General features: G+C 67.8%; 53 protein-coding genes (2 of these 53 running past the window's edge). 28 read left to right on the forward strand and 25 right to left on the reverse strand.

The features are described 5' to 3' along the window. Together DKG74_RS10355 and DKG74_RS10360 are read right to left on the reverse strand one after the other, a co-directional pair. Positions 1-1109: the 5' portion of a sulfotransferase family protein gene (locus tag DKG74_RS10355; RefSeq protein WP_109905408.1), read on the reverse strand. 46 nt of this gene lie to the left of the window's left edge; 1109 of the gene's 1155 nt are visible here — the first part of the coding sequence; the start codon lies at positions 1107-1109; its stop codon lies beyond the left edge, outside the window. 122 nt (positions 1110-1231) lie between these two features. After that, the gene (locus tag DKG74_RS10360; protein ID WP_109905410.1) at positions 1232-2314 is read right to left on the reverse strand and encodes a DUF1214 domain-containing protein; all 1083 of its coding nucleotides are present in this window, start codon (positions 2312-2314) and stop codon (positions 1232-1234) included. A gap of 105 nt (positions 2315-2419) precedes the next feature. On the opposite strand from DKG74_RS10360, the gene DKG74_RS21735 reads away from it, so the two are divergent. After that, on the forward strand, positions 2420-3025 hold the full coding sequence (locus DKG74_RS21735) for a TetR/AcrR family transcriptional regulator (RefSeq protein ID WP_165837631.1): 606 nt from the start codon (positions 2420-2422) through the stop codon (positions 3023-3025). Here DKG74_RS21735 and DKG74_RS10375 read toward each other — a convergent pair whose 3' ends face one another. Continuing rightward, the gene (locus DKG74_RS10375; RefSeq protein WP_109905412.1) at positions 3026-6511 is read right to left on the reverse strand and encodes an AMP-binding protein; all 3486 of its coding nucleotides are present in this window, start codon (positions 6509-6511) and stop codon (positions 3026-3028) included. A gap of 411 nt (positions 6512-6922) precedes the next feature. On the opposite strand from DKG74_RS10375, the gene DKG74_RS10380 reads away from it, so the two are divergent. Then, the gene (locus DKG74_RS10380) at positions 6923-7879 is read left to right on the forward strand and encodes an HD domain-containing protein (RefSeq protein WP_109905414.1); all 957 of its coding nucleotides are present in this window, start codon (positions 6923-6925) and stop codon (positions 7877-7879) included. Positions 7880-7885: 6 nt separating this feature from the next. Here DKG74_RS10380 and DKG74_RS10385 read toward each other — a convergent pair whose 3' ends face one another. Together DKG74_RS10385 and DKG74_RS10390 are read right to left on the reverse strand one after the other, a co-directional pair. After that, positions 7886-9682 carry a trypsin-like peptidase domain-containing protein gene (locus tag DKG74_RS10385; RefSeq protein WP_165837632.1) on the reverse strand — a complete coding sequence of 599 codons (1797 nt, stop codon included), beginning with the start codon at positions 9680-9682 and terminating at the stop codon, positions 7886-7888. A 226-nt stretch (positions 9683-9908) separates the two neighbouring features. After that, the gene (locus DKG74_RS10390; RefSeq protein WP_109905418.1) at positions 9909-10679 is read right to left on the reverse strand and encodes an SDR family NAD(P)-dependent oxidoreductase; all 771 of its coding nucleotides are present in this window, start codon (positions 10677-10679) and stop codon (positions 9909-9911) included. 50 nt (positions 10680-10729) lie between these two features. On the opposite strand from DKG74_RS10390, the gene DKG74_RS10395 reads away from it, so the two are divergent. Further along, positions 10730-11647, forward strand: a complete 918-nt coding sequence (locus tag DKG74_RS10395) for a LysR family transcriptional regulator (RefSeq protein WP_109905420.1) — start codon at positions 10730-10732, stop codon at positions 11645-11647. 5 nt (positions 11648-11652) lie between these two features. Here DKG74_RS10395 and DKG74_RS10400 read toward each other — a convergent pair whose 3' ends face one another. Genes DKG74_RS10400 through DKG74_RS10430 form a run of 7 tightly spaced genes read right to left on the reverse strand, consistent with a single transcriptional unit; the run spans position 11653 to position 18301 of the window. Beyond that, a complete protein-coding gene (locus DKG74_RS10400) occupies positions 11653-12606 on the reverse strand; it encodes an alpha/beta hydrolase (RefSeq protein WP_109905422.1) in 954 nt (317 codons plus the stop codon). 13 nt (positions 12607-12619) lie between these two features. Next, positions 12620-13621, reverse strand: a complete 1002-nt coding sequence (locus tag DKG74_RS10405; RefSeq protein ID WP_109905436.1) for a YheT family hydrolase — start codon at positions 13619-13621, stop codon at positions 12620-12622. A 3-nt stretch (positions 13622-13624) separates the two neighbouring features. After that, positions 13625-14395 carry an SDR family NAD(P)-dependent oxidoreductase gene (locus DKG74_RS10410; RefSeq protein ID WP_109905438.1) on the reverse strand — a complete coding sequence of 257 codons (771 nt, stop codon included), beginning with the start codon at positions 14393-14395 and terminating at the stop codon, positions 13625-13627. Between the two features lie 59 nt (positions 14396-14454). Beyond that, positions 14455-14895, reverse strand: coding sequence for a GNAT family acetyltransferase (locus DKG74_RS10415; RefSeq protein ID WP_109905440.1), 441 nt, complete (start codon positions 14893-14895; stop codon positions 14455-14457). After that, positions 14892-15881 carry an SDR family oxidoreductase gene (locus DKG74_RS10420; protein WP_109905442.1) on the reverse strand — a complete coding sequence of 330 codons (990 nt, stop codon included), beginning with the start codon at positions 15879-15881 and terminating at the stop codon, positions 14892-14894. The genes DKG74_RS10415 and DKG74_RS10420 overlap by 4 nt, the downstream gene beginning before the upstream one ends. A 24-nt stretch (positions 15882-15905) precedes the next feature. Then, a complete protein-coding gene (locus DKG74_RS10425) occupies positions 15906-17318 on the reverse strand; it encodes an FAD-binding oxidoreductase (RefSeq protein ID WP_109905444.1) in 1413 nt (470 codons plus the stop codon). Further along, positions 17315-18301 carry an L-threonylcarbamoyladenylate synthase gene (locus DKG74_RS10430; RefSeq protein WP_243404095.1) on the reverse strand — a complete coding sequence of 329 codons (987 nt, stop codon included), beginning with the start codon at positions 18299-18301 and terminating at the stop codon, positions 17315-17317. The genes DKG74_RS10425 and DKG74_RS10430 overlap by 4 nt, the downstream gene beginning before the upstream one ends. Before the next feature lie 126 nt (positions 18302-18427). Here DKG74_RS10430 and DKG74_RS10435 point away from each other — a divergent pair, with 126 nt between their 5' ends. Together DKG74_RS10435 and DKG74_RS10440 are read left to right on the forward strand one after the other, a co-directional pair. Then, on the forward strand, positions 18428-20221 hold the full coding sequence (locus tag DKG74_RS10435) for an acyl-CoA dehydrogenase family protein (RefSeq protein ID WP_109905446.1): 1794 nt from the start codon (positions 18428-18430) through the stop codon (positions 20219-20221). A 106-nt stretch (positions 20222-20327) separates the two neighbouring features. After that, positions 20328-21362, forward strand: coding sequence for an MBL fold metallo-hydrolase (locus DKG74_RS10440; RefSeq protein WP_109905448.1), 1035 nt, complete (start codon positions 20328-20330; stop codon positions 21360-21362). Between the two features lie 15 nt (positions 21363-21377). Here DKG74_RS10440 and DKG74_RS10445 read toward each other — a convergent pair whose 3' ends face one another. Next, positions 21378-22163 (reverse strand): tyrosine-protein phosphatase, encoded by a 786-nt coding sequence (locus DKG74_RS10445; protein WP_109905450.1) that lies wholly within the window; start codon positions 22161-22163, stop codon positions 21378-21380. Between the two features lie 336 nt (positions 22164-22499). On the opposite strand from DKG74_RS10445, the gene DKG74_RS21740 reads away from it, so the two are divergent. Further along, positions 22500-22919 (forward strand): response regulator, encoded by a 420-nt coding sequence (locus tag DKG74_RS21740; protein WP_165837634.1) that lies wholly within the window; start codon positions 22500-22502, stop codon positions 22917-22919. A gap of 15 nt (positions 22920-22934) precedes the next feature. Here the strand turns inward: DKG74_RS21740 and DKG74_RS10455 are convergent, their stop codons facing one another. After that, positions 22935-25133, reverse strand: coding sequence for a GSCFA domain-containing protein (locus DKG74_RS10455; protein ID WP_109905452.1), 2199 nt, complete (start codon positions 25131-25133; stop codon positions 22935-22937). 151 nt (positions 25134-25284) lie between these two features. Between DKG74_RS10455 and DKG74_RS10460 the strand changes: the two genes are divergently transcribed. Further along, positions 25285-26055: a hypothetical protein gene (locus DKG74_RS10460; RefSeq protein WP_109905454.1), complete on the forward strand. Its 771-nt coding sequence runs from the start codon at positions 25285-25287 to the stop codon at positions 26053-26055. 48 nt (positions 26056-26103) lie between these two features. Here DKG74_RS10460 and DKG74_RS10465 read toward each other — a convergent pair whose 3' ends face one another. The 3 genes from DKG74_RS10465 to DKG74_RS10475 all read right to left on the reverse strand — a co-directional run bounded on the left by DKG74_RS10465 (position 26104) and on the right by DKG74_RS10475 (position 29811). Continuing rightward, a complete protein-coding gene (locus DKG74_RS10465) occupies positions 26104-27264 on the reverse strand; it encodes a methyltransferase domain-containing protein (RefSeq protein WP_133251557.1) in 1161 nt (386 codons plus the stop codon). Between the two features lie 88 nt (positions 27265-27352). After that, on the reverse strand, positions 27353-28576 hold the full coding sequence (locus tag DKG74_RS10470; RefSeq protein WP_109905458.1) for a methyltransferase domain-containing protein: 1224 nt from the start codon (positions 28574-28576) through the stop codon (positions 27353-27355). Beyond that, positions 28573-29811: a GSCFA domain-containing protein gene (locus DKG74_RS10475; RefSeq protein ID WP_109905460.1), complete on the reverse strand. Its 1239-nt coding sequence runs from the start codon at positions 29809-29811 to the stop codon at positions 28573-28575. The genes DKG74_RS10470 and DKG74_RS10475 overlap by 4 nt, the downstream gene beginning before the upstream one ends. A 194-nt stretch (positions 29812-30005) precedes the next feature. On the opposite strand from DKG74_RS10475, the gene DKG74_RS10480 reads away from it, so the two are divergent. The 10 genes from DKG74_RS10480 to DKG74_RS10530 all read left to right on the forward strand — a co-directional run bounded on the left by DKG74_RS10480 (position 30006) and on the right by DKG74_RS10530 (position 38733). Continuing rightward, positions 30006-30896 (forward strand): phytanoyl-CoA dioxygenase family protein, encoded by an 891-nt coding sequence (locus DKG74_RS10480; RefSeq protein WP_109905462.1) that lies wholly within the window; start codon positions 30006-30008, stop codon positions 30894-30896. A gap of 17 nt (positions 30897-30913) precedes the next feature. After that, positions 30914-31324, forward strand: coding sequence for a RidA family protein (locus DKG74_RS10485; RefSeq protein WP_109905464.1), 411 nt, complete (start codon positions 30914-30916; stop codon positions 31322-31324). 26 nt (positions 31325-31350) lie between these two features. Then, positions 31351-32142: a 3-oxoacyl-ACP reductase FabG gene (fabG, locus tag DKG74_RS10490; protein ID WP_109905466.1), complete on the forward strand. Its 792-nt coding sequence runs from the start codon at positions 31351-31353 to the stop codon at positions 32140-32142. Between the two features lie 218 nt (positions 32143-32360). Beyond that, positions 32361-33062 (forward strand): helix-turn-helix transcriptional regulator, encoded by a 702-nt coding sequence (locus tag DKG74_RS10495; RefSeq protein WP_109905468.1) that lies wholly within the window; start codon positions 32361-32363, stop codon positions 33060-33062. 157 nt (positions 33063-33219) lie between these two features. Beyond that, positions 33220-34026: an ABC transporter ATP-binding protein gene (locus DKG74_RS10500; RefSeq protein WP_109905470.1), complete on the forward strand. Its 807-nt coding sequence runs from the start codon at positions 33220-33222 to the stop codon at positions 34024-34026. Between the two features lie 28 nt (positions 34027-34054). Then, positions 34055-35221, forward strand: a complete 1167-nt coding sequence (locus DKG74_RS10505; RefSeq protein ID WP_109905472.1) for an ABC transporter substrate-binding protein — start codon at positions 34055-34057, stop codon at positions 35219-35221. A gap of 5 nt (positions 35222-35226) precedes the next feature. Then, positions 35227-35940 carry an ABC transporter ATP-binding protein gene (locus tag DKG74_RS10510; RefSeq protein ID WP_109905474.1) on the forward strand — a complete coding sequence of 238 codons (714 nt, stop codon included), beginning with the start codon at positions 35227-35229 and terminating at the stop codon, positions 35938-35940. An 18-nt stretch (positions 35941-35958) separates the two neighbouring features. Next, positions 35959-36858, forward strand: coding sequence for a branched-chain amino acid ABC transporter permease (locus DKG74_RS10515; RefSeq protein ID WP_109905476.1), 900 nt, complete (start codon positions 35959-35961; stop codon positions 36856-36858). Then, complete coding sequence (locus tag DKG74_RS10525) at positions 36855-37952, forward strand: branched-chain amino acid ABC transporter permease (protein WP_133251558.1); 1098 nt, start codon at positions 36855-36857, stop codon at positions 37950-37952. The genes DKG74_RS10515 and DKG74_RS10525 overlap by 4 nt, the downstream gene beginning before the upstream one ends. Position 37953: 1 nt before the next feature. After that, positions 37954-38733 (forward strand): SDR family NAD(P)-dependent oxidoreductase, encoded by a 780-nt coding sequence (locus tag DKG74_RS10530; RefSeq protein ID WP_109905482.1) that lies wholly within the window; start codon positions 37954-37956, stop codon positions 38731-38733. A gap of 140 nt (positions 38734-38873) precedes the next feature. On the opposite strand, the gene rplI is transcribed toward DKG74_RS10530, so the two are convergent. Genes rplI through rpsF form a run of 3 tightly spaced genes read right to left on the reverse strand, consistent with a single transcriptional unit; the run spans position 38874 to position 40129 of the window. Beyond that, the gene (gene rplI, locus DKG74_RS10535) at positions 38874-39431 is read right to left on the reverse strand and encodes a 50S ribosomal protein L9 (RefSeq protein WP_109905484.1); all 558 of its coding nucleotides are present in this window, start codon (positions 39429-39431) and stop codon (positions 38874-38876) included. A gap of 12 nt (positions 39432-39443) precedes the next feature. Further along, positions 39444-39713, reverse strand: a complete 270-nt coding sequence (rpsR, locus tag DKG74_RS10540; RefSeq protein ID WP_109905486.1) for a 30S ribosomal protein S18 — start codon at positions 39711-39713, stop codon at positions 39444-39446. Then, the gene (gene rpsF, locus DKG74_RS10545; protein ID WP_109905488.1) at positions 39710-40129 is read right to left on the reverse strand and encodes a 30S ribosomal protein S6; all 420 of its coding nucleotides are present in this window, start codon (positions 40127-40129) and stop codon (positions 39710-39712) included. Before rpsF ends, rpsR begins: the two co-directional genes overlap by 4 nt. Before the next feature lie 411 nt (positions 40130-40540). Between rpsF and hypF the strand changes: the two genes are divergently transcribed. The 5 genes from hypF to hypE are packed head-to-tail and all read left to right on the forward strand — an operon-like array spanning position 40541 to position 46053. Then, positions 40541-42898, forward strand: coding sequence for a carbamoyltransferase HypF (gene hypF / locus DKG74_RS10550; RefSeq protein ID WP_109905490.1), 2358 nt, complete (start codon positions 40541-40543; stop codon positions 42896-42898). Next, on the forward strand, positions 42889-43170 hold the full coding sequence (locus DKG74_RS10555) for a HypC/HybG/HupF family hydrogenase formation chaperone (protein ID WP_109905492.1): 282 nt from the start codon (positions 42889-42891) through the stop codon (positions 43168-43170). The genes hypF and DKG74_RS10555 overlap by 10 nt, the downstream gene beginning before the upstream one ends. Further along, positions 43167-43859, forward strand: coding sequence for a D-sedoheptulose-7-phosphate isomerase (locus DKG74_RS10560; protein ID WP_109905494.1), 693 nt, complete (start codon positions 43167-43169; stop codon positions 43857-43859). The genes DKG74_RS10555 and DKG74_RS10560 overlap by 4 nt, the downstream gene beginning before the upstream one ends. Further along, positions 43856-44986 carry a hydrogenase formation protein HypD gene (hypD, locus tag DKG74_RS10565; RefSeq protein WP_109905496.1) on the forward strand — a complete coding sequence of 377 codons (1131 nt, stop codon included), beginning with the start codon at positions 43856-43858 and terminating at the stop codon, positions 44984-44986. Before DKG74_RS10560 ends, hypD begins: the two co-directional genes overlap by 4 nt. After that, positions 44983-46053 (forward strand): hydrogenase expression/formation protein HypE, encoded by a 1071-nt coding sequence (hypE, locus tag DKG74_RS10570; RefSeq protein ID WP_341475856.1) that lies wholly within the window; start codon positions 44983-44985, stop codon positions 46051-46053. Before hypD ends, hypE begins: the two co-directional genes overlap by 4 nt. 10 nt (positions 46054-46063) lie before the next feature. Here hypE and DKG74_RS10575 read toward each other — a convergent pair whose 3' ends face one another. Genes DKG74_RS10575 through DKG74_RS10595 form a run of 5 tightly spaced genes read right to left on the reverse strand, consistent with a single transcriptional unit; the run spans position 46064 to position 49469 of the window. Beyond that, a complete protein-coding gene (locus DKG74_RS10575; RefSeq protein WP_109905500.1) occupies positions 46064-46786 on the reverse strand; it encodes an energy-coupling factor ABC transporter ATP-binding protein in 723 nt (240 codons plus the stop codon). Continuing rightward, positions 46783-47514, reverse strand: coding sequence for a cobalt ECF transporter T component CbiQ (gene cbiQ, locus DKG74_RS10580; RefSeq protein ID WP_207779316.1), 732 nt, complete (start codon positions 47512-47514; stop codon positions 46783-46785). The genes DKG74_RS10575 and cbiQ overlap by 4 nt, the downstream gene beginning before the upstream one ends. Next, complete coding sequence (locus tag DKG74_RS10585; RefSeq protein ID WP_207779317.1) at positions 47511-48071, reverse strand: carboxypeptidase-like regulatory domain-containing protein; 561 nt, start codon at positions 48069-48071, stop codon at positions 47511-47513. Before DKG74_RS10585 ends, cbiQ begins: the two co-directional genes overlap by 4 nt. Beyond that, a complete protein-coding gene (cbiM, locus tag DKG74_RS10590; protein ID WP_109905502.1) occupies positions 48068-48679 on the reverse strand; it encodes a cobalt transporter CbiM in 612 nt (203 codons plus the stop codon). The genes DKG74_RS10585 and cbiM overlap by 4 nt, the downstream gene beginning before the upstream one ends. Before the next feature lie 19 nt (positions 48680-48698). Beyond that, entirely contained in the window at positions 48699-49469 is a 771-nt protein-coding gene (locus tag DKG74_RS10595; protein WP_109905504.1) for a DUF4198 domain-containing protein, read from the reverse strand. 164 nt (positions 49470-49633) lie between these two features. Here DKG74_RS10595 and DKG74_RS10600 point away from each other — a divergent pair, with 164 nt between their 5' ends. The 6 genes from DKG74_RS10600 to cybH form a co-directional block, all read left to right on the forward strand. Further along, positions 49634-50947 (forward strand): sensor histidine kinase, encoded by a 1314-nt coding sequence (locus tag DKG74_RS10600; RefSeq protein ID WP_109905506.1) that lies wholly within the window; start codon positions 49634-49636, stop codon positions 50945-50947. Beyond that, on the forward strand, positions 50944-51939 hold the full coding sequence (locus DKG74_RS10605; protein WP_109905508.1) for an NADH-quinone oxidoreductase subunit B family protein: 996 nt from the start codon (positions 50944-50946) through the stop codon (positions 51937-51939). The genes DKG74_RS10600 and DKG74_RS10605 overlap by 4 nt, the downstream gene beginning before the upstream one ends. A 9-nt stretch (positions 51940-51948) precedes the next feature. Then, positions 51949-53394: a nickel-dependent hydrogenase large subunit gene (locus tag DKG74_RS10610; protein ID WP_243404096.1), complete on the forward strand. Its 1446-nt coding sequence runs from the start codon at positions 51949-51951 to the stop codon at positions 53392-53394. Positions 53395-53550: 156 nt separating this feature from the next. After that, positions 53551-54621 (forward strand): hydrogenase small subunit, encoded by a 1071-nt coding sequence (locus DKG74_RS10615; protein ID WP_109905510.1) that lies wholly within the window; start codon positions 53551-53553, stop codon positions 54619-54621. Between the two features lie 2 nt (positions 54622-54623). Beyond that, on the forward strand, positions 54624-56438 hold the full coding sequence (locus tag DKG74_RS10620) for a nickel-dependent hydrogenase large subunit (protein WP_109905512.1): 1815 nt from the start codon (positions 54624-54626) through the stop codon (positions 56436-56438). A 25-nt stretch (positions 56439-56463) separates the two neighbouring features. Next, positions 56464-56698, forward strand: partial view of a Ni/Fe-hydrogenase, b-type cytochrome subunit gene (gene cybH, locus DKG74_RS10625; RefSeq protein WP_109905514.1) — the 5' portion only. 467 nt of this gene lie beyond the right edge of the window; 235 of the gene's 702 nt are visible here — the first part of the coding sequence; its start codon is at positions 56464-56466; its stop codon lies off the right edge, out of view.

Consider the following 56698-nt stretch of genomic DNA (forward strand, 5'->3'; position numbering starts at 1 on the left):
AGCCCCGCTTTGGTCAGGCCGAAGTCCTCGGCCGTGTAGTGATGCGCCGGGTGGCGGTCGCGGGCGTTCTGCTCCAGCCAGTCGCGCATCGCCGCCTGCTCCGCCGCGCCGAAGGCCAGGCCGAGGGCGGCATAGACGCGCTTCGCCTCGCCCACCGGGTCGCGCTGGACATCCTCGTAACGGGCGTCGATGAAACGCTCGGGGTGGCGTGCGCGCAGGGCGATCACCTCGGACAGGGAGCGGCGGAAACGTTTCACCCAGAAGGGACCGATGGCCTTGAGGTCGAGGGCATCGGTGTTCGGCCGGGTCAGGGCGGCGGCCATGCTGGCGTAGGACGGCACGGTCTGCACCGGCGTCCGGTGGGTCATCACCACCCGGCATTCCGGGAACACGGCGAAAAGCGCGGGCAGGGCGGTCAGGTGATGCGGCGACTTCAGCAGCCACTTCCTGCCCCGGCGCGCCGGCGCCTGCCACTGCAGCAGTTTCAGCCAGGTCTTCAGCTCGCGGTAGGCCGGGGTCTGGTCGAAATCGAGCAGGAATTCATCGTAGCCCGGCACCTTCAGCATGGTGGCATAGCCGGTCGAGACGAACGAGCGGTCGAGGAGGAGGACATCCTCCTCGTAACCCACCGGGTCGATGGGATGGATCGCCGCGATTTCGGGCATGGTGGCGAGATAGATCGCCGTCATCTGCTCCGCCGCCTCCACGCGGGGGCTGACGCCGCCCGCCGTCTCGCCGGGGAAGGGAATGGGGTTCAGCAGCTCCCACGAAAAGGTCGAGGTCAGTTCCGACGAACAGGCCAGCAGACGGTGCAGCATGGTGCTGCCGGTGCGCGGCAGGCCGACGATCTCGGCCATGACCTCGACTTTCTCGTCCTCGATCTCGGGATGATCCTTGACGAGCTGGATCAGGCGCAGCCGCTCGGACAGGGATTTCAGCAGGCTGCCGCCCTGGATGAAGGCACCCATGTCGGACAGATCGGCTTCCTCGTTAAGGGAGCGGACGAGGGCCGTCAGCGGGGCCAGGAACCAGGGGTCGCCGAAATCGGCCAGGCCCGTTTCGGCCTGCGCCTGCGCCATCAGCTTCTCGACCGAAAATACCTCGGCCATGGAATATCCTCCTGTAACTCTTATCGTTTTCTAATGGTCATCCCGGCGCAGTCCGGGATCTGGTTCAGTTGCAGCGCCTTTTCCGGCGCGAGATCCCGGCCTTCGCCAGGATGACGCGGTCGTTACAGGTCAATCACGCGGCAGCGCGGCAGCGGATGGCTCGATGCGCCCAGCCAGCGCAGCAGGGCGGTGCCGCGGTCATGGCCGGCGGTGTCGATCCAGTTGCCGAAACCCGGGTCGCGATGGGCGATGACCAGCGTCAGGCTGCCGTCCGCGTTCAGTTTCGCGCCGTGCTTGTTGATCCAGACGCGGTGGTGCCGGTACTCGAGGGATTCCATCCACCAGTTGTTCAGCTGGAAATTCCAGTAGGGGCAGTCCGGCACCTCGGTCTCGATCACCCAGGCCTGATCGGGGCCGATGTTCCAGTAACCGTGCAGGTAGAAAATGTCGGGATCGCCGCCCGCGCGCAGGAACATCTCCTGGCCCCAGTCGGGCAGCTCGTTCGGCCGGGTCATGAACAGCTCGGTCCACTGCGCGAAGATGAAGGCGGTGCCCATCACGCCCATGGCCGCCTTCTGCAGGGCTTCGTTCAGGTCGGCGGCGCGCAGGGGCGGCGGCGTCGCCGGGCCGCCGATCCGCTCGATCGTGTAATGACCGGGCTTTTCATTCTCGTGGTCGAGATAGGACTGGCGCACGACGAGGAGGGTGGAATCCGGCGCCAGGGGCAGCCAGTTGCCGGGTTTCGGCGTCGCCGAGGCGATGATCTCGAAACTGCCGTCCGGCCGGATGTCGAGGCTGCGGTCGTTCAACTCGCCGGTCGAGGACATGGTGCCGTCGACCGCATAGCGATTGGCCTTGGAGCCGATGGAGAAATAGGCGATGGAGCCGCGCTGGCCCCGGATCAGATAGTCGCGGTCGCCCGCCACGGTCGCCGACAGATAGACATTGTCCGGGTTGTCGGCGCCGATCTTCACCGTTTCATGGGCGAGGCGGCGGAGGGCAGGGAAGTCCGGATCGGCATATTCGACCGAGGCTTCGAGGAAGGCGCGGGTCAGCCGGCTCAGGTAACGGATACCCTCCGCCCGGTCGAACACGGTGGCCGGCGCCTGCTCGCGGAACAGGATGTTGCCGGCATTGGCGATCGTTGTACAGAAGTCCTGCCAGGCTTCGCCCGAAATGATCCGATCGTCCGCCGTTCCTGCCATCTTCCCTCTCCCGAAAATGGAAAATTTCTGTTTTCCTTGGCGCCGATCATCGCAGCGGCGATCTTTCCGTCAAGGAGAATCTGTCGCGTATCGAAAGGAACGGCGTTGGCGAGGCGAGATGAGGCGGAATTGCGCGAGGCGATCCTCGACGCGGCGCGGGGTGTGTTTCTGACCGAAGGTTTCGCCGCCGCCTCGGTCGGCGCCATCGCCCGGACGGCCGGGGTCTCGACCAAGACGATCTACCGCCTGTTCGAGACCAAGACCGATATCCTGGTGGCGGTGATCTCCGGCTTCATGGAAATGATGCTGCCCGGGCTCGACGAATATGTCGTCGGGCGGCGGGAGGAACTGGAGCCGGTGCTGAACCGCATCCTCAACGGCCTCGCGCCGCTCGGCCTTTCCGAAGGCGGGCTGGCGGCGAACCGGCTGGCGACGACGGAAGTGATGCGCGTGCCCGAGATGGTCGCCGCCTTCTACCGCGAGGGGCACGAGAAGATCGTCGCCGCGCTCGGCCGCTGGCTCGCCCGCCAGCAGGAGGCGGGCCATATCCGGCTGGCCGATCCGGCGCAGGCCGCGGCCATGCTGCTCTCCATGGCCTATGCCGACCTCACGCGCCGGGCGACGATCAGCGGCGAGGCGCCGACACCGGACGCCATCGCCCGCTGGGTCGCGCAGGCGGTGGCGGTGTTCCTGCGCGGTGTCGCGGCCTGATCAGGCCTTGCTCTCGAAAGCCGCCTTCACCGCCTGATAGTCGGTCTTGCCCGAGCCGAGCAGGGGCAGTTCGGCGACATGGACGAAGAGTTTGGGCAGGAGCAGTTCCGACAGGCCCTTCTCGTGCAGATGATGGGCGAAGGCATCGCGCTTCGCCTCCGGGCAGGTGGTCATCAGGCCGAGGCGCTCGCCCTTGGCGGGGTCGGGCAGGTTGACGACGGCATGGGCGAATTCGGGCCAGATTTCCGTCGCTTCGTGTTCGACCGCGGCGAGGCTGACCATCTCGCCCGCCACCTTGGCGAAACGCTTGGCCCGGCCGAGGATGGTGACGAAGCCGAGTTCGTCGATATCGACGATGTCGCCCGTGTCGTACCAGCCGCCCTCGGGCGCTTCCAGTTCCGCCGGGCGGTCCGGGCGGAAATAGCCCAGCATGATGTTGGGGCCGGAAACGACGAGGCGGCCGCCCCGCGTGATGCCCTCGACCGGCTCCAGCCGCGCGCGCATGGCGGGCAGCAGGCGGCCGACGGAGCCGGGCTTGAACTGCATCGCCGTGTTCACCGCGAGGACGGGCGAGCATTCGGTGGTACCGTAACCTTCAAGGATGCGGACGCCGAATTTCTCGCCATAGATGCGCCGCGTCTCGTCCTTCACCCGCTCGGCCCCGGCGAAGATATAGCGGGTCGAATAGAAATCGTAAGGATGGGCGGCGCGGGCGTAACCGTTCAGGAACGTGTCGGTGCCGAACATCATGGTCGCCCCGGTCTCATAGGCGAGTTCAGGGATCGCCCGGTAATGCAGCGGCGAGGGGTAGAGGAAGGTCTTCACCCCGACGATCAGCGGCAGCACGAGGCCGCCCAGCAGGCCGAAGGAATGGAACACCGGCAGCGGGTTCAGCACCCGGTCGTTGCCGGTGATATCGACGATGGAGGCGACCTGGTTCAGGTTGGCGTGCAGGTTGCGATGACTGAGCACGACGCCTTTGGGCAGACCCTCGCTGCCCGAGGTGAAGAGGACGACGGCGGGATCGTCCGGCCGCGTCGCCAGCTCGCCGTGCAGGAAGCGGGGCGCGCGCGCGGCGGCGAGGCCCCACAGCTTGTCGGTCAGGGAAAGGCCGGCGCGGATATCCTCGAGATAGACGATCTGCGCGACCTCGTTTATCGCCTTGATCGCCTCCTCCAGCTTGGCCATGGCGACGAAGCGGCGGGAGGTGAGCACGGTCCTGACCTTGGCCGTCCGGCAGGCCGAGGCCATGGTCGCCGGCCCGGCCGAGAAGTTCAGCATGGCCGGCACCCGGCCGAAGCAGATCAGGGCGAAGAAGGTCACGGCGACGCCGCCCGTGTTGGGCAGCAGGACACCGGTGATTTCCTTGTCCTTCGTCACCCGCGCCAGCGCCCGGCCCAGCACGAAGCAGGCCATGATGAAGCGGTTGTAGGTCAGCGGCTTGCGGTCCTGATCCTCGACGATGGGCAGGTTGCCGCCGTGGTTGGTGCGGGCGTGGAGCAGCGCCTCCCACAGGTTCATCTCGAGATCGACCGAGGCGAACATCATCTCGACCATGACGTCGTAGAGCTTGTTGCCGACGACCTGACGGCGGCGGCGGCCGTTCAGCCCGGCCGGCACCTCGAAGCGCCGCGGCTCGAGGATATGGATCGTCACCTTGGGGAACAGGCGGCGGTGCAGCTTGCCGCCGAGGCGCGAGAACAGCGAATACTGCGGGCCTTCGATGCGGATCGGCAGCACCATGGCCCCGGCCCGGTCGGCGACCATGCCCGGCCCCTCGTAGATCTTCATCAAGCCGCCGGTCACCGTCGGCCGACCTTCCGGGAAGATCACCATCGGCGTGCCGTCGGCGACCGAACGGATCAGCGCCTTGACCGCGACCGGATGGGCGGTGTCGACCGGATAGAGCCGGATCAGCTTCGACATCAGGCGGGCGGCGCGGCTCTTGGCGACGGTTGCGTTGGCGGCGAAGCGCAATTCGCCGGGCAGGAAGGCGGCGAGCAGCGGCGCGTCGAGCCGGGAGACGTGATTGGCCACGACGACGACCCGGGGCCCCGCCTTGGCGACATTCTCGAGGCCCTTGACCTCGACCCGGAACAGCAGGCGCAGCAGGCGCGCGGCGGCGGCCTTGAACAGGGCTTCCGGCCACAGGCGAAGTGTCGCCGGCACCACGGCGAACCCCGACAGGCCGAGCAGCAGGAACAACTCGGGCAAGCCGAGCCCGAGGCCGCGCAGGACGAGGCCGAGCAGCAGCGCCGCGAGGCCGGCAAGGCCGACCAGCAGCCCGGCGAAGGCATAATGATGCGCGGTCGCGCGCTCGTCCGCCGGATCGCCGGTCAGGACGAGGAGCGGGATCGAAAGGAGGGCGAGGGCAGCGGCGGCGAAGAAGGCGTCGATGGCGATGCGCATGGCGCCGGCATCGCCAGCCAGGGCGAAGATCGAGCGGGCGCCACCCTCGGGCGCGGCGAGGTCGATGCCGGCGGCGGTGCCGAACAGGTCGAACAGGGCGAGGAGGGCGACACCGAGGGTGACAGGGGCGAGGGCGCCGCTGGCCGGCCCCCGGCTGAGGCGCAGGGTGAGGAAGGCGCCGAAACCGGTGCCGAGGGCGAGCACGCCGAGCAGGGCATATTCCGCCAGCCCGTCGCCGCGCAGGATCAGCCGCGCGGTCGCCGGCAGATAGGCGACCAGCAGGATGGCGGCCGCGGCGGCCCAGGCCACGGTGACGGCCGACGACCAGGGCGCGCCCTGACGGCGCATCCGCTCCGCCGTGTCGAAAACACCGCCCCGCGCCATCTGGGCGAGGTCGATATCGTCTTCCGCCGGGCGGTCGCCCAGCGTTCCGGCGGCGAGATAGCGGGTCAGCCACCAGCCGGCCCCGGCGACCAGCACGAGGACGATGGCCAGCGCGACCTCGCCGCCGGGCAGCGCCATCAGGACATGGCTGGCCCCGATGCCGAGCGCGGCGGCGAGGAAGACCGCGCTGAGCGCGCGCGCCGCCCCTGCGAGGCGCCCTTCGGCGCCGAGACGGCGATGCAGGGCGGACAGGATCAGCGGCCCGATCACGGCGCCGACCACGCCTTCGAGGGCAAGGCCGGCCCAGCCGCCGCGCCAGTCCCGGGCGATGTAGCCGGCGGCGGCCAGCAGCGCGGCCAGCAGGGCGACCGCCATCGACCAGGTGACGATGGGCTGGCCCCGGCCCCGGGCCGCGATGGCGCCCGACAGGCGCGGCAGCAGCACGGGCGGCACCAGCAGCAGGGCGGCGGCGATCAGGCCGCGCAAGGCCAGTTCATCGGGTGCGTCGGCCGGCCGGATCAGGGTGGCGAAATTGGCGGCGGTGGTCAGGCTGAAGGCGGCGAGGGCGATGATCAGCCGGGGCGCCGGACTGGCTGTCAGCGCCTGGCGCAGGCCGCCGCGCGCGGGCGGCGGCGGCGCATCCTGCTGCGCCGAGGTGGCTTCCGGCTGCTCCTGTCCGCTTCTCTCAGTCATCGTGCGATTCCCGTCCTGTCCCCGTCGGTACGCGACAAGCCACTGACCCGTCCGGCGTCATTATCCCATGTCCGGGGATGGTGAAAGGGGAGGCGGTGCGGTCCAACGCCAATCGGTGCGATTTTGAGGCGGATTCCGTGGCGCGCTTCAGCGGATTGGATGATATGACAGGGGCACGGCGCGGAGGCCATGCGGCTGGCACAGGGCTGGTTCCGGACTGTATTGCCGTGCATGTGATCTGCGTCACAGACGCCCCGGGAGACAGGTTGTCCGTTAAGGGGCAGATTTCTGGCACAAGATTGGCGTTTCCGGGATGACCCATGACGAGTTCGATGCTCCAGCTTCCCTTCGCGCCGTCGGTGCCGTGTCCCGGCACCCCGGTCTGACGTGGCGGCCGGCGACGGAACAGTGATGACCAGGTCGTTTGAAGAGATCGCCTGCAAGGCGGGCATCGACCTCGCGGTGGAGCCTTTCGCCATGGTCGAGGGCAGCACCGCGCGTCGGGCCGCCCAGTCCATCATCGCCGCCTTCGAGGCGCTGGAGGCGCTGGCGCCACCGAAACTGGCGCCGCTCACCGACTGGCTGCTGGCGCGGCAGGGTTTCGCCGAGGATCACCCCTATCGCCGCGCCGCCTGGCCGCTGGCCGAGGCGATCGAGCAGCGCGACCAGCCGAAGCCGGTCAACCCCTATCACAATGCCCACCACACCCTCGAAGTCCTGCTGAACGCGCATTATCTGGCTTGCCGCAACGATGCGGTCGCGACCCAGATCCGCCTGACCCAGCGGGAATACGGCCTCCTGTGCCTTGCCGCGCTGATCCATGATTACGAGCATGACGGCACAATGAACGGCGCCGAGCGTTTCCGGCTGGAGCGTCAGTCGGCCGATCTGGCCAGCCCCTTCTTCGCTGCCGCCGGCATCGACGCCGGGGACAGGGCCGCGATCAATGTGATCGTGCTGGCGACCGATCCGGCGGGGCCCAATCTTTACATGAAGGCCCTGCACGGCATGGCTTTTTACGAGGGGGCGCCGCCCGATCCGGCGCTGTCCTATCCGGAACTCGCCCCGCTGGCCGACGACCGCCGGCTGCTGCGCCTCGCCGCGCTGCTGAACGATGCCGATCTTCTGTCGTCGGCCGGTCTCAGCGTCGATTACGCCGCCAAGCAGTCGGCCAAGCTTGGCGCCGAGGGCGGACGCCGGCTCGACTGCGCGGACATGCTGCGCTTCCTCAGCAAGATCGTCGGCGGCAGTTTCACCACGCGGGCCGGGCGCTTCTTCAATCTGAACATGTTCCTGATCAAGGCCCTGGCGGAACTCGGCGTCAATCACAGCGACGATGGCATCGACGCCCCGCTGATCAGGCCCTGACCGGATTTATTTCCAGCACTCGACCAGCACGGTATAGCGCCGCGCCGCCTCGCCGACATCGGCCGCCGAGAGGATGGCGGTGCTGTCCGCCGCGGCCGGCACGATCTGCAGGCGGTTCAGGAAGGCGGCGGCGACCCCGCCCTTGATGGCGAAATTCACATTCTGCGGAATGTCGCCATAGGTATCGACGACTTCGAGCGCGTCGAGCTTGGCCGAGACCACGCCGACCACATGGCCGCCGCGGTCGAGCAGCGGGCCGCCCGAATTGCCCGGCTGCACCGGGGCGGAAATCTGGAAATAATTGGGATCGTCGCGCAGGCCCGCGTTGGCGCTGATCGTGCCCGTCGTGACATTGGCTTCCGACGACAGCAGGCCGCGCAAGGGGTAGCCGACGGCGACGACGTCGTCGCCCGGGCGGACATCCTTGCCCATGCGGAAGATCGCCCGCGACGGCGGCGCCGACGAGGCTTTCAGCAGGGCGAGGTCATGGGCCGGATCGGTCGCGACGATGGTGGCCGAGCCGATGGCCTCGCGGCCGAGGCGCAGCTTCAGGTCGGCGCAGGTGCCGACGACATGGTGATTGGTCAGCACGAGGCCGCTCATCGAGATGAAGAAGCCCGAGCCCGTGGAATCGAGTTCGGTGCGGCTGCGCTCCGGCGGCGGCGTGCTGGCGGTGCGCGGCATGGAACTGCCCGGTCCTGCATTGCGCAGCCAGTCGTCGGCGCGGCGCCGCGCCTCCTTGGTCTCGGCCCGCTCCATCCGCTCGCCGAGTTCGGTGCGGTCCTCCAGCGCGGCCTCGCGTTCGGGGCCGGAGCCCATGGAATCAATGGCGATGCTCAGCCATTTGTAGGCTTCGACCAGATCCTGCGGCACGCCCTGACCGTCGCGGAACAGGGCGGCCAGATTGCGCATCGCGCTGGTGTTGCCCTGTTCGGCCGCCCGTTCGTACCAATAGCCGGCCTCGCTCGCCGCGCGCGGCACACCGTCGCCGGATTCGAGCAGGACGCCCAGATTGTTCTGCGCGGCGGCATTGCCCTGCAGCGCCGCCTTGCGATACCAGGTGGCGGCCCCGGCCTTGTCGGCGGGCACGCCTTCCCCGGTGTCGAGCATGAGCGCGAGGTTGAACTGCGCCTCGGCGTCGCCCTGTTCGGCCGCCTTGCGATACCAGGCCGCGGCCTTGGCGTCGTCGAGCGGCACACCGGTGCCGAAGTCATACATGACGCCCAGGTTGAACTGGGCACGGGCGAAGCCCTGTTCGGCCGAGGCCGCGTACCAGCGCGCCGCCTCGCCCTTGTTCTCGGGCACGCCGATGCCCTTGTCGTAGAGAACGCCCAGATTGTTCTGCGCCTTGGCATGGCCCTGTTCGGCCGCCTTGCGATACCAGAAGGCGGCGGTCGCCGGATCGCGGTCGATGCCGTCGCCGCTCTCATACATCAGCGCGAGATTATATTGCGCGCCGACATGGCCGCTCAGCGCCGATTTCTTGTACCAGAAGGCGGCTTCGGTCTTGTCGGTCTCGACCCCCTTGCCCGAGTCATAGAGCAGGGCGAGGTTGAACTGCGCGTCCGGATTGCCGCGCTCGGCGGCGAGGCGATACCATTTCGCCGCTTCCGCGTCGTTCTCGGGCACGCCCTGACCGTTGTCGAGGATCACGCCGACGCCGAACTGGGCATCGGAATCGCCGCTCTGCGCCAGCGGCAGCCAGATCTTGTAGGCCTGGCCGTAGTCGCCGCGCTCATAGGCCGAAAAGCCCTGCTGATAGCTCTGCGCCAGGGCCGGCAGCCCCGAGGCAAGGACGATCATGGACCCGAGGGCGGCAATAGCACCGGTTGCGACGAAGCGGCCTCGACGGCCACGCGGCTTCATAATGTGAGGCACCAGAATAGAGTGTGGCGCGGAAAGACACCGCCGCGACCCTGCCGATTGCTTTGAGCAAGGTAACCTAGACTGCCCGGCATCGAGTCGCGAACATTTTGCAAGCGCGAAATGCGAATCTTGCCGAAGTGTGGCAGGGGGAGCGCGCCATGGCTTAACCCCCCGCGATGGTGACACCGCCATCGACCGCCAGCGTCTGGCCATTGGTGTAGCGACCGGCGTCGGACACAAGGAATAGCGCGGCCCCGGCGATATCCTCGGGCTCGCCAATGCGGCCGGCGGGGCAGTTGCGCAGCACTTCCCGCTCGATGTCCGGGTTTTCCCACAGGGCGCGGGCGAAATCGGTGCGGATCAGGCCGGGCGCGATGCAATTGGTGCGGATACCCTCGCCGCCCCATTCGACGGCGAGATTGCGCGCCAGCTGCATGTCGGCGGCCTTGGAAATGCAATAGGCGCCAAGGAGGGCGGAGCCGCGCAGGCCCCCGATCGACGAGATGATCAGGATGGCGCCGCCGCGCGCCGTCAGGGCGGGGCGGGCCAGCTGGCACAGCCACAGGTTCGACTTGATGTTGGAGGCCATGATCTTGTCGAAGGCGGCGTCCGGCACGTCTGCGATGGGGCCGAAATAGGGGTTCACCGCGGCATTGCAGACCAGGGCGTCGATCCGGCCGAAGCGCGCCATGGTGCCCCGGATCAGCGCCTCGCATTCATCGCGGGACGAGATGTTGCAGGGAATGACGGCGGCCGTGCCGCCCTGCGCCTCGATCTCGGCGCGGACCTTGTCGCAAGCCTCGGCCTTGCGGCTGGAGACGACGACGCTTGCCCCCGCGCGGGCCAGTTCCTGTGCAATGGCGCGGCCGATGCCCCGGCTGGAGCCGGTGACGACCGCGACCTTGCCTGTCATGTCGAACAGTTTCGATGCCATGATGCCCGCGTGCCCCCCGTCGATTCGTTTTCTTTCTTTGGACCAGAGTCATGCAGGATTGGGACGATCTCAAGATCGCATTGGCGATTGCCCGTCACGGCACGCTGACGGCGGCCGGGCGCGCGCTGGGACTCAACCAGTCGACCATGGGCCGGCGCCTCGCCGCGATGGAGGCGGCGACCGGTCAGCCCCTGTTCGAGCGCCAGGGCACCAGCCTGATCGCGACCGAACTGGGCAGCCGGGTGGTCGCCGCCGCCGAGCATGTCGCGGGCACCGTCGCCGAATTGCAGGTCGAGCTGGCGGGCGGGCCGACCCCGCTTGAAGGCATCCTGCGTCTGTCGGCCCCGGAATTGCTGATCGCGCCTTTCCTCGCCTCGCGGCTGGCGCCCTTTATTTCCAGCCATCCGGGCCTTGCGGTCGAACTGGTCGCCGACGAGCGGCCGCCGGTGCTCGCCCGGCGCGACAGCGACATCGCCCTGCGCTTCTCGCTGCCCGATCAGGCCGAGCTGTTTGTCCGGCGCGTCGCCTTCATCGCCTTCGCCGTCTATGCCTCGCCCCGCTATGTTCTCTCGGTCGGTCTCGACCCGGAGGAGCGGCGGGCGCCGACGGCAGGCACCTTTTCCGGCTGCGACGCGGTGGGGCCGCCGCCGGAATTGTCGGGCGCGGCCGATGCGCAGTGGTTCGCCTCGGTCGCGCGCGGGGCGCGGCCGGCGCTGCGGGTCGACGGCATCGCCGCCCAGCTCGCGGCGGTCAAGGCCGGGCTCGGCGTCGGGCTATTGCCCTGTTTCATCGGCGACGACGAGGGCCTGACCCGGCTGACCGCGCCGGGCGCCTGTCCGTTGCGTGAAGTCTGGCTGGCGGTGCACCGCGACCTGCGCCATGCGCCCCGCCTGCGCGCCATGATCGACCAGCTGAGCGCGACCATGAAGCGCGAGCGGCCCGCCCTGATGGGCGCGCCGCGCGGCTGATCTCCTCAAGCCTCGGCGAAAGCGGCCTTCAGCAGGGCGGCGCCTTCGACGAGGGCGGTGCGGCCCGCCTCGATCACGCCCGCCATCGAGCAGAAACCGTGAATCTGGCCCGGGAATTCCGACAGCGTCACCTTGTTGCCTGCCGCCTTCAGCGCCTCGGCATAGGCGATGCCTTCGTCGCGCAGGGGATCGAAGCCGGCGACGATGACATGGACGGTGCCGAGATTGGCCAGGTTCGGATGGCGCAGCGGCGAGAAGCGCGGATCGGCCAGATCGACATCGGAACCGTCGCCCAGATACTGGACGAAGAACCAGGTCATCAGGTCCTTGTCGAGCATGTAGCCCTCGGCATTGGCCGTGCGCGACAGGCCCTCGTGCAGGGCATCGGTCGCGGGATAGATCAGCAGCTGGAACACGACCTTGGGGCCGCCCGCGTCGCGCAGCTGCTGGGCGACCACGGCCGACAGGTTGCCGCCCGCCGAATCGCCGCCCACCGCGATGCGGGTCGGATCGGCGTTGATCTCGGCCGCGTTGCGCGCGACCCAGTTGACCGCGGCCAGACAGTCGTCGACCGCCGAGGGGAAGCGATGCTCCGGCGCCAGCCGGTAATCGACCGAGACGACGAGGCAGCGCGCCTCGTTGGCCAGCAGCCGGCAGGGCGAGTCATGGGTGTCGAGACTGCCGATGACGAAGCCGCCGCCATGGAAGAAGACGAGGACGGGCAGGGGGCCGGCCGGCGCCGCGACCGGGGTATAGATGCGCACCGGCAGCTGCGTGCCGTCGGGCCCGGGGATGCTGCGTTCCTCGATCCGGCCGATGGGCAGGTCCTTCATGTCGGTCAGCTTGCAGGTGATCTCGAACATCTGGCGGGCGACGCTGGCCGGCACCTGATGGAGGCGCGGCAAAGGCGAGCGGGCGATCTGGTCGATGATGGCCTTGGCCTGCGGATCGAGGGTCATGGAAGCTCTCCCGTTAGTTATGGTGGTCGCGCCGGGCGAGGGCGGACAGGAATTTCTCGACGGCGTCGACATACCAGATGCCACCCCGGCCGTGATGGCCGACATGGCCGCCGCCTTCGGTGAAGGCCGGCATGATCGACGGCAATTTCGACCATTCGACGGCGCGATAGGTCGAGAAGGGAATGATCGGATCGTCCTTGGCCGCGATCACCAGCGTCGGCACGCGGATCCGGTCGACGAAATGGCGGGCGCTGTTCGCGGCGTGGAACGCCTCGGGCGAGGCATAGTCGTTGCGGGGCGCGGTTACGTTACGGTCGAAATCGACGAAACTCTCCGCCGCGGCGACGGCGGCGCGCAAGGGGGCCGACAATTCCGCCCCGGGCGCGACATATTCCGCCTTGAACGCCTTGAGCAGATAGGACTGGTAGAAGCGGTTGCCGCGCCGGTTCATCGCCCGCGTGGTGGCGCCGAGGTCGATGGGCGCGCAGATGCTGACGACGCCGGTCACGGGGCCGTTGGCCCCCTGTTCGCCCGCCAGTTTCAGCACCGTGTTGCCGCCCAGCGAGAAGCCGACGGCGACGATGCCGAGGGCGGTCAGCTCGGGCGACAGGCCGTCGATGGCGTCGCGCAGATCCTGCGAGCGGCCGGCATGGTAATGGCGCTTGCAGTCGATCCGGCTCGGCCCCGCGCCGCGCAGGTTCACCCGCAGCACCCGGTAGCCGAGGCCGAGCAGGCGTGCCGCCACGGCCCGCATGTAGAAACTCTCGGCGCTGCCGGCGATGCCATGGGCCAGCAGGACGAGGGGCAGACCCTCACCGGCAGCGGCCGGCTGGTCCAGCACGGCGTGCAGCACATCGCCCGTGCCGTCCGACACCGGCAGGCGCAATTCGGTCTCGCTGGCCGGCGGGCGGGCGACCATGGGCTTCATCAGGGCATTGCGTATCGTCTGCAGATGCCCGCCCAGCCAGGGCGGCCGGGGGCGGAACGGCGAAAGCCCCAGTTCGTCGAGGGTCATGGCTCAGAAAATCGTGTAGCCGCCGTCGATGACGATGCAGTCGCCCGTATGGAAACTGCTGGCATCGGAGGCGAGATAGATGGCGATGCCGGCGAAATCCTCGGGCCGGCCCCAGCGCCGCACCGGCACCCGGGGCAGTACCTTGTCCTGGAAACGGGGGTTGGCGAAGATGGCGCCGGTCATGTCGCTTTCGACCCAGCCGGGCAGCACGGCGTTGCAGCGGACGCCGTCGCGTCCCAGTTCGGCGGCGATGCCGCGCATCATCGAGACGACGGCACCCTTGCTGGCGCCGTAATGCTCGCTCCGCGCCGCGCCTTCGAGGCCGGCGACCGAGGCCGTGACGACGAGGGAGCCGCCGCCGCCCCGCAGGGTCATGTGGCGGGCGGCTTCGCGCAAGGTCAGGAAGGCGCCGTCGAGATTGACCGCCATCACCCGGCGCCATTCGTCGAGGCCGAGCTGCATGAAGGACGCGGCACCGCCGATCACCCCGGCATTGGCGAAGCAGGTATCGACCCGGCCAAAGGCATCGACGGTGCGGGCGAAACCGTCGGCGACGGCGGCCTCGTCGTCGACCGACACCGCGAAACCGGCGACCCTGGTGCCATGGGCCGACAGGCGCTCGACCGCGGCTTCGGTCTTGGCGACATTGGTGCCCCAGATGGCGATGTCGGCGCCCGCCCTCGCGCAACCCTCGGCGAAGCCAAACCCGATGCCGCTGTTGCCGCCGGTCACCAGCACCACCTTGCCCGTCAGATCGAAAGCCGCGAATGCCACGATGAACTCTCCCTCGTTATCTTTCTTGATCTTTCTTGATCTTTCTTGGATCGGGAGGATCAGGGATCGAGCGGCCGGCCGTCCAGCCATTTCGCCATCATGACCCGCGGCTGTTCGGCATAGCCGATCGATTCGTAGAAACCGCGCACCTTGCCGTTCTCCGGCCGGATCAGCAGATGCATCTTCTGCATCCCCGTCGCCGCCGCCCAGACTTCCGCCGCCTTGACCAGTTGCCGCCCCAGCCCCGTGCCCTGCAGCGCGGGGGCGACCGCGACGTAATACATCCAGGCCCGGTGCCCGTCGTGACCCACCATGACCGTGCCGACCACCTCGCCATCGCGCTCCGCCACCAGGATCACCGCTTCCAACGAGCCGCGGGCGCGGGCGATGTCGTCCCGCGGGTCGTTCCACGGCCGGGTCAGGCCGCAGGCTTCCCACAGGACAACGACGCTTTCGACGTCGTCGTCGGTGATCGGGCGGATGGCGATGTCGTCGGTCATCTCGGTCTCTCGATATAGCCTTGCGCGATCAGCCAATCCGCGCAGTCGGCCACCATATCGGCCAGCGGCACCGGCCGGTAGCCGAGTTCGCGCTGCGCCTTCAGGCTGGGGCAGGGGTTGGATTTGGCCGCCATGGCGGCGGCTTCGGGGGTGACCGGCGGCTCCCGTCCGGTCAGCAGGCCCTTGAGGGCATAGAGGCGACCCATGACCTTCAGGACGGCGAGCGGCACCACCGGCGGCACCCGGCTCTTGCCCAGGCGGCGCGCGATCTCGGCGACGAAGTCGCGCATGGTGGCGTCGGTGCCGCCCAGCACGTAATTGGCCCCGGTCGCGCCCTTCTCGGCGGCGGCGATATGGGCCTTCACCACTTCGCGGACATGGGTGAAGGAGACACCGCCGGGCGGGATGCCGGGCAATTCGTCTTCGGCCACCATCAGGAACAGGCGGGCCCAGGTGTGGCTGTCCTGCGCGCCGACGATGGCCCCCGGGTTCAGGATCACGGCATCGAGCCCCCGCGCGATGGCCTGTTTCACTTCCTGTTCGGCAAGGTACTTCGAGCGCTGGTAATTGATCCACGAGGCGCCGCCCTGCTGCGGCGTGTCCTCGGTGATCGGGCCGTCGATCAGGCCCCAGGCCGAAATGGTCGAGGTGTGGACAAAGCGCCTCGCGCCCTTCTCGAGGGCGACATCGCACATGTTGCGGGTGCCGTCGACATTGTTGGCGGTCTGGCGCGCGTTGTTGCGCGACCACAGATTGGTATCGCCCGCGACGTGGAAGACGACGTCGACCGCGGGCGGCATGGCTTCACGCAAACTGTTGATATCGGTGATGCTGCCGGTCGCGAGGCCGACCGGGCGCCGGCTCAGAAGGCTGGTGTTCGAGCCCCGGCGCACCAGGCAGGTGACCTGCCAGTTCCGGGCGATGAGTTCATCGACCAGGTTGATCCCGACGAAACCGGTCGCCCCCGTGACGAATGCTTGTGGCATTGCTGCCCTCCCCTCAAGCGATGATTATGGTTTGACGAGTTTCCCGGGGTTCATCAGGCCCCGGGGGTCTATCGCCGTCTTGATGCGGCGTTTGAGGTCCAGTTCGACCTCGCTGTGATACCGGGTTATCTCGTCCAGCTTCAACCGGCCAAGGCCATGCTCGGCCGAAATCGAGCCCTGATGGGCGTGAACGAGATCATGGATAATCTCTGCGAATTCGGCCGTTCGCGCAAGGAAGGCGGATGGCTCCACGCCGATGGGCTGACTCAGGTTGAAATGCAGGTTGCCGTCGCCGACATGGCCGAAGCAGACGAGGCGGACACCCGCATCGCGGGTGGCGACGGCGGCCGTTGCTTCGGCGACGAACTGCGCGATGGCGGGCACCGGGATCGAGACATCGTGCTTGAGCGACGCGCCCTCGGGTTTCTGCGCGTCCGACATGCTCTCGCGCAGGCTCCACAGTGCGAGCGCCTGGCTCTCTGAAGCGGCGATGGTCGCATCCTGCACCAGGCCGTCTTCCATCGCCGCTTCCAGGGCCGATTCGAGCAGGGGGGCGGGATCGTCGCGCTGGGCGGCGATCTCGGCCAGGACATACCAGGGCGAGACGGTCGCCAGCGGGCGATGGCTGCCCGGCAGGTAACGCAGCACGAAGGACAGGCCCATCTCGGGCATCAGCTCGAAGGCGGTCAGGGCTTCGCCCGCGGCCGTGCGCAGGCGGGCCAGCAGGGTCACCGCCGCCTCGACATCCGGCACGGCGCAGAAGGCGACGGCGCGGGCGCGCGGCCGGGGCCACAGGCGCAGCACGGCCGCGGTGATGATGCCGAGCGTGCCTTCAGCACCGATGAAGACCTGTTTCAGGTCATAACCCGTGTTGTCCTTGCGCAGGGCGCGGAGGCCGTTCCAGATGCGGCCGTCGGGCAGCACGACCTCGAGCCCCAGCACCTGTTCCCGCGTATTGCCATAGCGCAGCACCTGAACGCCGCCCGCGTTGGTCGACAGGTTGCCGCCGATGGTGCAACTGCCCTGCGAGGCGAGGGAAACGGGATAGAGCCGGTCGATGCTCTCCGCGGCGGCCTGGACCTCGGCGAGGGTGCAGCCAGCCTCGACCGTGATCGTGTCGCCTGCGGGGTCGAGGGCGCGGATGGCCCGCATCCTCTCGGTCAGGATCAGGACCTGGTCGCCGCTCTCGTCCGGGGTGGCGCCGCCGACGAGGCCGGTATTGCCGCCCTGCGGCACCATGGCGATGCCTTCGGCGTGCAGCAGGGCCATGGCGGCGGCGAGCGCCTCGGTACTGGCGGGGCGGAGCGCCAGCGGCGTCCGGCCGACGTAACGGCCACGGTGATCCTTGAGTTTGGGCGCGAGGTCCGTCGTCTCCTCGACGAGGCCGCTGGGGCCGAGGATGGCGCGCAGCCGCTCGCGCAGGGCCGGCGGGATCATGCCGCCGCCCCGCGCGGTGCGGCGGCCCGGCCGAGGCGGTCGCGGATCGCCTCGCCCAGGCCATCGCCCGGGATGGGCATGACGGCGATGCCCTTGGCGCCCGAGCGGTCCAACTGGCGCAGCATGGCGAAGAGATGGGCTGCGGCCTCGGCGAGATCGCCGGCCGGCGACAGGTTCAGGCTGACGAGGGCGCCCGCCGGCAGCGATCCGCCGAAGCCGAGCAGCGCCTCGTCCGGCGCGACGCTGGTCGCGTTCAGCCGCACGGGCAGGCGCGGGGCGTAATGGGACAGCAGGCGCCCGGGGCTCTGCGGGGCATCGGCATCGGCATGGCCGGCATCCTGCAGCGGGCCGGTCACGGTTTCGATGGCGGCGCGGGGCAGGCCGCCCGGGCGCAGCATCACCGCGCCGTCGCCGAACAGGCCGACAATGGTCGATTCGACCCCGACGGGCGCCGCGCCGCCGTCGATCACCAGGGCGACCTGATCGCGCGTGAAAGCCTCGGCGACATCGGCGGCGCAGGTCGGGCTGAGCCGGCCCGAGGGGTTGGCGCTGGGCGCGGCCAGGGGCCGGCCGGCGGCCCGGATCAGGGCGCGGGCGACCGCATGGTCGGGACAGCGCAGCGCGACCGTGTCGAGACCGGCCGAGGCGAGCAGGGAAATCGGGCAATCCGCGCGCCGCGGCAGCACGAGGGTGAGGGGCCCCGGCCAGAATCGCGCCATCAGGGCGGCGGCGCGGGGCGAGACCTCGGCCAGCGCCGCGGCCTCGTCGGCATCGGCGACATGAATGATCAGCGGATTGAACCGCGGCCGGCCCTTGGCCGCGAAGATGCGCGCGACGGCGACATCCGACGTCGCGTCGCCGGCCAGTCCGTAAACCGTCTCCGTTGGCATCCCGACGAGAAAACCACCCTTGAGTGCGGCGGCGGCTTGGGCAATGGTCTCGTCGACCGGGGGGTTGATGGGCACCGTCATCTGCGGCGTCATGTCGACTTTCATGGAACGCACAGGCCTTAGCATATCGCCGCATTTCTTGTAAGGCGCCACGCCCTTATACAGTCGATTCCCAAGGCCGAAGGCCGATAACACAGAATTTTTCGGAGAGCTCGACCCATGACCGTCTATTCCGCCCCCTCCCGCGAGATGATGTTCACGCTGGAGACCATCGGACGCCTTCAGGATATCTCGGGCTTCGAGCTCTATGAACACGCGACGCCCGAAGTGGTGGAACAGGTGCTCGAGGAAGCGGGCAAGCTGGCGCGCGACGTGATCGCCCCGACCAACCCGATCGGTGACAAGCAGGGCGCGAAATACGAAAACGGCAAAGTCACCCTGCCCAAGGAATTCGAGGCGGCGTGGAAGGCCTATACCGAAGGCGGCTGGCCGGGCGTGCCCTTCGAATTCGATTTTGGCGGTCAGAGCCTGCCCTGGACCATCACCGTCGCGGTCTCCGAGCTGTGGTCGTCGTCCAACATGGCCTTCGGCCTCATCATGCTGCTGAACCAGGGCGCGACCGAGGCGATCCACGCCCATGGCACCGAGGAGCAGAAGGCGACCTATCTCGAGAAGATGATCGCCGGCGAATGGACCGGCACCATGAACCTGACCGAGCCGCAGGCGGGTTCCGACCTCGGCGAGATCAAGTCGCGCGCGACCCCGGCCGCCGACGGCAGCTGGCGCATCAAGGGCCAGAAGATCTTCATCACCTTCGGCGAGCATGACCTGTCGAAGAACATCATCCACCTCGTCCTCGCCAAGACGCCGGGGGCGCCCGCCGGCTCGAAGGGCATTTCCTGCTTCATCGTGCCGAAATATCTGATCAACGCGGACGGCAGCCTCGGCGCGCGCAACGACGTGCGCTGCGTCTCGATCGAGCACAAGATCGGCATTCATGGCTCGCCCACCTGCGTCATGGCCTTCGGCGACAACGACGATTGCGTCGGCTACATGATCGGCAAGGAAAACCGCGGCCTGCAGGCCATGTTCACGATGATGAACAATGCCCGCCTGTCGGTCGGCGTGCAGGGCCTCGGCCTCGCCGAGCGCGCCTACCAGCAGGCCCTGGCCTTTGCCCAGGAACGCCGGCAGAGCCGCGCCCTCGGCGCCGCCAGCCCGAGCGCGATCATCGAACACCCGGACGTGCGCCGGATGCTGTTCACCATGCGCTCGACCATCGACGCGATGCGCGCCCTCGTCTGCCGCAACGCCCTCGCCATCGACCTGTCCAAGGTCGCGGCGACGCCGGAGGAGCGGACGGCGGAACGCGCCATGGCCGACCTGCTGACCCCGATCACCAAGTCCTGGTGCACCGACAAGGGCACCGAGCTGACCTCGCTGAACATCCAGATCCACGGCGGCATGGGCTTCATCGAGGAAACCGGCGCGGCCCAGCACTGGCGCGACAGCCGCATCGCCCCGATCTACGAAGGCACCAACGGCATCCAGGCCATCGACCTCGTCACCCGCAAGGTGACTCTGCACGGCGGCGACACGGTGCGCGGCCTGATCGCCGAGATCGAATCGGTGCTGCCCGCGCTGGAAACCGCGGCCGGGACCGACTTCAAGGTGATCGCCAGCCATCTGGCACCGGCTGCCCAGGCCTTCGCCCAGGCGACCGAATGGGTGCTGGCCAATGTCACCAACAGTCCGAACGAGGTTCTGGCGACCGCTTCCGTCTACCTCGACATGGCGGCGCAGGTCGTCGGCGGCTGGCTGCTGGCGCGTCAGGCGCTGGCCGCTGGCGCGAAGCTGAACGAGGACGGCGCGGACGTGAAGTTCCTGCGCGCCCGCATCGCCTCGGCCCGCTTCTTCGCTGAACAGCGTCTGCCGGTCGCGGCCTCGCTGCTCGGCCCGGTGACGACCGGTAACGGCCTGCTGGCCGACCTGCCGGAGCTGCTGATCGCCTGATCGGCTTTGGGCTGACGCCGCGTCCCGGGGCTTCTCCGGGGCAAAGTTGACGTGAACGTCAACCGCCTTACACTCGCAACCGCCAACAGGTGGGAGCGCGTGTAAGGTGGGCAGTCTGAATTTCCCCTTCGAGGGCAAGCCCGAGGCGGGCGAGACGATCGAAGTCGCGCCCGGCGTCCATTGGGCGCGCTTTCCCCTGCCGTTCAGCCTCGACCATATCAACGTCTGGCTGATCGAGGACGGCGAGGGCTGGGCCGTGGTCGACACCGGCCTGCGCGGACCCGAGACCGAGGCCCAGTGGCATCGCCTGTTCGAAGGCACGATGGGCGGCCGGCCCGTCACACGGGTGTTCGTCACCCATCTGCATCCCGATCATGTCGGCCAGGCCGGTTTTCTGACCCGGCATTTCGGCGCCGAATTGTGGATGACGCGCGAGGAATTCCTGCTCGCCCGGCTGCTCTGCCTCGACGTCCGGCCCGAGCCGCCGCCGGAAGCGGTCGAATTCTATCGCCGCTGCGGTTTCTCGGGCGAGATGCTGGAAACCTACAGGGCGCGCGGCTTCGGCAGTTTCGCCCTCGGCGTCACGGAAATGCCGCTCGGTCACCGGCGCCTCGCCGATGGCGACACGGTCGAGATCGGCGGCAATCCGTGGGAAGTGGTGGTCGGGCGCGGCCATTCGCCCGAACATGCCTGCCTGTGGTGTCCGGCGCTCGGCCTGCTGATTTCGGGCGACCAGGTGTTACCGCGCATCTCGTCCAACGTCTCGGTCGGGGTCAGCGATCCCGAGGGCGATCCGCTCACCGACTGGCTGGCCTCGCTGGAGGCTGTCGCCCGCCGGGTGCCGGACGATGTCCTCGTCCTGCCGTCGCATAACGAGCCCTTCACCGGGCTGCATCACCGTTTGCAGCGCCTCGCCATCGGCCATCAGCGCCGACTCGACCTGATCATGGAGGCGCTGGACGAACCCCGCCACGCCATCGACCTGATGGGGCCGATGTTCCGCCGCAAGCTCGAAGGCAGCGACCTGATGCTGGCGGTGGGCGAGGGGCTGGCGCATCTGCACTGCCTGCGCAGCCGGGGCCTGATCGTGCGCGAGGACGGGTCGGACGGTGTGCGCTACTGGCGCCGGCTGGGGGCCTGAGATCGGCGACGACGCTCAGACGTGAAAGCGGCGGTGCAGCCGCGCCCGCAGGTCATCGTCGATGCCGAGGCGCTGGCGGCCATAGTCCTCGATGCTGCCGTGCTCGGCCTCGATGGCGGCGAGGGCGGTTTCGAGATAGGCCGCCTCGACCCCGATCAGCGGACGCAGCAGGGCGGGATCGACCGTCTCGGCGCCAAGGCCATTGGCTTCGAGCCAGGCCGACAGGGTCGCGCTCAGCGCATCGAAAGCGTCGAGCGATAGCAGGTACTCCGCCATGATGTCGTCACGGTGCACGCCGAGCAGGGCCTGGGTCAACGCGACCAGCAGGCCGGTGCGGTCCTTGCCGGCGGTGCAATGGATCAGCACGGCCCCATCCGCTTCCGCCAGCCGGCGGAAATAGACGGCGAAGAGCGCGACGCGGTCGGTCTCGAAGGGGGCACGGCGATAGGATTCGATCATGATGTCCCGGGCCGGCCGGCCCGAGCCCAACGCCCGGGCGAGGGCCGAGACGTGGAGCGCGTCCCCCTCGCGGGCGGGATCGGCCGGCGCGAACAGGGTGCGGCCCTCAAGGCCCGGGGGCAGACGCGACGGCTCGCGGCGGCGTTCCGCGTCGTGACGCAGGTCGACGATCAGGTCGAGGCCGAGACCGGCGAGGGTGGACAGGGCTTCTGCCTCGAGTCCGGACAGATGCGCCGAGCGATAGAGGCGCCCGCGCGCGACCCGCGCGCCGGTCGTCGTCGGGCAATCTCCGAAGTCGCGAAAATTCACGAGGCCGGCTTTCCGCCGCGGTCCCTGAGGCATGTCCGGTCCTTTATCTCGCCGTGGCGTGCGGCGGCGAATATTAGAGGGAATCCAGCCTGGCGCCACGACAAAGACAGGGCCGCCTTGCCGCCGCCGGGCCCTCGGGCGGCGGCAAGGCAGGCGGGAAAATCGTGCAGTGGCCAGCGGTTAGGGCCCGAATTGGCACTAATGTGGTTAGGGTGTTGCTTGACCTCGACCGGGACCGGGGCCGATGGTGACTCTGCAGCCGATATTGCGGATTTGCGGCGCCGGGCGCGTCGGCGCGCAGGGCGACGCATCGCGCGGGCAACGGAATGGGGCAGACGCCGGTCGGGCCACTTCCGGGACAGGAGAGGTATGGTTCTACATTCTGCCGTGGGCGCCCCTCCGGGGGCCCGGGTTCTGATCATTGATGGCAATGCCGATCGTCGCCGCCTGCTGCGCGACACGGTTCAGGCCTGGGGCTTCGAGGTCATGACGGCCTATGACGGTTATTCGGGGATGCGCCAGATCATGAACGATCGCCCCGACATCATCATCGTCGACGCGGATCTGAAGGGCTGGCCGTCATCGACCGTGATCGACGGGGCGACTCGCCTCGGTTCGCGCGCAATGATCGTGATGTTGAACGAATCCGCCATTCACGCCACGTCGCGCCTGTCGCGGCGCCGGATCGTCGGCGTGATCGACGATGGCAATGCCGTCGACGACCTGCGCCTGCTGTTGACCACCGCCGTCGACAAGATGGCGCGCAACGCCACCGACGTCACGAACTGACCGGCCAGGCCGCCTTCAGCGTGGCGGACGGACCCGGGCGGCACGCAGGGCGGCGGCTTCCTGCCGGCGCTGATCAGCCTCGCGCCGCCGCGCCTCGCTGGCGGCTTCGCGCTCGGCGACTGCAGCCAGCCGTTTCGCACTGGCTTCATCCTTGCGCTGGGCGACCGCGGCTTCCCGCTCGGCCTTGGCCTCCTGCTTGCGTCGAGCGACGATCGCGGGGTCTTCGCCCATTGTCCCGTCTGGTCCGATGCGGCGGTTCTTCCGACGTGCGACGCCTTCGATGGTCGGGCCCTTGTATTTGGTGCGCCACTCGACCTTTTCGGTGCTGATGACGCTGATGACAGCTTCACGGTCGGGGCCGACCAGCGCGAAATCGCGGTAGCGCATTTCGTCCATCTCGTCCGCTATGTCCTCGTCCTTCAGCTGGGTGTCGCAGAAATAGCGCTCGAACACCTTCATGTTGAACAGGATGGCGTGCAGCATCGGGTGGCGCATGTCGCTCGTCTCGCCGAGGCCGAACGGCTGGTGGAATGCGCCGAGGATCACCTCGTAAGCCGGAAAATAGAACATCCCGTCGTCCTGTCCGCGGTGGCGCGCGAAGAATTCGTCGAGTGCGCTGCGCAGGATGGCCTTGGAAGCGGCGCTGGCGACGATGCAGGAGCCGGGCCGGAATGTCGCCATCAGCGGGATCGGCGACAGGGTGAGCACGATCTTCGCGTCTGGCCGGTATTTGCGGATCAGGGCGTGGATGGCTTCGAGATTGGCCAGGCTTTCCGCCTGTTCCACGATCCTGAACTTGTGACGGGACGGGTCGAATCGTTCGGCCGGGACCGCGCGCCAGAAGACTTCACCGGTTACGTCATCGTACCAGACCTCGGACAGGCCGATGGTGATGATGAAAACGTCGCCTGCGTCGAACAGCTCCTTTGTGCGCAGGCGCACATTCTCGTCATAGCCGAATTCCTCGGCATCATAGTCGTGCCACAGCGGGATCTGGGGCTTGCGGTTCTCCCAGGCCCATTCGAACTGCTGGCGGATGGCGTAGGTGTTCACGATACCGTCGCCCATGCGCGAGATATAGGCGACACCGTCGCGCCGGGTCGCGACATTATAGCCGATCGAATTCAGGTAACGGCTGATGTTGCTGGCGAAGCAGCTGCCGAAGGCGATGATCGTGGTGTCCGCGCCGATGACCGGCCGGGCCGGCATCAAGCCGTCGAAGGCGAAACGGTGCAGGCCGCGATCCCACACCATTTCGGCCTCGCCGGGCCAGGCGGCCGTGTCGATGGCGGGCGGGGTCTGTCCGGCCGCCGCTTCCGCGACCGCGCGCATCTCGTTTCCGGCGACGATATCCGCCGCGCGCGCGGCGACATGGGCCGCGGCGAGGGCTTCCGTGCCGACCCCGGCGACATAGGCGCAGGCGAAAGCGGCCTCGATCAGCGACCGCGCATGGTCGGCGAGGCTGCGCCGGTCCGCGCCGTAAGGATAGTTGCAGATGTTGCCGACGATCTCGAACGCCGGGAAATAGCCGAGGCGACCGTCCAGCGGCGCCAGCTTGCGGCAGGTTTCGTCGATCGCGCTGCGCAGCGCGGATTTGGCAGAGAACAGCGCCGCGGCCTGCGGCTGCCCCGCAGGTACGCGGGGCGGCGGGCAGGGCGACAGGGCGAGGGCGATATAGGCATCGGGTCGCGCCTTGCGGAGCAACCGGCAGCTCTCGACGATATCCTCGACGATCTCGGCATGGGACGGGCGCTCGGCCGAGCGATCCGTCAGGCAGAGCACGATGAGGTCGGCGCCGGAGAGGGCGGCGCGCAGGTCCGCGGCCTTGCCGGATTTTGCGCGTTTGTCGCCGATGGCCTTGTCCAGCAACCGGCGCAGGCGCTCGGGAATGCCGCACTCACGGGCCTCTGGGCCGTTCGGGGTCAGCGATTTCAGGCCGGCTCCGGTCGCCCCCGCCGTGATCGGCGCGGCGATGCCGTCCCCCAGGACGATGAGGCCCTGGCCGGGCGCGACCGGCGGATCGGTCGGCGTGATGCCCAGCAGGAAGCAGTTCCAGACTGCGTCGGGCTGCTCCAGGTCGATGCGGTTCGGGTGGAATGTCGCAGTCTCTCCCCGGAAAAAGCTGCGGTTCTTCTTCTTGGCGGGCTTGTCGATCTGATCTTCCGAATCCTGGAGTTCACCTTCATCGGCCTTGGAATCGTCGATCGCGCTCAAGTTTCGCCTCCGGGGACTATCGGTCCGATGCCGCGCGCGCAGGCTACCACAGTCGCGAGCAAAAAATTCTGTCGAACCTCTCGGAATACTGTAGAGGTTTCAACATTGTGGCTCGCCCGGCGGGGCGGACGCCGCCACGCGAGGGCCGTTCATGATCTACGTCTCCTTCGGTCTCGAAAAGGCCGGATCGACACTGACCGCCAACCTCACGCGGCTCATTCTCGAGCGTTGCGGGCACCCCCACATGCCCCTGTCGTCGCGCGACCGGGGTGACGTCAAGGGCAGCGAGACCCGCAGCCGGGGCGAACAGACCAACAACATCAAGGACTGGTCGCCCGAGGTGGTGTCGGCGGTCGACCGGCTGATCCCGGCGGACCGGATCGTCATGCTGCGCACCCACAGCGGGCCGGGCGAGGCCATCCTGCGCCTGATCGGCGAGGGCAGGGGCATTTGCCACGTCGCCCTGCGCGATCTGCGGGATGTCGCCCTGTCGATGATGGATGTCGTCGCCCGCAAGGAAAAGCTGGGCCGGCCGAACCTGACCGGCATCGTCCTGGGCGAGATCGAAAGCACATTCGCGGCGATGCGGGGCAATCTGGACTCGGCCTATCGCTGGGGCGAGACGCCGGGCGTGCTCTTTCTCGACTATGAAAACACCGCCTTTCGCCCCGAAATCACCATCGACGCGATCTGCAGACAGCTCGGCCTGGACCTGCCGCGCGCGGAATACGACGCCATTTTCACCGAAGCGGCCGCCAATCCCAATGGCAAGCTGAATGTCGGCGTGTCGCGCCGTCATCGCCGCGAGATGTCGGCGCGCGACCAGGCGGCGGTGCTGGCTGAATTCGCGGATTACTATGCCCGCTTCTACCCGGACGCGGCGGTCACTGTCGACGCCGGGGCCGCTTCCGCTGAGGGGTGAGCGACGGCGGGCCGAACGACGGCGGACCGGGCGAAAGCGCCCCGGCCTTCAATCGTCCCGGTTTCGCAGGCGCGCCGCGCGTGCCTCCCGGGCTGCCAGCCGCTCCTGCTTGGCCTTGCGGTTGGCGGCCTTCTTCGCCTCGGCCGGATCGAAATCCATGGGGGCGCCGTGCTCCCGTCCCGGAGCGGGCGGCAGGCGCAGGTCTCCGGCCTCGGTCAGGCAATCCAGGCGCCACAGGATCAGCTTGTCGCCGAAAAGCGCCTTGTCCGTGACGGTGAAGCCGGTGTCGGCGAACATCTGCTCGATATCCGCGCTGTCCAGGGACGGGGTACCGATCACCTTGCTCGATGTGATGACAGTCTTGCCGCAGGCGGCGACGGATAGCAGCACCCGGGCGGGATCGTCAAAATGCTCGAACAGATTCAGGAGGGCGACGACATCCGCTTCCTCGACCCAGGCGCGGGGCAGATCGTCCAGCGCCAGGTCGACGATGCGGGTGCGGTCATCCCGCGCGACCAGGTCCACCGGAATGTAGCGCGCGGGCGCCGCCTCGCTTTCGAGATACATGGCGCCGCAGCCGACGTCGAGAATGGTCAGGCCCGGCGGGATCAGGGCGGCAGCGACGCGGACACGGCTGCGCAACTGCTCCGACTGCAGGCGCCAGTCGCCGCCATAGAGACCGGCCTCGGTCGCCAGCAGATGCTTGGCGATCTGTCGCTCGCTGCGATAGCCATAGACCTCGATCGTCTCCGCCGCCGGTGAGCGGTGCCACCAGGCATCCTCGTCGTCCGCCCGTGGCAACAGAAGGCAGGCCGCGGCCGGCCCCTGCGCCGTGAAGACACAGACCACGACCTGATACCCCGCGCGCTCGACCTCGGCCGAGAATGCCTCGAACGTATAGGCGCGGCGCCAGCCGGTCTCGAGGATCGGCAGGTCGCCTGGCGTTCCGACCAGATAGGGCGCGCACAGGATGGCCGTCGCCGGACCGCGGAAATCCGCCAGAGTCGCCGCCAGATCGTCGGCGAATTCGGTGCTGCCGAGGAAAGCCACGAGTTCGACGGTTTCGCCGAAATCCACCGGCACGCTCTCGATCATGGCGGCGAGGGGCCATTCCCCCGTGCTGCGGTCAAGAACGGCAAGCCCCTTCGGCAGGAATTCGGCCGCGAGATCGCAAACACTCTCGCGCAGCAAGCTGGTGCGCCTGTTCATCGTGTATCCCCCGATTTGCACCGTGCGATCTTCATCATATTTGTCGGCTCGCTGCCCGGCCGGATTCATGGCCAGCGAATTCGCCACGTCAGGTCTGGAGGATCCGAAGCCTTGCCTCGCGCCGTGTCTTGCGGTCGGCCTGCTGTTCGAGGCGTGACTTACGGGCCAGCTCCCGGCGTTCGGTCTTCGCTTCGCGGCGCTCCGCCGCCGGATCATGAACAATCGGTAGTGCCCCTTCTCGACCCGGTCCGAAGGGCAGTGCCGGTCGTCCTGAATCCGTGGCCGGATCGAGGCGCCAGATTTTCTGTCTCTTTGTGAAAATGGCGCTATCGGTGATGGCGTAGCCGAGAGCAGAAAACAGCCTTTCCAGCTCGTCGGAAGAATAGCCGTTTCGCCAATGGTTCCGTTTGGCTTCGCGCCCTTCCGTTCGAGCCTCCTGAATACTGTAGGAAATGATGATAGGCTTGCTGCGGCTGGCCAGTGACTTCAGTAGAATTTCAGGGGCATCAAGGTATTCGACTACTCCCATTAGCGCGACGACATCGGCCTCGTCTATCCACTCGATCGGAAGGTTCTTCTCGTTGAGGTCGATGACCCTCGTGCGCTCGTCATGAGCTTCCATGTCGACAGGAATATACCGGCGCGGCGCGGCCTCGGACTCGAGATACATGGCGCCACAGCCGACATCGAGCAGGGTCAGACCCGTGGGAATCATGGCGGCGGCGATGGAGGCGCGCCGGCGCCATTGTTCGGAATACAGACGCCAGTCTGCTCCCTTGCTGCCGGACGCCTGCCATCTGCGGAGCTTCGCAAGCTGCTGCTCGCCGAGTTTTGCCTTGGCCTGAATGAGGGTGGCGACCTCCGGCTGTCGCCACCAGGCCGAAGGTTCGGCCTCCGCCGGTAACAACAGGCAGGCAGCCCCCGGACCAGTCGCCGGGAATATCTGCAAGGCGACTTCATAGCCCGACGCGGCGGCGATCCGGTCGAAATCCTCGACCGAATAGCTCTTGCGCCATCCCGGTTCGAGAAATGGCCAGGCCGCTGGGTCCGCCGCGAGACAAACAATGCAGAGCACGGGTAACCCTTGGGTTCGCCATGCCGCGAGTTCCCGGCCCAGATCGTCGGAAAACTCGGCGCTGCCAAGAAGCGTGACGATGTCCGCCTCGGCCGCGCTGCCGACCTCCCACCCCTCGATCATGGCGAGAAGTGGCCATTCGCCCCTGCTGTGATCGAAAACACGCAGGCCTCTGGGCAGGAATTCGCTGGCGAGGGCGGAGACCGTTTCGCGCATTTCGGCGCCCTTGTCCCTCACGACGGCTCCTTGTCGGCCCCGGCAGTCTTCTCGGCGATCCGGGAGGCTTTCTGCAATGCCCTCTCCCGCCGGAGTTCTTCCTTGCGGGCGAGTTTGGTTTCCCTGTCCTCGGCGCCGAACTTGTTCGGCCCCTTCGTCTGGGCGGACCACGACGCCAGCATGTCGTCGATATATTGGCGAAGCGGCCCGCTGTCCTCGAGACCGAGGGCGCGATCGAGGCGCTTTGCTTCCTCGAAGACCGCTGCGAGATCGGCGTCGGTCAGGCCGGTCCGGCAGAAGTAGCGCTCGAAGGCCTTCATGTTCACGTCGAGAACATGGAACAGCGGGTGGCGGAAATCGTCTCCGAAGGGCCGGTCGAAGCATTGGGTGACGACTTCGTAGGCCGGGTAGTAGAACAGCTTCGGGTCGTCCGGGCGGCGCTCGCGGTATAATTCGTCGACCGCCCCGCGTAAGAGCGCCTTGGAGGCCGAACTGGCCGTCACGCAGGACACGGGGCGGAAGGTCGCGCTCAAGGGAATGGGCGAGACGGTGAAGACGATGGCCGCCTCCGGTCGATGCTTGCGGATCAGGTCGTGGATGCGCCGCAGGTTGTCCAGTGTCTCGGCCGAGGAGGCGACCCTGAACTTGTGGCGTGCCGGATCGAACTTGTCGAAAGGCACCGCGCGCCAGAACACTTCGCCCGTGGGTTCGTCGTACCAGATCTCGGACAGGCCGAGGGTGATGATGAAGACGTCGGCGGCATCGAACAGCTCGCGCGTCCTGCCCCGGACATCCTCGTCATAGCCGAATTCCTCGGCCTTGTAGCCGTGCCACAACTCCACGCTGGGCGACAGGCCTTCCCAGGCCCATTCGAACTGCTGGCGGATGGCGAAGACATTGACGATGCCATCGCCCAGCTTCGAGACATAGGCCTTGTCGTCCTTGCGGGTGGCGACATCGAAGCCGAGGTTGCTGAGGTAGCGGCCGATATGGCCGGCGAAGCAGGAACCGAAGGCGACGATGGTGGTGTCCGGGGCGATGAAGGGCTCGTCCGGCATCCAGCCGTCCAGCACAAGCCGGGCAAGGGCGTCGGGCGCCGCCATGCCGTCGCGCATGGGCAGAAAACGCGCCCCTTCGCCTCGATAGAATGTGTAGTTCAGGCCGAGTTTCGTCTCCCCCAGGCGGACTTCCACGCGGCCATTGACCACCTTGCCCTGCTCGCTGGCGGTTGTGTTGTCCGAACCGGAATCGCTCATCGGTCAGTCCTCTGGAAGCTGCGCCGATCATAGCGGCGATGGCGTCCGGGTCGAATGGAAATGTCTGGCGGCCCGGCCGGTGGCCAGGGGGCCAGGCCGCCCCGGCCCCTGTCCACCGGAAGGTGGATTGTTCGCATCCGGCCGAAGACCGAGGCTTTCCAGCATCCGGTTACGCTTTCAGTGAGGATGCGAAGATGGAAGCTATTCACCTGCCCTCGACCGCGACGCCCGAAGAGGTCGCCGCCACCTTGCGCGAACATGGTTACGCCATCGTCGACAATCTGGTGCCCGAATCCCTGATGGACCGCATCGAGGCCGAGATGGGCCCCTACGTCAACGCCTCGCTCTATGGCGATGACGGTTTCGTCGGCAAGCTGACCAAGCGCACGGGCGCCATGATCGCCCGCTCTCCCGCCGCGCGCGAACTGATCATGAACCCGACGGCGATCGGCGCCGCGGGCGATTTCCTGAAGCACGCGACCACCTTCCAGCTGCACCTGACCCAGATCATCAGCGTCTTCCCCGGCTCGAAGGCGCAGCCCATTCACCGCGACCAGGTGGCCTGGGACTTCTTCCCGTTCCCGCCCGACTACGAGGTCCAGTGCAACCTTCTGTGGGCCATGACGGATTACACCGAGGAAATGGGCGCGACCCGTCTCGTCCCCGGCAGTCACCGCCTGCCCGACAAGGATTATTCGATCGAGGATTCGATCCCCGCGGTCATGAAGCGCGGCTCCGCCCTGTTCTACACCGGCAAGATCTATCACGGCGCCGGCGAGAACAAGTCGGACCGCCTGCGCCAGGCGATCAACATCACCTATGCCGTCGGCTGGGTGCGCCAGGAAGAGAACCAGTATCTGACCACCCCGATCGAAATCGCCCGCACCCTGCCCGAAGACCTGCTCAAGGTCATGGGCTACCAGATGGGTTGTTTCGCCATGGGTTACGTCGGCGATTTCGAGGATCCGATGACGGTCCTGCATCCCCCCGCCGAGCGCAAGGTGCTGAACACCGAAATCATGGCGAAGAAGGCCGGCTATGTCGGCGACGCCAAGAAACTGCTCGTCGACAGCACCACCGCCTGAAGCCGGAGTCCCAGATCATGATCACGCGCACCAATCCCCCGACCGGCTATCTTTCGGCCGATATCTTCGACGCTTTCGCCTTCCGCCAGTCGGTCAAGGCGGGCGACACGGTCTATTACGCCGGTGTCGCCCCCCTCAAGGGCTCGCTGGAGGCGCTCGAACTGGTCGGCACCGGCGACATGGCGGCCCAGCTCGTCTATGTCCTCGACGTCATCGACCTGTGCCTGAAGGCCGACGGTCTCGACCGCACCAAGATCGTCACCTGGACCTTCTACACGACCGACATCAAGGGCTTCATGGAAGTGATGCCGGGCATCCTCGGCCCCTGGGTCGGCGAGCACCGGCCGTCCTCGACCACGGTCGAGGTCCGCGCCTTCGTTCACCCGGACCAGCTGCTCGAGATCACCGCCATCGCGGTCGACGCCTGAGTGCCGATGGCAGAAGGGGAGGGGTCATGTTCAAGTCGCTGATCGGCCGCAGTGTGATCGTCACCGGTGGCAGCAAGGGCATCGGCCGCGGGATTTCCCGCGGCTTCGGGGCCGCCGGCTCGCGCGTGCTCGTCGTCTCGCGCAGCCTCGCGGATGCCGAGGCGGTGGCGGAGGAAATCCGGGCGGCGGGGGGCACGGCCAGCGGCTTTGCCGCCGATGTCTCCACCCTCGACGGCAACCGGGCCATGGTCGACCGCGCGGTCGAGCTCCATGGCGGGCTGGATGTCCTTTGCGCCAATGCCGGCATCTACCCGGCGGCGACGATCGAGGACATGACGGTCGATGATTTCGACAAGGTGATGAACACCAACCTGCGCAGCACCTTCCTCTCGACCGCCGCGGCGGTGAAGGCGATGAAGGCGCGGGGGCGCGGGCGGATCATCATCACCTCCTCGACCACGGGGCCCATCACCGGCTATCCGGGCTGGGCGCATTACGGCGCGTCCAAGGCCGGGCAGCTCGGCTTCATGCGCACGGCGGCGATCGAACTGGCCCGCTATGGCATCACGGTGAACGCCGTGATCCCGGGCGCGATCATGACCGACGGCCTTGCCGAACTGTCGCAGGAGTTTCTCGGCCGCATCACCGCCGCCGTGCCCCTGAAACGCTTCGGCACGGTCGACGAGATCGCCAATGGCGCCCTGTTCCTTGCCAGCGACGAGGCGGCCTATGTCACCGGTCACGCCCTGTCGATCGACGGCGGCATGACCCTGCCCGAGTTTGAAATGGCCCTGGACGAAAGCGCCAGCCTGACCTGACGCATCCCTTCTTTACCCCCACAGACTGTTGCAGCCCCCGGCCCCGTGGCCGGGGGTTTTCTTTGTGGGGCGATCGGGGACGGACGATCAGGGAAGCCGATGGTTTGGCACGGGCCTTGCTTATTCAAAATAATCTAAAGAGCAACAATGAACATCGGGGAGTGAAGCGGGCCAGGCCCGCGGGCGAACTGCAACCGTGTTGGTGAAGGAGTTGTCCCATGCAGATGGCCGATGCCTACCTGTCCACCGCGATCGTCGACGAGACCCTGCGCTTCGCGGCCTCCTCCCTCGATGCCCCGGCGACGATCTTCTGTTGGTTCGACAATAATGCCTCCATCGCCGATTATCAGACCACGGGCGTCAGCAAAGGCCTGATGGACGATTACCTCGATGGCCGCTATGTCCATGATCCGCTTAATGTTTACGAGATCACCTGCGGCGCCGCCGACGTCGCCTTCCTTGCCAGGGAACGGGCTCGCTTCCCCGAGGAAAACAACCGCATCCACGATGCCTTCCTGCAGCGCTACGGCATTCACGACGAAGTGAACTTCATCTTCCGCAACGAGGGCGTGCCCTTCGCCCTGCTGGCGATCCTGAACGGACCCTGCGCCGAATGTTTCTCGTCCCGGCCCTTTGCCTGGGAAGCGATGCGGGATTATCTCGAATTCAATCTGAAGATGCACCCCCGCGTGCGCCGGGCGCGTCAGGACCGGATGCTGGCCCTGCGCTATGGCCTGACCCCGCGCGAAATCGAAGTGGTCGATCTGCTTAAAAACGGGGCGTCGAATTTGGCCATTGCCCAGATCATGGGCATCGGTCTCGCCACCGTGAAAACCTATGTCATCAACATCCTGAACAAGCTGGGCGTTGAAAATCGGGCCGCGATCATCGCTTTCCTGGCGCAGATCCAGCTGCCCTGATTGTCCGCCCGTGATGAAATCGCAGGCAGCGGCGACCCGCCTGTGTAATCTCTAGAGTTTCCATCGCCAAGATCCGATCCACCCTAAGGTGGATTGCGACGGATCGGCCCCGGACAGCACGCTTCCTCCACCAGAGACGAGGAAGAGGAGCCGCCCGATGACGGCCTTGCCACCGAATGCCGAGACCGCGCGGAAGGCGCCCGATGGAGGTCCGGCCGAAAGCGGGGCCTGCCTCGATATCGTCGGCCTGTCCAAGCGGTTCGGTGGCGTCTACGCCGTGCGCGACGTCACCCTGCGCTGCGGCGCCGGGGAAATCCTCGGCCTCATCGGCCCGAACGGCGCGGGCAAGAGCACGCTGATCAACCTGATCACCGGCACCCTGCGGCCCGATACGGGCAAGGTTACCATGGATGGCCGCGTCATGAACGGCATGAGCGTGCCCGAATGCGCGCGCGCCGGCATCGGCCGCACGTTCCAGAACATCCGCCTCTTCGCCAATCTCGACGTTCGCCAGAATGTCGAGGTCGCGCATACGACCGCCAGCCGCCACCGCGAAGGCGGGCCGGAGCTGCACGAGATCGACGATCTGCTCGCCCGCATGGGCCTGCTTTCGCTCGCCGACCGGCAGGCGACGACGCTGCCCTATGGTCTGCAGCGGCGCCTCGAAATCGCCCGGGCGCTGGCGCTGGCGCCGTCCTACCTGCTGCTCGACGAACCGGCGGCGGGCATGAACGATGCCGAATCCGAGCAGCTGGTCGACCTCATCCAGAAAATCCGCGAGGACTTCGGTTGCGGCGTCATCGTGATCGAACACGACTTGCGCTTCATCCGCCGGGTCTGCGAGCGGGTCGCCGTCCTGCACATGGGCGAGATCCTGACCATCGGCAGCCCCGAAGCGGTGCTGAACGATCCCCGCGTGATCGAAGTCTACATCGGCGCCGCGTCCGAAGACGAAGCCGCCTGAGCCCCCATCGACCCACAGGAGCGTGACCATGAAGCCCGTCGACCCCATGAAATGGCTTGGACTTTCCCTCTGCGCCCTGCTGCCGGCGACCCCTGCCGGCGCGGCCGAGACCCTGAAGATCGGCGCCCCCGAATCCATCTCCGGCGACTGGGCGCCCTATGCCGCCGCCCATGGCCTGCGCTGCATGGCCGAGCTGGTGAACGAGGCGGGCGGTGACTACAAGATCGAACTCGTGGTCAAGGACAGCAAGAGCGAGCCGCAGCTCGCCGTTGCCCTCGCGCAAGGGATGCTGGACGACGGCGTGGTCGCCGTCTCGGGCACGCCGGCTTCGGACAGCCTGATCCCCATCGCCCAGCTCGCGGCCGGTTACAACGCCATCACCTTCTCGGCCATGAACACCCAGGTCGAGATGTTCGCGACCGGCCTCGGCAATTTCGTGACGACGGCGGTGCCCGATCCGTTCAACGCCGCCGCCACCGCCAAGGTCGCCTATGATCAGGGCGCGCGCACGGCCGTCCTCTTCGTCTCCGACGCCGCCGGCACCTGGACAAGGGCTTTGCCGGGCTGGTTCGGCGAAGTGTTCGAGAAGCTGGGCGGCAAGGTCACCGGCACCATCGAATATCCGGGCTTCGGCATCACCGACTGGTCGCCCTTCATCTCGAAGCTGAAGACGATGAACCCGGTGCCCGACGCCATCCATATCTCTTCGATCAACCCGGACGTCGGCGTGCTGATCCGTCAGCTGCGCGCGGCGGGCATGGATACGATGGTGCTCGGCTCCGACGGCTTCGACGACGTGACCCTGGCCAGCGTCGCGGGCGGTGCCGCCAATGTCAATGGCAAGGTCTTCTTCGCCGCCCATGGCTTCCCGACCCCGGGCGGCCCGCTCGCCACCTTCCAGGCCGAATGCGCCAAGCGGGGTTACGAGATCAACGGTGCCTTCTTCGGTCTCGGCGGCGATGTCATCAAGCTGCTGGTCGGCGCGGCCAAGGCGGCCGGCTCGACCGATCCGAAGGCCATGCTCGAGGCGATCTACACCAAGGGCCCGTTCGAGATCGTGACCGCGCCGACCATTTCCTTCGACAACCCCTGGCATTACCCGGTGAAGGAAGTGCCGGTCATGGGCTTCAAGGACGGCAAGCCGGTCCTGATTTCCTCGACCGTGCCGGCCGACGTGCCGCACTTCAAGAAGTGACGGCGATGCTGGAGATCGATGGGGTTTCCATCAACTACGGCCCGGTCAGCGCCGTGCGCGATGTCTCGCTGAAGGTCGAGCAGGGCGAGATCGTCGCCCTGCTTGGCCCCAACGGGGCGGGCAAGACTTCGCTCCTGTCGGCGGCGATGGGCCTGCGGCCGCTGGCCGCCGGCAGCATCCGCTTCAAGGGCGAGGACATGCGCCGGCTCGATACCGAAAGCCGGGTCCGCCGTGGCCTGACCCTGACGCCCGAGGGGCGCAAGGTCTTCGCCAATCTGACCGTGCTCGAAAATCTCGACCTCGGCGCCGCGACGCGGGCCAGGGGCGCGGATTTCCACGCCGATATCGAGATGTGCTTCGAGCTGTTCCCGATCCTCGCCGAGCGGCGGCACCAGACCGGTGGCAGCCTGTCGGGCGGCGAGCAGCAGATGCTGGCGATCGCCCGCTCGCTGATGAGCCGGCCGTCGCTGCTCATGCTGGACGAGCCTTCGCTCGGTCTCGCGCCGCGCATCGTCGGCCAGATTTTCCGCCTGATCCGCGATCTGCGTCAGCGGGATCTGACCATTCTCCTCGTCGAGCAGAATGCCCATGAGGTGCTGCGCTTCGCCGACCGCGCCTATGTGCTCTCGACCGGCGAATGCCGCTACTCGGGGCCAGCCGCCCGGCTGCAGGAAGCGGGCGCGCTGATGCAGGCCTATATCGGCGAACTCGTTGCCTGAGCGCCGGAAGGATACGCCATGGATTACCTTATCGAACAGGCGCTGAACGGCTTCAGCATCGGCGCGCAATATTCGCTGCTGGCGCTTGGCCTTGCCATCGTCTTCTCCGTCATGGGCCTCGTCAATTTCGCCCATGGCGAATTCATCGGGGTCGCCGGCTATGCCATGTTCGCCATGGCGGCCATGGGCATGACCGATCCCTTGCTGCTGGTCGTCTTCGCCATGGCGACCGTGACCCTGGTCGCCCTGGTGCTGGAGCGGATCGCCTTCCGGCCGGTGCGCAACGCGCCATCGACTACAGGACTGCTGACCGCCTTCGGCGTCGGCATCATCCTGCAGAACCTGTTTCTCCTGATGGTCTCGCCCCGGCCAAAGGCGGTGCCCGAGCTGTCGGCCCTGAACCAGACGGTCGATGTCTGGGGGCATAATTTCACCATCCTGCAGTTCCTCGAGGTTGGCGTGACCACCGTCGCCATCGCCGGTCTCGTCTGGTTCCTCAAGGGCACGCGCATCGGTCTTGCCATGCGGGCGGCCGCGCTCGATTTCACCACCGTCCGCCTGATGGGCATGAGGGCGAACCGGGTGATCGCCACCGCCTTCGCCATCTCCGGCCTGCTCGCCAGCATCGCCGCCATCTTCTTCATCGCCCGGCGCGGCGCCATCGACCCCTTCATGGGCCTGCTGCCCGTGCTCAAGGCCTTCGTCGCCTGCGTGCTCGGCGGTTTCGGCAGCCTGCCGGGGGCCGTGGTCGGCGGCCTGCTGCTCGGCTTCGTCGAGGTGATGCTGATCGTGCTGCTGCCCGACAAGCTCGCGGGCCTGCGCGATGCCTCGGTATTTCTCATTGTCGGCGCCATCCTCGTGTTCAGGCCGCAAGGCATCCTCGGGCGCCGTGTCGAGCTGGGAGACAAGACCGCATGAACACGATCGCTTTCGCCGAACGCACGCGCGGCGGCCGTCCCTTCCTCGATGCCCGCCTTGCCGGTAACCTGCGGGGTGCCCTGTGGCTGGCGCTGATCGCCGCCGCCATCGGTCTCTTCGTCATGGCCTTCGGCAGCCCCTTCATCGTCCGCCTGACCGCGACCGCCTTCATCAATCTGATCGCTGTCGTCGGCCTGCAGATCTTCATGGGCAATTCCAATGTCGTGAACATCGGCCATGCCGGCTTCATGGCGCTGGGCGCCTATTTCACCGCGATCTTCGCGACGCCGGTGATGATCAAGGCGACCATGATCCCCAACGCACCCTTCGGCCTTGCCGGGGTCGAAGTCGGGGCGCTCTACGCCTTTCTGATCTCGGTCGGGCTGACCAGCCTGATCGGCCTGTTGTCCGGTCTCGTCCTGGTTCGGCTGGCCGGCATCGCGGCGACCATCCTGACCATTTCGATCCTTGTCATCGTGCAGGGCGTGCTCGTTACCTGGACCGACCTGTTCCGGGGCGCGCAGGCCTTCTTCGGCATTCCGAAGGTGGTCGGCCTCGGCCTGATCGTCGCCGCGGCGGCGGCCGTGCTCGTCGTCGCCCGGCTGTTCAAGGGCTCGCGCGCCGGGGTGCAATTGCGCGCCAGCGCGACCGATCCCCTCGCCGCCGAGGCGATGGGTGTCGACGTGAAGCGCCTGCGCCTCGTCGCCTGGGTGTTGGGCTCCGCCGTCGTCGGCTGCGCCGGGGCGCTCTACGCGCTCTATGCCGGCACGATCAACGCCCGCGCCTTCTATTTCCACACCGCCTTCCTCACTCTCGCCATGTCCATCGTCGGTGGGATGCGCTCGGTCACCGGGGCGATGGTCGGCGTCGCGCTGCTGACCGTCCTGCTCGAACTCATCCGCATCGTCGAGGGCGGCATCACGGTCTTCGGCATCGCCTTTCCGGAAATGCTCGGCCTGTCGGGCCTGATGCTCGGCGTCATCATCGTCGGCGTCATGTGCTTCCGCTCCGACGGTTTCATGGGCGGCCACGAGATCGAGGAAGTCGTCACCGCGCTGCGCCGCCGCCTCGTGGCCCGGAAGAGGGAGGCCTGACATGCTGAAGGGCAAGACCGCCCTCGTCACTGGGGCCGGGCGCGGCATCGGTCGGGGCATCGCGCTGCATCTCGCGGCGCAAGGGGCTAAAGTCGCGCTGGTCAGCCGGACGACGGAACAGCTGGCCAGCCTCGCCGCCGAGATCGCGGCGGCCGGCGGCAGCGCCATCGCCATCGCCGGCAGCATCGCCGACGAGACGGCGGTCGAGGCGGTGGTCGCCGCCGCCTATGACGCCTTCGGCCGGCTCGACATCCTCGTCAACAACGCCGGCATCGTCGAGGAGGCGGCTTTTCTCGACATTTCCCCCGAGAGCTGGCACCGCGTGATCGGCACCAATCTGACCGGCAGCTTCCTGATGATGCAGCGGGTCGGCCGGCGGATGAAGGACCACGGCGGCGGCGCCATCGTCAACATCACCTCGATCGACGCGAATGGTTACGACGGGCCGCAGGCGTCCTATGTCGCGTCGAAAGCGGGCCTCGTCGGCCTCAGCAAGGATGCGGCGACCTCGCTCGCCCGCTTCGGCATTCGGGTGAACACGGTCAGTCCCGGCTGGGTGCGCACGCCGATGGTCGAGGAATTCCTCAATCCGGAACAACTCGATTACATGCTGCACAATTTCAACCGGGTGCCCATGCGCCGCCTGATCGAGGTGGGGGAGGTCGCGGCGGCCGTCGCTTTCCTTGCCTCCGACGCGGCGTCCGGCATCACGGGGATCGACATTCCGGTCGACGGCGGCACGCTCGCGACCCTCGGCGTCTACGAATCCCTGCCGGGCTGACAGACAGGACGCGGCGGCAGACATCCACCCTCGTCGCTCCGGCGCAAGGCCCCGGCCTTCGCCGGGACGACGGGCAAGAAAAAGCCCGACACGAGCGATCGTGCCGGGCTTGTCCTTGTCGGGCGGCAGGGCCGCCCGGATCAGAAGTCGTCGTCGTTTTCCGGGGTCGGCAGCAGGTCTTCGTCGTTGACCACCGACTCGTCCTCGGTCTCGAACACGGCTTCGCCGGTCGAAGCCTGCACGGCGGCGTCAGCGGCCGAACGGGCGATGTTGATGTTGACGGTGACCGAGACTTCCGGATGCAGCACGACGCGGACCGGGGTGACGCCCAAGGTCTTGATCGGCTGGCCGAGCTGGACCTGACGGCGGTCGACGGTGTAGCCGGCCTCGATGATCGCGGTGGCGACGTCGCGGTTGCTGACCGAACCGTAGAGCTGACCGGTGTCGCCCGCCTGACGGACGATGACGATCGAGATATTGTCCATCTTCACCGCCACGGCCTCGGCTTCCTTGCGGAGTTCGAGGTTATGGGCTTCGAGGTGGACGCGCTCGCGCTCGAAACGGGCCAGGTTTTCCTTGGTCGCGCGCAGGGCCTTCTTCTGCGGCAGCAGGAAGTTGCGGGCATAGCCGTCGCGAACGCGGACGACGTCGCCCATCTGGCCGAGCTTCTCGACGCGCTGGAGGAGAACGATTTCCATCTGAACGCCTCCTTACTTCACGATGTAGGGCAGCAGGGCGAGATGGCGGGCGCGCTTGACCGCCTGGGCCAGTTCGCGCTGCTTCTTGGCCGAAACCGCGGTGATGCGCGACGGGACGATCTTGCCGCGCTCGGAAATGAAGCGCTGCAGCAGCTTGACGTCCATGTAGTCGATCTTCGGCGCGTTCGGGCCCGAGAAGGGGCACGACTTGCGACGACGGAAGAACGGACGGCGGGCAGCGCCGCCGGCGGCACCGCCGCCCTGGGAATTACGCTCGCTCATGCTTCTGCTCCGAATTCATCGCGGTCGCCATAGCCGTCACGGTCGCGGCGGCGGCCTTCGGTCGCCTCGCGGCGGGCACGCTCTTCGCGCGCGGCCTTCACCTGCATCATGATCGACGGGCCTTCCGGCAGCTCGTCCTTGCGGAGCGTGAGCACGCGGATGACGTCTTCGTTGAGGCGCAGGTTGCGCTCCATCTCGGCGACCGCGGCGTGCGGCGCGTCGATGTGGAAGAGCACGTAATGGCCCTTGCGGTTCTTCTGGATGCGATACGCGAGGTTGCGCAGGCCCCAGTATTCGGTCTTGACGATCGAGCCGCCGTTGTCGGCAATGATCTTGGTGAGGTCTTCGACCAGGGTTTCGACCTGTGCGCTCGAAACGTCCTGGCGAGCAATGAAGACATGCTCGTAAAGTGCCATGCCACGCTTCTCCTTCTGGCTGTTCGCGGCCCGGCGTTGGGGGAAAATCCCCGGTCAACGAAACGGGCCTAGCCGGCACCCTGCCGGCAAGGAGCGATGGAAGCGCGGCACTATACACATTTGCCCGCAGGGGGCAAGCATTGTGCCAGGCTCGGCGGTCACGGACCCGGCGGGCGCGACTGGAAGAATGGTTTCCACTGTAAAGCAGCTTTCCAGCAAGAGGCCGGGCCGCGGGCAGCCAGACCCGAGGCGCCCCGGCGGTTTCGGGGCGATCCGGCCCGCCGATCGCCGTGGCATGTGAATTGCTGACCCTTATCGCGGAAGCGGCTCGACAATGCTTCGCGGAACGATGGGAGGATAGCATGGACCAAAGGCCCCGGCATTCGGGCGGCCCGGTCTTCGGGGCCTGACATGAGCGAAGCGCGCAGCATGGCGATCCGCGTGCGCGGCCGGGTGCAGGGCGTCGGCTTCCGGCCGACGGTCTGGCGGCTGGCCCGCGACCTTGGCCTTGCCGGCGACGTGCTGAACGACAGCGAGGGTGTGCTGATCCGCGTCGCCGGCGCGTCCGCCGCCATCGAGACCCTGATCGAGCGCCTGCGGGCGGAGCCGCCGCCGCTCGCCCGGATCGACGGTATCGAGGCGGTCGACATCGCCCCCCTGGCGCTGGCCGGCTTTTCCGTGGTCGAGAGCAGGGCAGGGGCGGCCCGTACCGAAATCGCGCCCGATGCCATGGTCTGCGCCGCCTGCGCCGCCGAGACGGAGGATCCCGCGGCCCGGCGGTTCCGCTATCCCTTCACCAATTGCACGCACTGCGGGCCGCGTCTCTCCATCGTGCGCGGCATCCCCTACGACCGCGCCATGACGACCATGGCGCCCTTCGCGCTCTGTCCGGCCTGCCAGGCGGAATATGACGACCCTTCGGATCGGCGTTTCCATGCCGAGGCCATCGCCTGTCCCGCCTGCGGTCCCCGGGCGTGGCTGATCCGCCTCGACGAGCGGGCGCCGCCGGCCGATCTGCCCGCCGGTCTCGACGAGACGGCGGCGGTCGCCGCCCTTTTGCGGCGGGGCGAGATCGTCGCGATCAAGGGCATCGGCGGCTATCACCTTGCCTGCGACGCGACGCAGGGGCCGGTGGTCGCGGCCCTCCGCGGGCGGAAGCGCCGCGACGCCAAGCCCTTCGCCCTGATGGCGCGCGATATCGGCATCATCCGCCGCTTCGCCGAAGTCGGCCCGGCGGAGGAAGCGGCGCTGCTCTCCCCGGCGGGGCCCATCGTTCTGTTGCGCGCCAGCGGCCCGGCCCGGTTACCGGAAGCGGTGGCGCCGGGCCTCGACCGGATCGGCTTCATGCTGCCGACGACGCCGCTGCACCGCCTGATCCTGCAACGGATGGACCGGCCGGTGGTGATGACCAGCGGCAATCTGTCGAGCGAACCGCAGGTGACCGACGAGGCGGGTCTGCACGCCCGCCTGACCGGGATCGCCACCTATGCCCTGATCCATGACCGCGCCATCGCCAATCGGGTGGATGATTCCGTCGCCCGGGTGATCGGCGGCGTGCCGCGCCTGCTGCGCCGGGCGCGGGGCCACGCCCCGGCGGCGCTGCCCCTGCCGCCGGGCCTCGGTGGCGGGGCGCCGGTGCTCGCCCTTGGCGCCGAACTGAAGGCGACTTTCTGCCTCGCCCGGGGGGAGGAAGCGATCCTGTCCCAGCACATGGGCGATCTCGAGGATGCGGCGACATTCGACGACTGGCGCCGCGGTCTCGGGCTTTACGAGACGCTTCACGACCACCGCCCGCGCGTGATCGCGGTCGACCGCCACCCCGATTACCTCTCGGCCAAATATGGCCGGGCGCGGGCGGCGGAGACGGGCGCGGCCCTGGTCGAGGTCCAGCATCACCACGCCCATGTCGCCGCCTGCCTGGCCGGGCAGGGCCGGCCGCTGACGGCGCCGCCCGTGCTCGGCATCGTCGCCGACGGGCTGGGCTATGGCGACGACGGCGCGATCTGGGGCGGGGAGTTCCTGCTCGCCGATTATCGCGGCTATCGCCGCCTCGCCGCGCTGAAGCCGGTGGCCATGCCCGGCGGCGCCATGGCCTCGCGCGAGCCGTGGCGCAATCTCTACGCCCAGCTGACGGCGGCCATGGACTGGTCCGATTTCGCCCGCGATTTCGGCGGGCTGGCGCTTTACGACGCCCTCGCGGCCAAGCCCCGCGCGCCCTTCGACGCGATCATCCGCGACGGCCGCTTCGCGCCCCGCGCCTCGTCCTGCGGGCGGCTGTTCGACGCGGTCGCCGCCGCCCTCGACCTCTGCCGCGAGCGTCAGTCCTACGAGGGTCAGGCGGCGATGATGCTGGAAGCCCTGGCCGACGGGGGGGAAGCGGGGGCCTATCCCTTCGATCTGGCGCGCCGGGACGGCGACGGCCTGCCCCTGATCGAGCCCCGGCCGATGTGGCGGGCGCTGCTCGGCGACCTGTCGCTTGCGGTGGCGCCATCGCAGGTCGCCGCGCGCTTCCATCGCGGCCTTGCCCGCGCCATGGTCGCCATGGCGGTGCAGCTGCGGGGCGAGGGGGCGCCGCTGTTCGACACGGTCGCCCTGTCCGGCGGCTGTTTCCAGAACGCGGTGCTGTTCGAGGCGGTCGAGCGAGGGCTCGCCGACGCCGGTTTCACCGTTCTTTCCCATGCGGAGGTGCCGGCCAACGATGGCGGCATCGCCATCGGCCAGGCGGCCATCGCGCTGGCGACAACAGCAGGAGCAGGGCCATGTGCCTAGGCATTCCCGGCCGCATCGTGTCCATCGACGATGCCGAGAACAGACTGGCCACCGTCGATGTCGGCGGCGTGCGCCGGCAGATCAACATCGCCTGCATCGTCGATGCCGAGCACCCGCCGGAGGCTTGCGTCGGCGACTGGGTGCTGGTCCATGTCGGCTTCGCCATGAGCCGGATCGACGAGGCGCAGGCGGCCGAAACCCTGCGCATCCTCGCCGAACTGGGCGAGGCGGAAAGCGAGATCGAGGCCATGCGCATGACGGCGGCATCATGACCGGCACGCCCGAGCTTCAGGCCCTCTATCCCTTCCTGCACGGCAAGGCGCAGGACGGCGAGCGGCTCGATGCCGCCGTGCTCGCCTCCATCGCGGAGAAGGCGCGCGAATCCCGCGCGGCCAGCGAGCGGTTCTTCGAGGCATCGGCGCCCGTGCTGCTCGGCGCCGCGAAGGCGCTCGCCGCCTGCTACCGGGCGGGCGGGCAATTGTTCGCCATGGGCAATGGCGGCTCGTCCTGCGATGCCGCCCATGTCACCGTCGAATTCCTGCATCCGGTCACCGCCGGGCGTCCGGCGCTGCCCGCGACCAATCTCGCCGCCGACATCGCGCAGATGACCGCCGTCGGCAATGACGTCGGCTTCGCCCATGTCTTCCTGCGCGCCCTGACCGCGAGGGCGCGCCAGGGGGACGCGCTCGTCGGTTTCTCGACCAGCGGCAATTCGGACAATCTGCTGGCCGCCTTCGCGCGGGCCCGCGAGATCGGCCTCGTCACCATCGGCTTTTGCGGCGGCGACGGCGGGAAGATGCGGGCATCGGGCCTGGTCGATCATTGCCTCGTGGTGCCCGCCACCTCGATCCACCGCATTCAGGAGTGTCATGTGACCGCCTATCACATCCTCTGGGACATCACCCACAGCCTGCTGGCGGACGATCGCGGCGCGGCCAGCACCAAGGGGACGACGCCATGAAATATGTCGACGAATTCCGCGACCGGGAAAAGGCCGAGGCCCTCATTCGCGAGATCAACACCGTGGTCGCCGGGATCGACCTCGCCCGCCACCGGCCGATCAACATCATGGAGGTCTGCGGCGGTCACACCCATTCGATCTTCCGTTACGGCCTCGAAGGCATGTTGCCGAAGGAGATCGAGCTGATCCACGGGCCGGGCTGCCCGGTCTGCGTGCTGCCCATGGGCCGGGTCGACGATTGCGTCGCCATCGCCGAGCGGCCGGAGGTGATCTTCACCACCTTCGGCGATGCCATGCGCGTGCCCGGCTCGAAAAAGAGCTTGATGCAGGCGAAGGCGGCCGGCGCCGACGTGCGCATGGTCTATTCGCCGATGGATGCCCTCGCCCTCGCCCGCAAGAACCCGGGGCGGGAAGTGGTGTTCTTCGCCCTCGGCTTCGAGACCACCATGCCCTCGACCGCGCTGACCGTGCTCCAGGCCGAGGCCGAGGGGGTGCGGAACTTCAGCCTGTTCTGCAATCACATCACCATCGTCCCGACCATCAAGGCGATCCTCGACAGCCCCGACCTGCAACTCGACGGGTTCCTGGGGCCGGGCCATGTCTCGATGGTGACGGGCACCGCGCCCTATCAGTTCATCGCCCGGCATTACCGCCGGCCGCTGGTGGTCGCCGGCTTCGAGCCGCTCGACATCCTGCAGTCGATCTGGATGGTGCTGAAGCAGATCCGTGACGGCCGCGCCGAGGTCGAGAACCAATATGCCCGTATCGTCTCCGACGCGGGCAACGCCGCCGCCCTTGCCGCTGTCGGCAGGGTCTACGAGCTGCGGGAATTCTTCGAATGGCGGGGCCTCGGCTCCATCGACCATTCGGGCGTCCGCCTGCGCGCGGCCTATGCCCATTTCGACGCGGAAAAGCGTTTCGCCATTCCCAATGTGACCATCGCCGATCCGTCGTCCTGCCAGTGCGGCGAAGTGCTGAAGGGCGTGATCAAGCCCTGGCAGTGCAAGATGTTCGGCGGTGCCTGCAACCCGGAAACGCCGCTCGGCGCGCTCATGGTCTCGTCGGAAGGCGCCTGCGCCGCGCATTACCAATATGGCGGCGTGCAGCGCCGGATGGGGGTGGCATGATGAGCATCGTCGCCCGTCCAAAGCCCCGTAACCTCGGGAAACTGATGGTCTCCCATGTCACCGTCGCCCATGGCGGCGGCGGCAAGGCGATGAAGGATCTGATCGACGATGTCTTCGTCTCGGCCTTCGACAACGATCTGCTGGCCCCGCTCGAGGATCAGGCCCGGCTCGATCTTGCCGCGCTCGCCCGGCATGGCGACCGGCTGGCCTTCACAACGGACGGCTATGTCGTCGATCCGCTGTTCTTCCCGGGCGGCGATATCGGCAAGCTGGCGATCTGCGGCACGGTGAACGATCTCGCGGTTGGCGGGGCGGTGCCCTTGCACCTGTCCTGCGCCGTCGTGATCGAGGAAGGCATGGCGGTCGAGACCCTGCGCGCCATCGCCCGGTCGATGGCGGCCACGGCGCGGGCGGCCGGCGTCTCCATCGTCACCGGCGATACCAAGGTGGTGCCACGCGGCGCCTGCGACAAGATTTTCATCACGACGACCGGCATCGGCGTCATCCGCCCCGGCCTCGAGATCGGCGCCGATCGGGCGCGACCGGGCGATATCGTGCTGGTCAACGGCAGGCTGGGCGATCACGGCGCGGCCATCCTCTGCGCCCGGGGCGACATGGCGCTGCAAAGCCCGGTCGAAAGCGATTGCGCCGATCTCTCCGGCCTCATCGCCGCGCTGCTGGCTGCCGTGCCGGGGGTGCGCTTCATGCGCGACGCGACGCGGGGCGGCATCGCCACCGTCCTCAACGAACTCGCCGCCGCCTCGCGGGTGGCGATCGAGATCGACGAGACGGCGACCCCGATCGACGAGGGGGTGCGGGGCTTTTGCGAAATCCTCGGCCTCGATCCGCTCTATCTCGCGAACGAGGGCAAGATCGTCATCGCCGTCGCGCCGGAGGATGCGGCGGTCGCGCTCGCCGCCCTGCGCGCCCATCCCCTCGGCCGGGATGCCTGTGCCATCGGCAAGGTAACCGCGGGCGAGGCGGGCCGGGTCAGCATGAACACGCTGTTCGGCGGCAGGCGCATCGTCGACATGCTGGTCGGGGAGCAATTGCCGCGCATCTGCTGATGCAGCGCCGTCAATGACGATGGGCGTGATCGCCCTCGACATGGATATGCAGGTGGTCGTGGGTGTGGGGGTGGCTGTGGAAGGCGGCGGGCAGCAGCCGGCCCTGGCGCAGCGCCAGCACCCGGGTCGACAGGCGGTGCAGGAACGGCCGGTCGTGGGATACCACGATCATGGCCATCGGCAGGCCCGACAGGATGTCGAGCAGGCGGCGGTAATGCACGTCGTCGAGGGCATTGGTCGGCTCGTCCAGCAGGAGTGCCTCGGGTTCCATGGCCAGCACCCCGGCGAGGGCGACCAGCCGCTTCTCCCCGCCCGACAGGCGGTGGGTGATGCGTGCCGAGAGATGGCCGAGGTGCAGCCGTTCCAGCACGGCGAGGGCCCGCTCCGCCGCCTCGCGCGGGGCAAGGCCGAGGTTGAGCGGCCCGAAGGCGACATCGTCGATCACCGTCGGGCAGAACAGCTGGTCGTCCGCGTCCTGGAACAGGTAACCGGCCCTGGCCCGCACCGGTCGGAATTCCTTCTCCGTTCGTCGCAGGCTGCCGAAGGCGGTGATCGTGCCGTGTTCCGCTTTCTCCAATCCGATCAGGCTGCGCAGCAGGGTGGTCTTGCCGGCGCCGTTCGGTCCGACCACGGCCAGCCGCTCGCCCGGGCGCAGGGTCAGGCTGGCGCCGTCGAGCACGCGGTGCCCACCGCGCGACACGACGAGGCCTTCGACGGTAAAAAGCGGGGTCATGGCAGACGGTCCAGGGCGATGAGGGCGGCGCCGACGACAAGGGCGAGGCCGGGGCCGGCGAGGATGCCGCGCTCTCCTTCCTCGATACCGATGGCGGGCAGGCGGCCGTCGAAGGCGCGGCAGCGCATCGCCTCCTCGACCCGCGCCGCCTTTTCGAGCGCGCGGACGAGGACCATGCCCGCCAGATTGCCATAGGCGCGGAAAGTATGAAGCGAGGTGCGCCGGGCGAAGGCGCGGGCCCGCATGGCTTCGCGGCGGCGGCGGATTTCGTCGCGAAACAGCTCGACATAGCGCGTGGTGAACAGGAACAGCTGGACCAGCCGAACCGGCGCGCCAAGCCCGCGCGCCGCATGGCCGAGGCGCAGCGGCTCGACCGTGCCGAGCAGGGCGAAGACGATCAGAATCGCCGCGTTCGTCTTGAGCGCGATGCCGATGGCCCGGGCCAGCCCCTCGGCGCTGAGCACGAGCGGGCCGAGGGTGACGAGCGGTGTTCCGGGCACGGAAAAGGGCAGCATCACGAGCAGCAGCACCATGAAGCCCTCGACATGGGCGAGGCGATGCAGCAGCGGCCTCAGCGCCTGACCGGAGATGAGGGCGAGGGCGAACGCCCCCGCCAGCGCCGCGCCCTGCGCCGGCAGGCCGCGCAGCGCGACGACGGCGAGGGTGAGGATGAGCGTGGCCAGCAGGCGCGCCCGGGGCGTCATCCGGTCGAAGCCGGGCGCCTTCACGATCCGCCCTTCCCGCGCCGCCGGGACGAGGCCCAGAGCGCGGCGCCGGCCAGGCCGACGATCATGCCGATGCCGCCGACGATATCGTTGAAGCGGACCCGTCCCTCCGCTTCGTCATAGGCTTCGAGCAGCGGGCGGATCTGGCGGGCGACGGCGCGGTCGACCGCGGCCTCGATCGCCGCCGTGTCGGCGGGCAAGGCCTGCGCGGTCGGCATCGTCGTGGTCGGCGCCGAAACGGTGGGGCCGAAACGCTCTTCGCCCAGGCGGATGTCGGCGGCATGGCCGTCGCCGGCATCGACCGTGACGACAAAGCTGCCGGGGGCGGGCGGGGTCCAGGTGAAGCGGCCTTCGCCGTCGGTCACCTCGCGATGCACTTCCGTGCCCGCCGCGTCGCGGATGACGATGGTCGCGCCTTCGGGCCGGCCGCCGCCGATGAAGAAGGCATAGCCGGAAATCGTCCCACCCTCGATGGTCGCGAAGAGTTTCAGGCGATGCGCCGCCGCCGGCATCGCCGTGACGGCGAGCAGGGCAAGGGCGAGGGCAAGGCGACGGATCACGGCCGCGCCCCCGCCAGTGCCTCGGGTTTCACCCGCTTCAGGAAGCCGACGGAGAAACCGGTGATCAGCGCCTCCGCCGCCATCAGCGGCAGATAGGTGACGAGCATGATCCGCGCCGACGGCACGAAGTCCGACGACGACAGGGCAAGGGCGAGGGCGACGCCGCCCCCGGTCGCGGCGACGCAGAGACCGGCGCCGATCCCGGCGATGACCCCGGCGCGCCCGGGCGTCGCCCGCGCCACCGGCCCCGCCAGCACGAGGCCGGCAAGGATGCCGGGCAGGGCGATATTCACCAGATTGACGCCAAGGCTGGTCACCCCGCCGAAGCCGAACAGCAGGGCCTGCAACACGAGGCCGACGAGGACGGCGGGCGCGGTCAGGGGCCCGATCATCAGCCCCATCAGGCCCGACAGCAGCAGATGCACGCTCGACGGGCCGACCGGCACCGCGACCAGCGAGACGGTGAAGAACACGGCGGCCAGAATGGCCGTGCCGGGGATCGCTTCCTCCTTCAGGGAGCGCAGGGCAAATCCGGTCAGGGCGGCGGCACCGGCCCAGCCCGCGACACCGACCGGCAGGGACAGGACGCCGTCCGGAATATGGGCCATCGCGCGTTCCCTTCCGCCGTCAGGGCACTTTGACCATGTCGGTCGCCTTCACCCAGATGAGGGCGCCGGCCTCGACCGGGACATCCTTGCCCTCCGGGCTCTTCATCCTGGCGTCCGCCTCGGTCAGGGCGGCGAAGCCCCACCAGCCGGCGCGCGGCATGGCATAGGAAAAGGTGCCATTGGCATCGGCCGTGATCACCTGGGTCACGAAGGCATCGTTGGGCGCGGTCACGCCGCCATCGTTGACATATTCGACCTCGACCTCGGCGAAGGGCAGGGGGGTGCCGTTCTTCGTGACGACGCCGGTGAAGAGATTGCCGGTCCACAGGCCGGTTGGCCGGGTCAGCGGGCGGATTTCGACCGGCAGGCCGACCATGGCATTCCAGCCCTCGCCGCTGGCGAAACTGTCGACCACCACCTTGGCGTAATGGACGATATATTTGCCCTCCGCCGGCTCCCAATAGGGCGCGGGCTCGACGAAGAAGACGGCGGCGCCCGGGGTCTTCAGATCGACGAAGGCGCGCCAGGCGCTCTTGCCGCCGTCGAGGCTTTCGACCAGCGAGGCGGAAAGATCGGTCGCCTTGCCGTCCATCACCATGCCGAAACGGATCGGCCGGTCCATCTGCATCTGCGGGCCGCGGTCCATCGGATGGGTGAAGACGAGGTCGAGCGAGACCGTGCCGCCTTCCGGCAGGACATCGGCGCTGGGCAGCAATTCCTGGAAATGGGCAAGGGCGGGAAGGGTTACGCTCGCGGCGAGAATCAGCCCCAGACATGTCGCGCGCAGCATCGTTTCGCCTCCCGACCCAGAATTTCGTATGATGTTTAGTATAAAACATCATACTGGCAAGAGGCAAAATGGGCCCCCGGCGCCGAGAATTGATCGCGCTCCCCACCGGGTGCTAGCATGACGCCGACCGACCTCGGGAGGGATCGACCTTGGTGCAGCCGCCGATGACCGGCCCCGCGGATGCGGAAGGCGAAGGCGTCTGGATCGACGTCATCCGCAAGATGGACGAGACCTATGCCGATCTCGTCGCCCAGCAGGTCGCGCTCGAGCGCAAGAATGCCGAACTCGAGGAAGCGCAGGCTTTCATCGCCGGGGTGATGGCGGCGATGACCGACGTCCTTCTGGTTGGCGATACCATGGGCCGCATCGTCGAGGTGAATGCCGCCGCCGAACGCGCCCTCGGCCGGGCCGGCGCCGATCTGGCCGGCACGCCGCTGTCCGGCATTTTCGTCGAGGGCTCGCAGGCGGCCTTGCAGGGCCTGATAGCGGCGGCGCGAAGGCGCGAGCGAGTCTCGGACCTCGAACTCGTGCTGCGCGGGGCGGAGGGTGATTTTCCGGTCTCGGTCAATTCGTCGATCCGCTACACGCCGCGCGGCCGCTCGGCCGGGCTGGTGCTGGTCGGTCGGCCGATGGGGGAACTGCGCCGGGCTTATGGCGATCTTGCCGCCGCGCACGAGCGGTTGAAGGAAACCCAGCAGCAGCTGGTCCATTCCGAGAAGATGGCTTCCCTCGGCCGGCTCGTCGCCGGTGTCGCGCACGAGCTGAACAATCCGATTTCCTTCGTCTATGGCAACGCCCACGCCCTGCGCCGCCAGGCCGAGCGGCTGACCGCCTATATCCGCGCCCTCGATGCCGGCGCCCCGGCGGTGGAGGCACGGGCGGCCAACCGGGTGGACAAGGCACTGGCCGATCTGCCCAGCACCATCGACGGCCTCGCCGAGGGGGCGGAGCGGGTAAGGGACATTGTCGCCGAACTGCGCCGCTTCGCCGCCACCGACAAGGCACCGGCCGATATCTTCGACCTCGGCGCCGTGCTTCATGCCGCCGTGACCTGGGTCGCCAAGGCGCAGATGCCGGCGCTCGATGTCGTCTTCGACCTGCCGGCGGATTTCCGTGCCTATGGGCTTTCCGCGCACACTCATCAGGTGGTGATGAACCTGGTGCAGAATGCGATCGACGCCATGGCCGACGTCGCGCCGCCCCACCGGCTGATCGTCGCCGGCCGGATCGAGGGCGGGCAGGTGGTGGCCGAAATCAGGGACAGCGGCCCGGGCATTCCGGCCGACGTGCTGCCCCGCATCTTCGATCCCTTCTTCACGACGAAGCCGGTCGGCAAGGGCACGGGCCTTGGCCTGTCCATCAGCGACCGCATCGTCAGCGATCAGGGCGGCTCGCTCTCGGCCGCCAATCATGCCGAAGGGGGCGCGCTCTTCACCCTGCGCCTGCCGGCCGCGAAGCCATCGGGACGGGCGCCATGAACATGCTCTGGCTGCAATCGGGCGGCTGCGGCGGCTGCACCATGTCCATGCTCTGCGCCGAGGCGCCGGACCTGATCTCCACCCTCGAAGGCGCGGGGATCGAGCTGTTGTGGCACCCGACCCTGTCCGAGGCGACGGCGGGCGAGGTGGTCGACCTGCTGCTGGCGATCCTCGACGGGCGGCAGACGCTCGACGTACTCTGCGTCGAGGGCTCGATCCTGCAGGGGCCGAACGGCACCGGCCGTTTCCACATGATGGCGGGCACCGGCCGGCCGATGATGGACTGGGTGCGCGACCTCGCCGGTCACGCCCGCCATGTCGTCGCGGTCGGCACCTGCGCTGCTTTCGGCGGGGTCACCGCGGCGGGGGCCAATCCGGCCGACGCCTGCGGCCTGCAATACGACGGGCGGCAGAGGGGCGGCCTGCTCGGCCCCGATTTCGTCGCAAGGGGCGGGCTGCCGGCGATCAATGTCGCGGGTTGCCCGACCCACCCCAACTGGGTGACGGAAACCCTGATGCTGCTGGCGGGCGACGGCCTTGCGGCCTCCGACCTCGACCAGTACCAGCGGCCGCGCTTCTATGCCGATCACCTCGTTCACCACGGTTGCCCGCGCAACGAATATTACGAATACAAGGCGAGCGCGCATCGCCCGTCCGACCTCGGCTGCATGATGGAACACATGGGGTGTCTGGGAACCCAGGCCCATGCCGACTGCAATACGCGCCTCTGGAACGGCGAGGGCTCGTGCACCCGGGGCGGCTATGCCTGCATCAACTGTACCGCGCCCGAATTCGAGGAGCCGGGCCACGCCTATATGGAGACACCGAAATTCGCCGGCATTCCCATCGGCCTGCCGACCGACATGCCCAAGGCCTGGTTCGTCGCCCTGTCGTCCCTCGCCAAGGCGGCGACACCCGACCGGGTCCGGCGCAACGCCGCCGCCGATCGCATCGTGGTGCCGCCCACGGTCCATGAAAAACGCAAACGCTAGGCGCCGCCTTTGAGTGACACAGAAAAGCCCGGCCGGCTGATCGTCGGCCCGTTCAACCGGGTCGAAGGCGATCTCGAGGTCCAGCTCGATGTCGAGGGCGGCCGCGTCCGCTCGGCCCGGGTGAATTCGCCGCTGTTCCGCGGCTTCGAGCGTATCCTCGAGGGGCGCGCGCCGCTCGACGCGCTGGTGATCGTGCCGCGCATCTGCGGTATCTGTTCGGTCTCGCAATCCCATGCCGCGGCAACGGCGCTGGCCGACCTCGCCGGGGTGACGCCGCCGCCCAATGGCACGCTCGCCGCCGATCTGATGCTCGCGGCCGAGAACGCGGGCGATCACCTGACCCATTTCCACCTGTTCTTCATGCCGGATTTCGCCCGCGCCGCCTATGCCGGCCGGCCCTGGTTCGGCGTGGTCGCGGAGAGATTCAAGGCCGCCGCCGGCAGCGCCGTGCGCGAGGCGGTGGAGGCGCGCACCGGCCTGTTCCGCCTGTTCGGCATCATGGGCGGCAAATGGCCCCATACCCTGACCCTGCAGCCGGGCGGCGTCGCCCGCGCGCTCGATGCCCGTGACAAGGTCCGCCTCGCCGCCATCATCGAGTCCTTCCGACGTTTCCTGGAAACGAAGGTCTATGGCGCCCCCTTGGAAGCCGTTGCCGAATTGTCCAGCCTCAATGCGCTCGAGCGCTGGCGGGACGGGGGGCCGGCGGGCCATTTCCGCCTGTTCCTCGAAATCTCCGCCGATCTTGGCCTCGATACCCTCGGCCGCTCGTGGGATCGTTTCCTGTCCTATGGCAACGCGCTGCAGCCCCGGGGCATCTGGCAGGGGGCGGGGATCGCCCCGCTCGATCCCGGCGCCATCGCCGAGGATCACAGTTTCGCCCGCATGGCGGATCGAGAGCGCCGTCATCACCCCTTCGACGGCTCGACCGTGCCCGACGGCGCGGACGAGGCCGGCTATACCTGGTGCAAGGCGCCGCGTCTCGGCGGGCTGCCGTTCGAGACCGGGGCATTGGCGCGCCAGCTGATCGGCGGCCATCCGCTGGCGGCGGCGCTGGTCGCGGCGGGGGGCGGCACGGTTTTCAGCCGGGTGGTCGGGCGCCTCCTCGAACTCGCCCGCATCTGTATCGCCATGGGGCAATGGGTGCGCGCCCTCGACGTGAAGGGCGACTGGTATGTCGACGCGCCGCTGCCCGACGAAGGCGCGGCCATGGGCCTGACCGAGGCGGCGCGCGGCGCCCTCGGTCACTGGCTGCGGGTCGAGGGTGGGCGCATCGCCAGTTACCAGATCATCGCGCCGACGACCTGGAACTTCTCGCCGCGCGACAGCGACGGCGTGCCCGGCCCGCTGGAAAAGGCGCTGGAAGGCACGGCGGTCGAGCCGGGCGAGCGGGCGCCGGTCGCCGTCCAGCATGTCGTCCGCTCCTTCGACCCCTGCATGGTCTGCACCGTCCACTGATCGGAAAAGCGGAAAGACACTTGCCACATCATGGGTATTCACCCTTGCCACCCGCCCGCCGGGCGAGGCCGCGAAAGGCGCTGAAACCCTGACTTCCCCGGTTTGGCCCGGCTCTTGCCTATAGGGAGCCAGCCAATAACAGGGAGGCCGCCGTCCATGGCAAGGCTGGAGACATTCTACGAGGTGATGCGCCGCCAGGGCATTACCCGCCGTTCGTTCCTGAAATATTGTTCGCTGACGGCGGCGGCGCTGGGTCTCGGGCCCGAATTCGCGCCCCGCATCGCGCACGCCATGGAAACCAAGGCCCGGACCCCGGTGCTCTGGCTCCATGGTCTCGAATGCACCTGCTGCTCCGAGAGCTTCATCCGGTCCGCCCATCCGCTGGCGAAGGATGTCGTGCTCTCGATGATCTCGCTCGATTACGACGACACGCTGATGGCCTCCGCCGGGCATCAGGCCGAGGCGATCCTCGAGGAGATCATCCGCGACTACAAGGGCAACTACATCCTCGCGGTCGAGGGCAATCCGCCCCTGAACGAGGACGGGATGTATTGCATCATCGGCGGCAAGCCCTTCGTCGATCAGCTGCGCTATGTCGCCGAACATTCCAAGGCGATCATCTCCTGGGGCTCCTGCGCGTCCTTCGGCTGCGTCCAGGCGGCGCGGCCCAATCCGACGCGGGCGACCCCGGTGCATCAGGTGATCACCAACAAGCCGATCATCAAGGTGCCGGGCTGCCCGCCCATCGCCGAGGTGATGACGGCGGTCGTCACCTACATGCTGACCTTCGACCGCATCCCCGAGCTGGACCGCCAGGGCCGGCCGAAGATGTTCTACAGCCAGCGCATCCACGACAAATGCTATCGCCGGCCGCATTTCGACGCCGGCCAGTTCGTCGAGCATTTCGACGACGAGGGCGCGCGCAAGGGCTACTGCCTCTACAAGATGGGCTGCAAGGGCCCGACCACCTACAACGCCTGCTCCACCATCCGCTGGAATGAGGGCACCTCCTTCCCGATCCAGGCCGGCCACGGCTGCATCGGCTGCTCGGAAGACGGCTTCTGGGACAAGGGCTCGTGGTACGCCCGCCTGACCGACATTCCGCAATTCGGCATCGAAGCCAATGCCGACAAGATCGGCCTGACCGTCGCCGGTGCCGCCGGCGCCGCGATCGCCGCCCATACCGCCGTCAGCGCCCTCAAGCGCGCCCAGCACAAGGGTGAATGATCATGGGTATCATCCAGACCCCCAACGGCTTTTCCCTCGACAACACCGGCCGCCGCGTGGTCGTCGATCCGGTCACCCGCATCGAAGGCCACATGCGCTGCGAGGTGAATCTCGACGCGAACAATGTGATCCGCAACGCGGTATCGACGGGGACCATGTGGCGCGGCCTTGAAGTCATCCTGAAGGGCCGCGACCCGCGCGACGCCTGGGCTTTCGTCGAGCGTATCTGCGGCGTCTGCACCGGCTGCCATGCCCTGACCTCGGTCCGCGCGGTCGAGGACGCCCTCGGCATCAAGATCCCGAAGAACGCCCATTTGATCCGCGAGATCATGGCGAAGACGCTGCAGTGGCACGATCACGTCGTCCATTTCTATCATCTGCACGCGCTCGACTGGGTGAACCCGGTGAACGCGCTGAAGGCCGATCCCAAGGCGACTTCCGAGTTGCAGCAGATGGCGGGGCCGAACCATCCCAATTCCAGCCCCGGCTATTTCCGCGACGTGCAGAACCGCCTGAAGAAATTCGTTGAAAGCGGCCAGCTCGGTATCTTCAAGAACGGCTATTGGGGCAATCCGGCCTACAAGCTGCCGCCCGAGGCCGACCTGATGGCGGTCACCCATTACCTCGAGGCCCTCGACCTTCAGAAGGAGATCGTGAAGATCCACACGATCTTCGGCGGCAAGAATCCGCACCCCAATTACATGGTCGGCGGCGTGCCCTGCGCCATCAACATGGAAGGCGACATGTCGGCGGGCGCGCCCCTGAACATGGAGCGGCTGAACTTTGTCCGCGCCCGCATCCAGGAAGCCTATGAATTCTCGAAGAACGTCTATATCCCCGATGTGATCGCCATCGCCAGCTTCTACAAGGGCTGGCTCTACGGCGGCGGCCTGTCGGCGACCAACGTCATGGATTACGGCGATTATCAGGCGGTTCTCGGCGACAAGAGCACCGACCGGCTGCCCGGCGGCGTCATCCTGAACGGCAACTGGGACGAGATCCATCCCATCGACCCGCGCGACCCCACTCATGTCCAGGAGTTCGTCACCCATTCCTGGTACACCTATGGCGACGACAGCAAGGGTCTGCACCCCTGGGATGGCGTGACCGAGCCGAAGTACGAACTCGGCCCCAACGCCAAGGGCACCCGCACGCGGATCGAGGAACTGGACGAAGGCGCCAAATATTCCTGGATCAAGGCGCCGCGCTGGAAGGGCCATGCCTGCGAGGTCGGGCCGCTGTCCCGCTACATCCTCGCCTATGCCCATGGCGTGACCTATGTGAAGGATCAGGTTACCGATGCCCTCGGCCGTTTCAACGCGCTGGCCGGGACGGAGCTGACCGCGAAACAGGCGCTGCCCTCGACCATCGGCCGCACGCTCGCCCGCGCGCTCGAAGCGCATTACTGCGCCGAGATGATGCTGAACGACTGGGACGACCTGATCGCGAATATCAAGGCGGGCGATTTCGCCACCGCCAATGTCGAGAAATGGGATCCGAAGACCTGGCCGTCGGAAGCCAAGGGCGTCGGCACCGTCGCCGCGCCGCGTGGCGGCCTCGGCCACTGGATCAAGATCAAGGACGGGCGGATCGAGAATTACCAGTGCGTGGTGCCGACCACCTGGAACGGCAGCCCGCGCGATCCCGCCGGCAACATCGGCGCTTTCGAGGCTTCGCTGATGAACACGCCGATGGAGCGGCCGGACGAGCCGGTCGAAATCCTGCGCACGCTGCACAGCTTCGATCCCTGCCTCGCCTGTTCGACCCACGTCATGTCGCCCGACGGGGAAGAACTGGCCAAGGTGCAGGTCCGCTGAGCGCCGCCGGGGGAGGAGATTGACGATGAGCGTCCATGAAAGGGTGCCGCCGACCAAGATCACGGCGATCTACGTCTACGAGGCGCCGGTGCGCCTGTGGCACTGGATCAATGCCGCCGCGATCCTGGTGCTCTGCGTCACCGGCTATTTCATCGGCTCGCCCCTGCCGACCCTGAGCGGCGAGGCGAGCGACCACTTCCTGATGGGCTATATCCGCTTCGCCCATTTCACCGCCGCCTATGTCTTCGCCATCGGCTTCC

Origin of the sequence: Zavarzinia aquatilis, assembly GCF_003173035.1 — a bacterium.
GTDB classification, from domain to species: Bacteria; Pseudomonadota; Alphaproteobacteria; order Zavarziniales; family Zavarziniaceae; genus Zavarzinia; species Zavarzinia aquatilis.

Bases quoted from the DNA above. Each gene is read 5' to 3' on its own strand.
- DKG74_RS10360 (WP_109905410.1), bottom strand. From the start codon at position 2,314: ATGGCAGGAACGGCGGACGATCGGATCATTTCGGGCGAAGCCTGGCAG.
- DKG74_RS10375 (WP_109905412.1), bottom strand. From the start codon at position 6,511: ATGACTGAGAGAAGCGGACAGGAGCAGCCGGAAGCCACCTCGGCGCAG.
- DKG74_RS10380 (WP_109905414.1), top strand. From the start codon at position 6,923: ATGACCAGGTCGTTTGAAGAGATCGCCTGCAAGGCGGGCATCGACCTC.
- DKG74_RS10385 (WP_165837632.1), bottom strand. From the start codon at position 9,682: ATGATCGTCCTTGCCTCGGGGCTGCCGGCCCTGGCGCAGAGCTATCAG.
- DKG74_RS10390 (WP_109905418.1), bottom strand. From the start codon at position 10,679: ATGGCATCGAAACTGTTCGACATGACAGGCAAGGTCGCGGTCGTCACC.
- DKG74_RS10395 (WP_109905420.1), top strand. From the start codon at position 10,730: ATGCAGGATTGGGACGATCTCAAGATCGCATTGGCGATTGCCCGTCAC.
- DKG74_RS10400 (WP_109905422.1), bottom strand. From the start codon at position 12,606: ATGACCCTCGATCCGCAGGCCAAGGCCATCATCGACCAGATCGCCCGC.
- DKG74_RS10405 (WP_109905436.1), bottom strand. From the start codon at position 13,621: ATGACCCTCGACGAACTGGGGCTTTCGCCGTTCCGCCCCCGGCCGCCC.
- DKG74_RS10415 (WP_109905440.1), bottom strand. From the start codon at position 14,895: ATGACCGACGACATCGCCATCCGCCCGATCACCGACGACGACGTCGAA.
- DKG74_RS10420 (WP_109905442.1), bottom strand. From the start codon at position 15,881: ATGCCACAAGCATTCGTCACGGGGGCGACCGGTTTCGTCGGGATCAAC.
- DKG74_RS10425 (WP_109905444.1), bottom strand. From the start codon at position 17,318: ATGATCCCGCCGGCCCTGCGCGAGCGGCTGCGCGCCATCCTCGGCCCC.
- DKG74_RS10430 (WP_243404095.1), bottom strand. From the start codon at position 18,301: ATGACGCCGCAGATGACGGTGCCCATCAACCCCCCGGTCGACGAGACC.
- DKG74_RS10435 (WP_109905446.1), top strand. From the start codon at position 18,428: ATGACCGTCTATTCCGCCCCCTCCCGCGAGATGATGTTCACGCTGGAG.
- DKG74_RS10445 (WP_109905450.1), bottom strand. From the start codon at position 22,163: ATGCCTCAGGGACCGCGGCGGAAAGCCGGCCTCGTGAATTTTCGCGAC.
- DKG74_RS21740 (WP_165837634.1), top strand. From the start codon at position 22,500: ATGGTTCTACATTCTGCCGTGGGCGCCCCTCCGGGGGCCCGGGTTCTG.
- DKG74_RS10460 (WP_109905454.1), top strand. From the start codon at position 25,285: ATGATCTACGTCTCCTTCGGTCTCGAAAAGGCCGGATCGACACTGACC.
- DKG74_RS10465 (WP_133251557.1), bottom strand. From the start codon at position 27,264: ATGAACAGGCGCACCAGCTTGCTGCGCGAGAGTGTTTGCGATCTCGCG.
- DKG74_RS10475 (WP_109905460.1), bottom strand. From the start codon at position 29,811: ATGAGCGATTCCGGTTCGGACAACACAACCGCCAGCGAGCAGGGCAAG.
- DKG74_RS10480 (WP_109905462.1), top strand. From the start codon at position 30,006: ATGGAAGCTATTCACCTGCCCTCGACCGCGACGCCCGAAGAGGTCGCC.
- DKG74_RS10485 (WP_109905464.1), top strand. From the start codon at position 30,914: ATGATCACGCGCACCAATCCCCCGACCGGCTATCTTTCGGCCGATATC.
- fabG (WP_109905466.1), top strand. From the start codon at position 31,351: ATGTTCAAGTCGCTGATCGGCCGCAGTGTGATCGTCACCGGTGGCAGC.
- DKG74_RS10495 (WP_109905468.1), top strand. From the start codon at position 32,361: ATGCAGATGGCCGATGCCTACCTGTCCACCGCGATCGTCGACGAGACC.
- DKG74_RS10500 (WP_109905470.1), top strand. From the start codon at position 33,220: ATGACGGCCTTGCCACCGAATGCCGAGACCGCGCGGAAGGCGCCCGAT.
- DKG74_RS10505 (WP_109905472.1), top strand. From the start codon at position 34,055: ATGAAGCCCGTCGACCCCATGAAATGGCTTGGACTTTCCCTCTGCGCC.
- DKG74_RS10510 (WP_109905474.1), top strand. From the start codon at position 35,227: ATGCTGGAGATCGATGGGGTTTCCATCAACTACGGCCCGGTCAGCGCC.
- DKG74_RS10515 (WP_109905476.1), top strand. From the start codon at position 35,959: ATGGATTACCTTATCGAACAGGCGCTGAACGGCTTCAGCATCGGCGCG.
- DKG74_RS10525 (WP_133251558.1), top strand. From the start codon at position 36,855: ATGAACACGATCGCTTTCGCCGAACGCACGCGCGGCGGCCGTCCCTTC.
- DKG74_RS10530 (WP_109905482.1), top strand. From the start codon at position 37,954: ATGCTGAAGGGCAAGACCGCCCTCGTCACTGGGGCCGGGCGCGGCATC.
- rplI (WP_109905484.1), bottom strand. From the start codon at position 39,431: ATGGAAATCGTTCTCCTCCAGCGCGTCGAGAAGCTCGGCCAGATGGGC.
- rpsR (WP_109905486.1), bottom strand. From the start codon at position 39,713: ATGAGCGAGCGTAATTCCCAGGGCGGCGGTGCCGCCGGCGGCGCTGCC.
- rpsF (WP_109905488.1), bottom strand. From the start codon at position 40,129: ATGGCACTTTACGAGCATGTCTTCATTGCTCGCCAGGACGTTTCGAGC.
- hypF (WP_109905490.1), top strand. From the start codon at position 40,541: ATGAGCGAAGCGCGCAGCATGGCGATCCGCGTGCGCGGCCGGGTGCAG.
- DKG74_RS10555 (WP_109905492.1), top strand. From the start codon at position 42,889: ATGTGCCTAGGCATTCCCGGCCGCATCGTGTCCATCGACGATGCCGAG.
- DKG74_RS10560 (WP_109905494.1), top strand. From the start codon at position 43,167: ATGACCGGCACGCCCGAGCTTCAGGCCCTCTATCCCTTCCTGCACGGC.
- hypD (WP_109905496.1), top strand. From the start codon at position 43,856: ATGAAATATGTCGACGAATTCCGCGACCGGGAAAAGGCCGAGGCCCTC.
- hypE (WP_341475856.1), top strand. From the start codon at position 44,983: ATGATGAGCATCGTCGCCCGTCCAAAGCCCCGTAACCTCGGGAAACTG.
- DKG74_RS10575 (WP_109905500.1), bottom strand. From the start codon at position 46,786: ATGACCCCGCTTTTTACCGTCGAAGGCCTCGTCGTGTCGCGCGGTGGG.
- cbiM (WP_109905502.1), bottom strand. From the start codon at position 48,679: ATGGCCCATATTCCGGACGGCGTCCTGTCCCTGCCGGTCGGTGTCGCG.
- DKG74_RS10595 (WP_109905504.1), bottom strand. From the start codon at position 49,469: ATGCTGCGCGCGACATGTCTGGGGCTGATTCTCGCCGCGAGCGTAACC.
- DKG74_RS10600 (WP_109905506.1), top strand. From the start codon at position 49,634: ATGACCGGCCCCGCGGATGCGGAAGGCGAAGGCGTCTGGATCGACGTC.
- DKG74_RS10605 (WP_109905508.1), top strand. From the start codon at position 50,944: ATGAACATGCTCTGGCTGCAATCGGGCGGCTGCGGCGGCTGCACCATG.
- DKG74_RS10615 (WP_109905510.1), top strand. From the start codon at position 53,551: ATGGCAAGGCTGGAGACATTCTACGAGGTGATGCGCCGCCAGGGCATT.
- DKG74_RS10620 (WP_109905512.1), top strand. From the start codon at position 54,624: ATGGGTATCATCCAGACCCCCAACGGCTTTTCCCTCGACAACACCGGC.